Source organism: Aquicella lusitana (genome assembly GCF_902459475.1).
In the GTDB taxonomy this organism is placed as follows: Bacteria; Pseudomonadota; Gammaproteobacteria; order DSM-16500; family DSM-16500; genus Aquicella; species Aquicella lusitana.
In genome coordinates, this window is sequence record NZ_LR699114.1 from 1900971 (window position 1) to 1958641 (window position 57671).

The 57671-nt window shown below is 45.2% G+C and carries 49 protein-coding genes (1 of these 49 only partly in view); 33 read left to right on the plus strand and 16 right to left on the minus strand.

What is annotated here, in order from left to right; translation table 11 throughout:
• Positions 1 to 131 precede the first annotated feature (131 nt).
• Entirely contained in the window at positions 132 to 803 is a 672-nt protein-coding gene (locus AQUSIP_RS08850) for an endonuclease III domain-containing protein (RefSeq protein WP_114833401.1), read from the plus strand.
• Here the strand turns inward: AQUSIP_RS08850 and thyA are convergent.
• The 4 genes from thyA to rppH all read right to left on the minus strand — a co-directional run bounded on the left by thyA (position 800) and on the right by rppH (position 5332).
• The gene (gene thyA, locus AQUSIP_RS08855) at positions 800 to 1594 is read right to left on the minus strand and encodes a thymidylate synthase (protein ID WP_114833400.1); all 795 of its coding nucleotides are present in this window, start codon (positions 1592 to 1594) and stop codon (positions 800 to 802) included. The two genes, AQUSIP_RS08850 and thyA, sit on opposite strands and share 4 nt — an antisense overlap.
• Positions 1578 to 2378, minus strand: a complete 801-nt coding sequence (gene lgt, locus AQUSIP_RS08860; protein ID WP_114833399.1) for a prolipoprotein diacylglyceryl transferase — start codon at positions 2376 to 2378, stop codon at positions 1578 to 1580. Before lgt ends, thyA begins: the two co-directional genes overlap by 17 nt.
• A gap of 82 nt (positions 2379 to 2460) precedes the next feature.
• A complete protein-coding gene (ptsP, locus tag AQUSIP_RS08865; protein ID WP_114833398.1) occupies positions 2461 to 4731 on the minus strand; it encodes a phosphoenolpyruvate--protein phosphotransferase in 2271 nt (756 codons plus the stop codon).
• A 76-nt stretch (positions 4732 to 4807) separates the two neighbouring features.
• Complete coding sequence (rppH, locus tag AQUSIP_RS08870) at positions 4808 to 5332, minus strand: RNA pyrophosphohydrolase (RefSeq protein WP_114833397.1); 525 nt, start codon at positions 5330 to 5332, stop codon at positions 4808 to 4810.
• Positions 5333 to 5424: 92 nt separating this feature from the next.
• Between rppH and AQUSIP_RS08875 the strand changes: the two genes are divergently transcribed.
• The 8 genes from AQUSIP_RS08875 (at position 5425) to AQUSIP_RS08910 (ending at position 12186) form a co-directional block, all read left to right on the plus strand.
• Positions 5425 to 6372, plus strand: coding sequence for a FecCD family ABC transporter permease (locus tag AQUSIP_RS08875; RefSeq protein ID WP_114833396.1), 948 nt, complete (start codon positions 5425 to 5427; stop codon positions 6370 to 6372).
• Positions 6369 to 7136: an ABC transporter ATP-binding protein gene (locus AQUSIP_RS08880; protein ID WP_114833395.1), complete on the plus strand. Its 768-nt coding sequence runs from the start codon at positions 6369 to 6371 to the stop codon at positions 7134 to 7136. The genes AQUSIP_RS08875 and AQUSIP_RS08880 overlap by 4 nt, the downstream gene beginning before the upstream one ends.
• Positions 7137 to 7259: 123 nt before the next feature.
• A complete protein-coding gene (locus AQUSIP_RS08885; protein ID WP_114833394.1) occupies positions 7260 to 8510 on the plus strand; it encodes a hypothetical protein in 1251 nt (416 codons plus the stop codon).
• Between the two features lie 49 nt (positions 8511 to 8559).
• Positions 8560 to 9294 carry a 4-hydroxy-tetrahydrodipicolinate reductase gene (gene dapB, locus AQUSIP_RS08890; RefSeq protein ID WP_114833393.1) on the plus strand — a complete coding sequence of 245 codons (735 nt, stop codon included), beginning with the start codon at positions 8560 to 8562 and terminating at the stop codon, positions 9292 to 9294.
• A gap of 482 nt (positions 9295 to 9776) precedes the next feature.
• Positions 9777 to 10604, plus strand: coding sequence for a glutamate racemase (murI, locus tag AQUSIP_RS08895; protein ID WP_114833392.1), 828 nt, complete (start codon positions 9777 to 9779; stop codon positions 10602 to 10604).
• Between the two features lie 34 nt (positions 10605 to 10638).
• Positions 10639 to 11487, plus strand: a complete 849-nt coding sequence (locus tag AQUSIP_RS08900; protein WP_114833391.1) for a 23S rRNA (adenine(2030)-N(6))-methyltransferase RlmJ — start codon at positions 10639 to 10641, stop codon at positions 11485 to 11487.
• Positions 11488 to 11530: 43 nt separating this feature from the next.
• Positions 11531 to 11734: a glycine zipper 2TM domain-containing protein gene (locus tag AQUSIP_RS08905; RefSeq protein WP_114833390.1), complete on the plus strand. Its 204-nt coding sequence runs from the start codon at positions 11531 to 11533 to the stop codon at positions 11732 to 11734.
• A 248-nt stretch (positions 11735 to 11982) separates the two neighbouring features.
• Entirely contained in the window at positions 11983 to 12186 is a 204-nt protein-coding gene (locus tag AQUSIP_RS08910) for a glycine zipper 2TM domain-containing protein (RefSeq protein WP_114833389.1), read from the plus strand.
• Positions 12187 to 12256: 70 nt separating this feature from the next.
• Here the strand turns inward: AQUSIP_RS08910 and AQUSIP_RS08915 are convergent, their stop codons facing one another.
• A complete protein-coding gene (locus tag AQUSIP_RS08915) occupies positions 12257 to 12808 on the minus strand; it encodes a hypothetical protein (protein ID WP_147277451.1) in 552 nt (183 codons plus the stop codon).
• A 122-nt stretch (positions 12809 to 12930) separates the two neighbouring features.
• On the opposite strand from AQUSIP_RS08915, the gene bcp reads away from it, so the two are divergent.
• Complete coding sequence (bcp, locus tag AQUSIP_RS08920; RefSeq protein WP_114833387.1) at positions 12931 to 13389, plus strand: thioredoxin-dependent thiol peroxidase; 459 nt, start codon at positions 12931 to 12933, stop codon at positions 13387 to 13389.
• On the plus strand, positions 13376 to 14881 hold the full coding sequence (gene proS / locus AQUSIP_RS08925; protein WP_114833386.1) for a proline--tRNA ligase: 1506 nt from the start codon (positions 13376 to 13378) through the stop codon (positions 14879 to 14881). The genes bcp and proS overlap by 14 nt, the downstream gene beginning before the upstream one ends.
• Before the next feature lie 68 nt (positions 14882 to 14949).
• Here proS and AQUSIP_RS08930 read toward each other — a convergent pair whose 3' ends face one another.
• Positions 14950 to 16140, minus strand: coding sequence for a M28 family peptidase (locus AQUSIP_RS08930; RefSeq protein WP_170131726.1), 1191 nt, complete (start codon positions 16138 to 16140; stop codon positions 14950 to 14952).
• Between the two features lie 232 nt (positions 16141 to 16372).
• On the opposite strand from AQUSIP_RS08930, the gene AQUSIP_RS08935 reads away from it, so the two are divergent.
• From AQUSIP_RS08935 to AQUSIP_RS08955, 5 genes are all read left to right on the plus strand, one after another.
• Positions 16373 to 17410, plus strand: a complete 1038-nt coding sequence (locus AQUSIP_RS08935) for a class I fructose-bisphosphate aldolase (protein WP_114833384.1) — start codon at positions 16373 to 16375, stop codon at positions 17408 to 17410.
• Positions 17411 to 17570: 160 nt separating this feature from the next.
• Positions 17571 to 17828 (plus strand): type II toxin-antitoxin system Phd/YefM family antitoxin, encoded by a 258-nt coding sequence (locus AQUSIP_RS08940; protein ID WP_114835510.1) that lies wholly within the window; start codon positions 17571 to 17573, stop codon positions 17826 to 17828.
• Positions 17829 to 17832: 4 nt separating this feature from the next.
• Complete coding sequence (locus AQUSIP_RS08945; RefSeq protein ID WP_114835511.1) at positions 17833 to 18069, plus strand: type II toxin-antitoxin system RelE family toxin; 237 nt, start codon at positions 17833 to 17835, stop codon at positions 18067 to 18069.
• An 11-nt stretch (positions 18070 to 18080) separates the two neighbouring features.
• Positions 18081 to 18677 carry a Maf family protein gene (locus AQUSIP_RS08950; protein WP_114835512.1) on the plus strand — a complete coding sequence of 199 codons (597 nt, stop codon included), beginning with the start codon at positions 18081 to 18083 and terminating at the stop codon, positions 18675 to 18677.
• A 325-nt stretch (positions 18678 to 19002) separates the two neighbouring features.
• Positions 19003 to 21684: a bifunctional acetate--CoA ligase family protein/GNAT family N-acetyltransferase gene (locus AQUSIP_RS08955; RefSeq protein WP_114835513.1), complete on the plus strand. Its 2682-nt coding sequence runs from the start codon at positions 19003 to 19005 to the stop codon at positions 21682 to 21684.
• A 133-nt stretch (positions 21685 to 21817) separates the two neighbouring features.
• Here AQUSIP_RS08955 and AQUSIP_RS08960 read toward each other — a convergent pair whose 3' ends face one another.
• Positions 21818 to 22945 (minus strand): IS4 family transposase, encoded by a 1128-nt coding sequence (locus AQUSIP_RS08960; RefSeq protein WP_232058605.1) that lies wholly within the window; start codon positions 22943 to 22945, stop codon positions 21818 to 21820.
• Positions 22946 to 23110: 165 nt separating this feature from the next.
• Entirely contained in the window at positions 23111 to 24913 is a 1803-nt protein-coding gene (locus AQUSIP_RS08965; protein ID WP_114835215.1) for an adenosylcobalamin-dependent ribonucleoside-diphosphate reductase, read from the minus strand.
• Positions 24914 to 25263: 350 nt separating this feature from the next.
• On the opposite strand from AQUSIP_RS08965, the gene AQUSIP_RS08970 reads away from it, so the two are divergent.
• The 4 genes from AQUSIP_RS08970 to AQUSIP_RS08985 all read left to right on the plus strand — a co-directional run bounded on the left by AQUSIP_RS08970 (position 25264) and on the right by AQUSIP_RS08985 (position 35732).
• Complete coding sequence (locus tag AQUSIP_RS08970; RefSeq protein WP_114835216.1) at positions 25264 to 25563, plus strand: co-chaperone GroES; 300 nt, start codon at positions 25264 to 25266, stop codon at positions 25561 to 25563.
• A 43-nt stretch (positions 25564 to 25606) separates the two neighbouring features.
• Positions 25607 to 27250, plus strand: coding sequence for a chaperonin GroEL (gene groL, locus AQUSIP_RS08975; RefSeq protein WP_114835217.1), 1644 nt, complete (start codon positions 25607 to 25609; stop codon positions 27248 to 27250).
• A 332-nt stretch (positions 27251 to 27582) separates the two neighbouring features.
• Positions 27583 to 28071 carry a hypothetical protein gene (locus AQUSIP_RS08980; RefSeq protein ID WP_114835218.1) on the plus strand — a complete coding sequence of 163 codons (489 nt, stop codon included), beginning with the start codon at positions 27583 to 27585 and terminating at the stop codon, positions 28069 to 28071.
• Positions 28072 to 28127: 56 nt separating this feature from the next.
• Positions 28128 to 35732 (plus strand): protein kinase, encoded by a 7605-nt coding sequence (locus tag AQUSIP_RS08985; protein WP_114835219.1) that lies wholly within the window; start codon positions 28128 to 28130, stop codon positions 35730 to 35732.
• Positions 35733 to 35737: 5 nt separating this feature from the next.
• On the opposite strand, the gene AQUSIP_RS08990 is transcribed toward AQUSIP_RS08985, so the two are convergent.
• Positions 35738 to 36448 carry a site-2 protease family protein gene (locus AQUSIP_RS08990; RefSeq protein ID WP_232058660.1) on the minus strand — a complete coding sequence of 237 codons (711 nt, stop codon included), beginning with the start codon at positions 36446 to 36448 and terminating at the stop codon, positions 35738 to 35740.
• Positions 36449 to 36553: 105 nt separating this feature from the next.
• Here AQUSIP_RS08990 and AQUSIP_RS08995 point away from each other — a divergent pair, with 105 nt between their 5' ends.
• Complete coding sequence (locus tag AQUSIP_RS08995; RefSeq protein WP_114835221.1) at positions 36554 to 37312, plus strand: ZIP family metal transporter; 759 nt, start codon at positions 36554 to 36556, stop codon at positions 37310 to 37312.
• 40 nt (positions 37313 to 37352) lie between these two features.
• Here AQUSIP_RS08995 and AQUSIP_RS09000 read toward each other — a convergent pair whose 3' ends face one another.
• Positions 37353 to 38339 (minus strand): malate dehydrogenase, encoded by a 987-nt coding sequence (locus AQUSIP_RS09000; RefSeq protein ID WP_170131872.1) that lies wholly within the window; start codon positions 38337 to 38339, stop codon positions 37353 to 37355.
• A 176-nt stretch (positions 38340 to 38515) separates the two neighbouring features.
• Between AQUSIP_RS09000 and hemW the strand changes: the two genes are divergently transcribed.
• Positions 38516 to 39679 (plus strand): radical SAM family heme chaperone HemW, encoded by a 1164-nt coding sequence (gene hemW, locus AQUSIP_RS09005; protein WP_114835223.1) that lies wholly within the window; start codon positions 38516 to 38518, stop codon positions 39677 to 39679.
• Positions 39680 to 39723: 44 nt separating this feature from the next.
• On the opposite strand, the gene AQUSIP_RS09010 is transcribed toward hemW, so the two are convergent.
• The 3 genes from AQUSIP_RS09010 to rsgA all read right to left on the minus strand — a co-directional run bounded on the left by AQUSIP_RS09010 (position 39724) and on the right by rsgA (position 42121).
• Entirely contained in the window at positions 39724 to 40377 is a 654-nt protein-coding gene (locus tag AQUSIP_RS09010) for an outer membrane beta-barrel protein (protein WP_114835224.1), read from the minus strand.
• Between the two features lie 116 nt (positions 40378 to 40493).
• The gene (gene trmB, locus AQUSIP_RS09015) at positions 40494 to 41186 is read right to left on the minus strand and encodes a tRNA (guanosine(46)-N7)-methyltransferase TrmB (RefSeq protein ID WP_197737847.1); all 693 of its coding nucleotides are present in this window, start codon (positions 41184 to 41186) and stop codon (positions 40494 to 40496) included.
• A gap of 11 nt (positions 41187 to 41197) precedes the next feature.
• Positions 41198 to 42121, minus strand: a complete 924-nt coding sequence (gene rsgA, locus AQUSIP_RS09020) for a small ribosomal subunit biogenesis GTPase RsgA (RefSeq protein ID WP_114835226.1) — start codon at positions 42119 to 42121, stop codon at positions 41198 to 41200.
• A gap of 39 nt (positions 42122 to 42160) precedes the next feature.
• On the opposite strand from rsgA, the gene AQUSIP_RS09025 reads away from it, so the two are divergent.
• From AQUSIP_RS09025 to AQUSIP_RS09070, 11 genes are all read left to right on the plus strand, one after another.
• Positions 42161 to 43393, plus strand: coding sequence for a multifunctional CCA addition/repair protein (locus AQUSIP_RS09025; protein WP_114835233.1), 1233 nt, complete (start codon positions 42161 to 42163; stop codon positions 43391 to 43393).
• A gap of 76 nt (positions 43394 to 43469) precedes the next feature.
• A complete protein-coding gene (locus tag AQUSIP_RS09030) occupies positions 43470 to 44288 on the plus strand; it encodes a DsbA family protein (protein ID WP_114835227.1) in 819 nt (272 codons plus the stop codon).
• Positions 44289 to 44474: 186 nt separating this feature from the next.
• A complete protein-coding gene (locus AQUSIP_RS09035) occupies positions 44475 to 45086 on the plus strand; it encodes a DsbA family protein (RefSeq protein ID WP_114835228.1) in 612 nt (203 codons plus the stop codon).
• A 388-nt stretch (positions 45087 to 45474) separates the two neighbouring features.
• Entirely contained in the window at positions 45475 to 46719 is a 1245-nt protein-coding gene (locus AQUSIP_RS09040; protein ID WP_114835229.1) for a M20/M25/M40 family metallo-hydrolase, read from the plus strand.
• A gap of 160 nt (positions 46720 to 46879) precedes the next feature.
• Complete coding sequence (locus AQUSIP_RS09045; protein ID WP_114835230.1) at positions 46880 to 48106, plus strand: M20/M25/M40 family metallo-hydrolase; 1227 nt, start codon at positions 46880 to 46882, stop codon at positions 48104 to 48106.
• 26 nt (positions 48107 to 48132) lie between these two features.
• On the plus strand, positions 48133 to 48279 hold the full coding sequence (locus tag AQUSIP_RS12375; protein WP_170131873.1) for a hypothetical protein: 147 nt from the start codon (positions 48133 to 48135) through the stop codon (positions 48277 to 48279).
• A 31-nt stretch (positions 48280 to 48310) separates the two neighbouring features.
• A complete protein-coding gene (locus AQUSIP_RS09050; protein WP_114835231.1) occupies positions 48311 to 49186 on the plus strand; it encodes a Kdo hydroxylase family protein in 876 nt (291 codons plus the stop codon).
• Positions 49187 to 49460: 274 nt separating this feature from the next.
• Entirely contained in the window at positions 49461 to 51413 is a 1953-nt protein-coding gene (locus AQUSIP_RS09055; protein ID WP_114835232.1) for a hypothetical protein, read from the plus strand.
• Positions 51414 to 51615: 202 nt separating this feature from the next.
• Complete coding sequence (istA, locus tag AQUSIP_RS09060) at positions 51616 to 53133, plus strand: IS21 family transposase (protein ID WP_170131899.1); 1518 nt, start codon at positions 51616 to 51618, stop codon at positions 53131 to 53133.
• A 16-nt stretch (positions 53134 to 53149) separates the two neighbouring features.
• A complete protein-coding gene (istB, locus tag AQUSIP_RS09065; protein WP_114835531.1) occupies positions 53150 to 53896 on the plus strand; it encodes an IS21-like element helper ATPase IstB in 747 nt (248 codons plus the stop codon).
• A 227-nt stretch (positions 53897 to 54123) separates the two neighbouring features.
• Positions 54124 to 55596, plus strand: a complete 1473-nt coding sequence (locus AQUSIP_RS09070) for a hypothetical protein (RefSeq protein WP_114834726.1) — start codon at positions 54124 to 54126, stop codon at positions 55594 to 55596.
• 42 nt (positions 55597 to 55638) lie between these two features.
• Here the strand turns inward: AQUSIP_RS09070 and truB are convergent, their stop codons facing one another.
• The 3 genes in view from truB to infB are tightly spaced (at most 50 nt apart) and all read right to left on the minus strand, a layout consistent with a single transcriptional unit that may run on beyond the window.
• Positions 55639 to 56565: a tRNA pseudouridine(55) synthase TruB gene (gene truB / locus AQUSIP_RS09075; protein WP_114834725.1), complete on the minus strand. Its 927-nt coding sequence runs from the start codon at positions 56563 to 56565 to the stop codon at positions 55639 to 55641.
• Positions 56566 to 56615: 50 nt separating this feature from the next.
• The gene (gene rbfA, locus AQUSIP_RS09080) at positions 56616 to 56987 is read right to left on the minus strand and encodes a 30S ribosome-binding factor RbfA (RefSeq protein ID WP_114834724.1); all 372 of its coding nucleotides are present in this window, start codon (positions 56985 to 56987) and stop codon (positions 56616 to 56618) included.
• Between the two features lie 4 nt (positions 56988 to 56991).
• Positions 56992 to 57671, minus strand: partial view of a translation initiation factor IF-2 gene (gene infB / locus AQUSIP_RS09085; protein WP_114834723.1) — the 3' portion only. The gene runs 1888 nt beyond the window's last position; 680 of the gene's 2568 nt are visible here — the last part of the coding sequence; its start codon lies beyond the right edge, outside the window; it ends in the stop codon at positions 56992 to 56994.

Consider the following 57671-nt stretch of genomic DNA (forward strand, 5'->3'; position numbering starts at 1 on the left):
TGCAACGAGCTAAATAGCCGGATTATCTTCAGCGGGAGCACCAGTGATACGCGGCGAGCTGATATCCAGATGGCAGAAGAGCCCCTAACCCAACGCACTTACGACAAACACTGTCTTCAGTAATCACCCATATGAGTCCCTTTTTACATCGAAAACTTAACACGCTTTATAAACAGCTGCGTGAAACCTACGGGCCGCAAAGCTGGTGGCCGGCGGAAAACCGGTTTGAAATCATGGTCGGCGCTATCCTCACCCAAAATACCAACTGGACCAATGTGGAGAAAGCCATTCACCAGCTCAAGCAGAATAATTGCCTTTCACCAGAAGCCATTCATGCACTGCCGGAAGCGCGCCTTGCGGGCTATATAAAATCTTCCGGCTATTACAACCAAAAGGCCCGGCGGCTTAAACTGTTTTGCCAGTGGTACTTGGAGCAAGGTGGCTATAAAAAACTAAAGCGACACGCTACCCCCGCTTTACGTCAAATGCTGCTCGACCTGCATGGCATCGGTAACGAGACTGCGGACGATATTCTATTATATGCATTTGACAGGCCTGTGTTTGTCATTGATGCTTACACGCACCGCCTGCTACAACGCACCGGTCTCACAGGCAAACTAAACTATGAAGAGGCGCAGATACACTTTCATCAGGCGCTGCCGCCCGATGAAAAACTCTTTAGTGAATATCACGCGCTGATTGTCCAACATGCAAAACACGCCTGCCGCAAAGTACCGCTCTGCGGTCAATGCTCGCTCAAGCGAACCTGCGCGCATTATCGGGAAAATGCAGCAAGCCGCTAAACCGCCACCGCGCCCTTGATATGCGGATGCGCCTCATAATTGAGAATTTCAATATCGTCATACGTATAGTCAAACAATGAGGGCGGCCGGCGCTTGAAATGCAGTGTAGGTAAAGGAAGCGGTGTACGGGTTAATTGCAGCTTCACCTGTTCTAAGTGATTAAGGTAAATATGGCAGTCACCCCCTGTCCAGACGAAATCGCCCGGTGCCAGATCACATTGTTGTGCCAGCATATGCGTCAATAAGGAATAAGAAGCAATATTAAATGGCACACCCAGAAAAGAATCACAAGACCGCTGATAAAGTTGGCAAGATAATTTCTTGTTCGCCACGTAAAACTGCATCAGCAAATGACACGGGGGCAGCGCCATTTTGTCAAGCTCTCCCACATTCCAGGCACTGACGATCAAGCGTCGCGAATCCGGATTGGTTTTGATCTGCTCAACCAGTGCGCGCATCTGATCAATCACGCGCCCGTCCGCTGTCTGCCAGGCGCGCCATTGTTTGCCGTATACCGGCCCTAAATCACCGTTTTTGTCTGCCCATTCATCCCATATGCTTACACCGTTTTCCTTGAGATACGCTATGTTCGTATCACCCTGCAAAAACCAGAGCAATTCATGAAAAATACTGCGAGTATGCAGCTTTTTAGTGGTAAGCAATGGAAACCCTTGACTCAAATTAAACCGCATCTGGTAGCCAAATACGCTCAATGTGCCTACGCCCGTCCGATCTGTCTTGCGCTCACCATAGGTTAAAATATGCTGAAGATAGTCAAGATATTGTTTCATGTGACGCTCTCTCTTTTTTATAGGCCCAGATTAACAGGATGATACCGAGAAGAATCAGAGGCAGCGATAACAACTGGCCTTCTGTTATCCAGCCAAACCAATAACCGATTTGCACATCCGGCTCGCGGAAAAATTCCGCGGTGCACCGGAATATACCATACCCTAATGCGAAGAGGCCTGAAACGGCACCCAGTGGCCGGGGCTTGCGAGAATAAATCCATAAAACAAGAAAAAGCACGACACCTTCCAGTAAAAATTCGTACAGCTGTGACGGATGACGCGGATAAGGACCGCCGTTAGGAAAAACCATTCCCCAGGGTAAGGTGGTAACACGGCCCCATAATTCGCCATTAATAAAGTTGCCAATGCGTCCTGCGCCGAGGCCAATCGGCACTACCGGTGCAATGAGATCCGTTAGCGCCACCACGGATTTCTTCATGCGTTTCGCGCAAATCAGCATGGCAATAATCACGCCCAAAAAGCCGCCATGAAACGACATGCCGCCTTTCCATGTCTGAAAAATCAGCAGCGGATCGGAAAAGAGGACACGCCAGTCATAAAACAACATATAGCCCAGTCGGCCACCGATGATAGCGCCAAGCGCTGCGTAAAAAACAATGTCGGATAACTGGTCCTGGGTAAAACCGCGCGGGGAAAAGCGCAAGCGAAGAGACAACAGCCCCCACCCGCCCAGAAAGCCGATGAGATACATTAACCCATACCAGTAGACAGGCCAGGAACCAATCGAAAATGCGACTGGATCGATGTTTGGATAGGTAAGCATAGCGAATTCAATACTCCTGAATTGGAGAACATTTTACTTAATCAGATATCCTGTGCCAACGAGGACTGGCATGGCGACCCTATTAACGCCCTGCACGAATCAGATTGCCGAGGCCTGCGCGTTCCAGCGCCAGCTCCATGTGGCAACGTATCATGACTGCGTTTTCCATGCCCAGGACTTCGTGCAATAATTTCGCCGCTTTTTTATGCGTGAAATGGCGAATGACCCATTTCACGCGCCCGATGGAAGACGCATTCATACTTAATGAGTCAAACCCCATCGCAAGCAGCAAGAGGACAGCCACTGGATCGCCCGCCACTTCACCGCAAATACTGACATGCTTTCCTTCCTGGTGTCCGTTTTCCACAACCTGGATTAGCGCCCGTAAAACAGCAGGATGCAAGGCATCATACAGATTGGCTACGCGAGGATTATTGCGGTCAACAGCAAGAATGTATTGGGTCAGATCGTTGCTGCCTACGGAGAGAAAATCCACCCGTTTGGCAAGCACGCGCGCCTGATAGACTGCAGAGGGCACCTCAATCATAACGCCAATCTGGGGCATTTCAACGTCATATCCTTCATCCCGCACCTCTGTATAGGCTTTTCTAAGCAGACGCAATGCCTCGTCCACTTCAGTCGCATCCGTAATCATGGGCAGCATAATGCGCATATTATTTAACCCCTCGCTCGCCCGCATCATGGCGCGCACCTGGGACAGAAAAATTTCCGGATGATCCAGCGTGATACGAATGCCGCGCCAACCCAGAAAGGGATTATCTTCCTTGATGGGAAAATACGGCAAAGGTTTATCACCGCCCACGTCCAGCGTACGAATAATCACCGGCCGCGGCGCAAACGACGCCAGCAACTGGCGATAAATGATGCGCTGTTCTTCACCCGATGGAAATCGGTCCCGCATCAAAAAAGGGATCTCAGTACGATAAAGACCCACTCCTTCTGCTCCCGCTGCAAGCGAGATACTGATATCCGCGCCTAATCCTGTGTTAACGAGCAAACCAATGCGCTGGCCATCCTTAGTGACAGCGGGCAAATCGCGAATTTCTTCTAACGCTGCATCCAGTTTTTTTTCTTCCTGAATCAGCCGCTCAAACTCAGTGCGCAAATTGGGACTGGGAGAAACATAAATCTGGCCATAATAGCCATCGACAATAATTTCCTTATCCTGCAGTTCATAAATAGGCGTATCACCTACTCCCATTACAGTGGGTACGCGCATAGCGCGCGCCAGAATGGCTACATGTGAATTTCCTGACCCTTTAGCGGAAATGACGCCTGCGAGATAGCCTTCCGGGACTTCAGCCAGGTCAGTGGGCGTGATGGATTCGCCAATCAGGATTGTCTTCTCTGCATACTGCGGCGTCGTACGATCATTTTTTTGCAGATAGGTTAATACACGCTGGCCGAGGTCTTTAATGTCTTCGGCACGCTCACGCATGTATTCATTATCGAGGCTTTCCAATCGTCTTACATGCGCCTGAATCACCTCTCGTAAAGCGCCGGGCGCCCAGTTCCCAGCGCGAATGGCATCAGCTACTTCCTTACCCATGTCTGCGCTATCCAAAATGCGCTGATACACATCAAACAACGCACGTTCTTCCGGCGGCAATGCAGGATACAAACGCTCGCTTAAAAGGCGCAAATCTTCACGCACAGCAGAAAAAGCCGCCTCCAGTAACTGGATTTCCGCTTCAACACTATCAGGCTCGCGATCGGGTATGGTGTCCAGGTCATAAGGCGCATACACCACCACGCCTACCCCCATACCAATGCCCGGCGCGCCGGGCACACCGGAATAAATCAGTTCATGGCGCTTTTCTTTAGAACTTTGCAGAAGTTCAGCGAGCGCACCCGTTGCTTCCGCATGCGCAATAATAGCTGCAAGCTGTGTCGCCAGGGTAACGAGAAAGGCTTCTTCCGATTCATCGTAACGCCGCGGGTCCTCCTGCTGCACAATCAGCACACCGAGCACTTGGCGATGATAAATCACTGGCGTACCCAGAAAGGCACGATAAGCTTCTTCTTTGATTTCGGGAACGCGATAGAAACGCGGATGTTTGGTGGCGTCATCGATATTGAGCGGCTCTTCACGCTCGCCTACCAGACCAATTAATCCCTTATTAATAGGCACGCGCACCTTACCTACCGCCTGGGGATTTAAACCTTGCGTTGCAACCAGCACGTATTCGCCATGGTGCCGATCGAGTAAAAAGATAGAGCAGGCCTGAGTAGCCAATGCGTTGGCAATGCGCTTAACCATAATGTCCAGCGCTTCCCTAAAATCTTGGGCACTTGTCACCTCTTGGATGATATGTCGCAAGATTGTTAGCATTGCCTCTCCTCAAAATCAGAAGATAAATGACACGAGACAGAGGCGTTAATAAATTTCCGCCATGCGCATTTATCTGCTACCCATTACTTTCCAGCTGCCGATTTCCTTCCATGGGTTCCCAAAACCGCTTTGACAACACAATCTTGGCAAATTCCTTGAGCGCCATCACATAGACGCGCCGCTTGAAGGTGACCACCTGACGCAGCGGATACCAGTAGGATACCCAAGCCCAGGAATCAAATTCCGGATCGCCATTTGCCTGCAGATCTATCTTGGCCTCCTGATTGACCAAACGCAGCAGAAACCATTTCTGTTTTTGGCCTATGCACAATGGTTTGGCATAATGCCGCACCAAACGACTCGGCAATCGATAGCGCAGCCAGCGTTTGGTGCTGGAAAGTATTTCCACATCTTCAGGTTCCAACCCAATTTCTTCTTTCAATTCACGGAACATTGATTGCTCGGGCGTTTCATTTTCTTTCATACCGCCTTGAGGAAACTGCCAGGCAAGCATTCCAACACGCTTAGCAAAAAACAGCTGCCGGTTGTTATTCACCAGTATAATACCTACACCGTATCTGTATCCTGCTTTATCAATCACTTCTTATCACCTATAATCGCCGCCAACATGGTTAAAGCATTGTTCCAAATTATCAGGTCCTTATCAAACATTTATAGCGCGAGTGCACGCACATGACATCCCGGTTTCGTCTCGCTTTTCTAGTGTTTTGCCTGATCTTTTTCAGTTTTTTCCTCTCCTTATCTAAAGGTAGTACTTCTATTTCGCTCTATCAACTTCTGTTCGATAGCCGCGGCGATTTTAATACCATTTTGTGGAAGTTACGTTTGCCGCGCACGTTAACGGCTTTCGTCAGCGGCGGGCTGCTCGCGCTTGCGGGCGCGCTCATGCAGTTGCTGCTGCAAAATCCGCTAGCGGATCCGTATGTGTTAGGTATTTCAGGCGGAGCGGCCTTATTCACCCTGCTGATGATGTTATTTGGCTTCAGTGAATATGGCTTGATGGGTGGCGCATGGGCAGGCAGCCTGCTCACTATCGTGATTATTCTACTGCTTGCACGCAAGCATCGCTGGCAGACACATACACTGCTCCTCTCGGGCATTGCCATGGCATGCGGTTTTTCAGCTTGTATCAGCTTTATTCTGCTCATGAGCCCCAATGCCAGCCTGCACAGCATGTTGTTCTGGCTGTCAGGCGACTTGAATGATGCGCGTTTTCCCTGGTTTTCTCTGATTATCCTGATCATTGGCTTTGTTATTTGCCTCATGCTGGCGCCCGGATTAAACATCCTTGGGCGTGGTGAGAAAGAAGCGCAGGCACTCGGCCTTGCCACACGCAAATACCGTATCACGCTTTACCTGCTGAGCTCCTTGTTCACAGCGCAAGCCGTGATGCTAGCGGGCTGCATTGGCTTTGTAGGGCTCATTATTCCTCATCTAACACGTCTGCTTGTCGGGTATGACCATCGGATCATGCTACCCGTTTCACTTTTTCTGGGCGGCAGCATATTAACTATCGCGGATACCTTCGCCCGCTCCCTGTTCGCCCCCCAGCAACTTCCTGTCGGCATGATGATGGCTATCATCGGGGTTCCGATATTTATTTGGTTGCTCCAAAAATGAAACTGAAGGCTAGCGCACTCACGATCACCCTTGGCGGGAAAATGCTTTGCCGTCATTTGGATATTGAGATACAGACAGGCGAAATCTGGGGAATATTAGGCCCAAATGGCAGCGGCAAAACCACTTTGCTGCATACCCTCGCCGGTCTAAATCGAAGCAAAATCGATCATATCTGGCTAAACGGCAACAATCTACGCAATCTGCCGCCCAGAGTACTGGCCCAACATATCGCTATCTTGTTTCAGGATACCCACGTTTTCTTTCCCCAGACGGTTTGGGAATATTGCCTCACAGCCCGTTTTCCCCACCTGCCCTATTTTAAAAAAGAAAGCAAAGAAGACAGTGAAATTGTAAAGCACGCGCTTGAAAAAATGGATTTACTCTCCCATCGGGACATGCTTTTAAACCGCCTTTCTGGCGGAGAAAAACGCCGGCTTGCGATTGCCGCCGTGCTGGCACAAACCCCTTTCATTTATATACTTGATGAGCCAACCAACCATCTGGACATACGTCACCAACTAAATGTGCTTCGCCATTTCCGCTCCCTAGTAGAAACCCAGCCAACTGCTGTCATCATGTCACTGCATGACCTGAATCTGGCCCAGCAATTTTGCAATCGCCTCTTACTGCTGTTCGAAAACGGCGACACGCTGCAGGGATCGCCAGAAGACATCATGACAACAGCCAACTTGACGCGCCTCTATCAGACACCAATAAGAAATATTGCGCACAGCGATAAAAGATCATGGTGGATTGTTGATTAATTTGACACCTTATCCATTAAAATTGACAAGGCCGCCTCTCATTACACATAATCCCGGTCATTCGTAAAGCTTAATTTTCAGAATAAATAAGCTCCATATAAATAAAAAACAGAGGGTGGCACCATGGCATTTCTTCGCGTTTACGGCATTACATTATCTTCAAAAAACAACACATCAGAAACCGAATCTACGCTTTGGGCGATTACCTCATCCACTATTAACCGAGAAGGCAAAGAACAGCCTTTATGTGTGCTTGAATGTAGCTCCGAAACAGAAGCATTTGAAACTTTCAGTAATATCGATAATGCCATGGATCCCATGTTAGACGAATCGGAAGAAATATTTAATGAAAACGAAACATCCCTAGGCCTTCATCCTGCTTACTACCTGACCACATCGGGCCGGCATGTGATCGCTTCCCAAAATCTTCTGGAAGAGTTATTTGATGCGAAGCCGGTCGAAAAACTGGCCTCCACTTCTGACGTTTTTTATCATCTCTCCCAACATTCTGACCGTATTATCAAATATCAATTATTGACCTCTTTAAAGCAGCAGGACACCCCTGCAGAGGAAACGGTTGAAGATTATCTGGATGACTTTTTAGGCGCAAAAAAATGGCACCGCGGTGCAAAATCAGCCGCTATTACGGAAGGATATTACTATGACGCGCTTATTTATCCTGATACAAACTTCTTTCATATCCTCTGGCTCCCGGCTGCGCCCTACAATGGCAAAAAGATGCTCAGCGCTTATGGCTGTAATCCAGCCAGTGCAAAAAGGTTGGAACAATTTATTAAATACGAAGCTTCATCAAAAAGGCTTGATATCCCGCCTTTTTCATTGGCCCGTCACAATGACATTGTGGTCGCTTCAGAAGCGTTTTTGACAACACTCTTTGGTGAAAGGCCCGCCGTAATCAAATTCTCAACCCAAAAAGGGTTTCTCGATGCCGCCGCAGACCATAGGGCGGATTCCATTAGTGCAATCTATTCTGCATGGAATAATAAAAAGGCAAAGAGGGAAATGGCCCGCCTGCTTACACAACGAGACGCTCCCTTGCCACCGCCTTCCGCTATCCAAATGTGCTTGTTCAAATCCTACAATCTGACCACGCCCTTGCCTTCGAAAAGTGATTTGCCTACGCCTACCAACGTGCAGCTCGCTGTTCCTGCCCAAAATAGCTTCTTGAATGCACCACCTATAAATAATACTCAACCCTCTTTTCTCGTCCAAAATGCTTCGCTTTTCGGGACAGCGGTACAACCTAGACAGCTGCCCGGCTTTTCTTTAGCGCCCTATATATCCACACCGAATATGACTGATGAAGAATGGGTAGATAGTGTTATCATAAGCGATAGTCAAAATAGACTATAATCAAACGCCGGATTTTGGGAAATTATATTCTGTTAATAAGGAATAAGGCATGTCTATCAATGTACTGGTCAATGGTGCATTTGGCCGCATGGGCCAAATAACAGTCAAAGCCATTGAGGAGCATCCTGCATTGACGCTCGTAGGACAAACCGGACGGGAGTACGATTTAAAAAAATCGATCATTGACAGTCACGCGGAAGTTGTAATTGATTTCACGCGTCCTGAATGTGTGTTTGAAAATGCCTCTATTATCATCGAAACAGGCGCACATCCGGTAATTGGCACCAGCGGCCTCACTTCCGAGCAGATCAGCCTGTTAAGCGCGCAATGTGAAAAACAGCGGCTGGGCGGCATTATCGCGCCAAACTTTTCGCTGGGCGCGGTTCTGATGATGAAGTATGCAAAAGAAATTGCAAAATATATGCCCCATGTTGAAATCATCGAAATGCATCACGCCAACAAGGCGGACAGCCCCTCCGGCACAGCCATCCGTTCGGCTGAAATGCTAGCTGAAGCCGCGGAACAACTGAACCAGCCTGTAAAACCCACGCATGAAACCGTCCCGGGGGCGCGCGGTGCCAATTACCGCGGCGTTCCCATTCACGCTGTCCGCCTGCCCGGATTCCTGGCACATCAGCAAATTATTTTTGGCAATGTTGGCGAGACGCTCACCCTTCGACATGACAGCATCGACCGGCAAGCCTTTATGCCCGGCGTCTGCTTTGCGTGTGAAAAAGTTGTTCAACTGAATGAGCTGGTTTACGGATTGGAGAAAATCTTATAACCGTAACGGTTAGTTCAATAGCACCACCTAAGGAAAAGGGCACGGAAGTACGCGCCCTTTTGTTGTTGCGCCAATAAATGATTAGCCTTCCCCTTTCATTGACATCGGCTGCTGCGGCTGATCGCACGATTTGGAATAACAGCCGCCTAACAAAACACTGGCCATGATAACTGCAAGAATAATTCCTGTTACCTTTCTCATCGCTAAGCTCCTTTTATTAGGTAAAAAATGCCAATTACATTCCTATTATACAGATTCTGTTTTATCCTGACATGCCCCGGCACTTTCCATGGGACGGTTGTGATTTGATTAAAGTGTTTTGCCCCACTGTTGTGTAATCAAAAAACAAGCCGCCCCAGGGAAAAGGCCAGGAAAGAAGGTCATAAACAGGGATTGATGGGTTAGCAGGGAAAAGAATAAGATAATATCGCATCATAGCGAATTTTCATTGAATATCAATAGGCATTCAGTATGATAAGCCCATGAAAACAAAGCACACCTCCTCACAACCCATCGGTATTTTCGATAGCGGCATTGGCGGCCTGACTGTCGCTCATGCACTGGTGACTCATTTGCCCAAAGAAAATATCATTTATTTTGGCGATACAGCTCATCTTCCCTATGGCGACAAATCGACTGCTGCAATCCAGGCTTATGCCATTAAAATCGTAAACATGCTGCTCCAGCAGGAATGCAAACTGATTCTCATTGCCTGCCACTCAGCTTCTGCGGCAGCTTACGAACTCGTAAAGGAATATATTGGCAGCAAAGCCCTGGTGATGAACGTGATTGATCCTGTTATTCACCTGCTTAAAGAAAAGTATATTACCAAGCATGTAGGCCTTATTGGCACGCGGCAAACCGTCAACTCGCATATTTATAAAAAGAAGATTGACGATTTAAACCTGGGCATCCGTCTATCCTCTTCTGCCACCAATCTGCTGGCTTCTGCCATCGAGGAATTTGGCAATCACCGCGTTATCGATGTCTTGCTGGAAACGTATCTGGCCCAACCGAATTTACAAAATATTGATGCCCTGCTGCTTGCCTGTACCCATTATCCCATCATCAAAGAACGTATTTCTCAGCATTATCAAAAACAAAACGATGGTCATATTGAACTGATTGATTCCTCAGACATTGTCGCTCAGGCTGTTAAAAAACAACTACACAAAAATAATTTACTTAATGAAAACGGCACAAGCGCCAAGCATTTTTATGTTTCGGATTACACAGAGTCCTTTGCAAATAATGCCAAACTATTCTTCGGCGAAGATATCAAGCTGGAACATTATCCTCTGTGGGATTAAGAGAAGTGTTAGCGCTAAGTAAGAGATATCCAATATGAACTATCGTCATTTGTTTCATGCCGGTAATTTTGCTGACGTGGTCAAACACGTTACGCTTGTTGCGCTGCTTGCTTCATTAGCGCGCAAAGAAACCCCCTTCTGTTACATCGACACACACGCGGGTACGGGTTTTTACGATTTATCTTCTGAGTTTGCTGCAAAGAATAAAGAATATGAAGGTGGCATTGAAAAAGTTATTCAACAAGATAATCCGCCTGATTTGATCAGACGGTATCTGTACTGCGTGCATCAAATCAATAATAAATTAACTTCGTCAACATTCGCTTCTTTACGTTACTATCCGGGTTCGCCCATGATTGCGCGCTGCCTTGCACGCCCTCATGACCGCATTATCGCTTGCGAATTACAACCGGCAGAATACCAGGCACTTCGGACGGCTTTTGCTGGTGACAAGCAGGTTGCAATTCATCACATGGATGGCTTTCTTGGCCTGAAAGCATTTTTACCGCCTCATGAGCGCCGTGGATTAGTACTGATTGATCCTCCTTACGAAAATCCGGACGAATTCACCCGCATTGCGCACGCCTTGCCAACTGCATTAAAGCGCTGGGAAACGGGTATCTATGCCATCTGGTATCCCATCAAAGAAAAGAGCCAGGTTGAGCGTTTTTACCGCGCCATTAAAAAAGACCTGGTTTTGCCTGTACTAGCCATTGAATTTACTATCTTTCCTGATCTGCCTAACCATTTAAATGGCTGCGGGATGGTGGTTATTAACCCACCCTGGCAGTTTGATACAGTCATCGCGGAAACGCTCCCCTGGCTGTGGAAAGCGTTAACTATCAATGACCAAGGCGCTTATCGCACTTATCCGCTGAAATAATTGCTAAAATAGTAAAGATAATGGATAGACGAGGGAGAATGTCATGAAGCAGCTTCTCACAATCGTTGCAACTATCGTATGTGTTATTGGTTTAACCGGCGCCTCCTGCTCAAGACAGGACATGGGTATGGTAGGTGGCGGTGTCGTAGGCGGTGCGGCTGGCCATGCGCTCACAGGCGGCAGTGCAGTGGGTACCGTAGCAGGCGCAGTCGGTGGTGCCTATGTTGGCAGGGAATTAGCTCGGTAAGCGTGATCCTGCCTCTGCATCCCGCATCTTATACATAAGATAAGATGCGGGATAGGCGTTTTTTAATGAATGTCCAATTGAAAAAATTAAGAAATTTTTGTTCTCTCTTCGCACCAAGCAACGCCCTGCTCTCTTTTGGAAAAGCTGAAGAATCAATGAGTAAGATCAAAATCCCCCTTCTTAACCCCGAATAGTTGTAAAATAGAGTGGAAGAAACGCTGGAAGAATAAAAGAAGGAGTAGGCAATCATGAACAAGATCTTGATAACACTTGGCACGCTAGTTCTTGCAGCCAGTCTGGCTGGCGCTGCCTGCCAGCGACAGGATGTAGGTATGGTCGCAGGCGGTGTAGTTGGTGGTGCCGCCGGTCATGAACTCACTGGTGGCAGTGCATTAGGCACCGTAGCAGGGGCAGTCGGTGGTGCCTATGTTGGCAGAGAATTAGCACGATAAAAAAGAAAATGAAGCGCTTGCTAAAAGGACCCGCCTTCTATGGTTGAAGGCGGGCAAGTAAGCATTTTAATTAATTGGGAGACTTAAAAATACAGGAAATACTTTGTGTATTTTCCATTTTTTTATCTTCAGATTTATTTACCCCTTCCTCTTTTTTCGCCGAATTCCACAAGGTAAATCCTGAATCAGCTCCCCGAATAACTGGAAAAGTTCGAGGAATAGAAGTGGTATTAAAACCTGCATAACTAAAAATAGAGTCGCTATAGGGAAAATGTTCAAACCTGGGAGTTTTGCTTTTGCTTGAGCTAAAAGTCTTTTTTTTAGCTGCTACTTCAGCTTTGACTTCTGTCACTTCTTCAATTACCGGATCAGGTTGTATCACAGTTTTCCCCTGATTATCGGCTTTCTTTATTGCTGGTGTGTCTGATTGACCTCGTGCTGCCTCGATTGAACTCTTCTCTGAGTCTGCTTTCTTTTGCAGCCGGTTTTCCAGCTCATCGTCACTCAGCAAGGGCTGTTGCTCGTTACTCTCTTTTTTTTCAAGCAGCTGTTTTATTCTTAGCATCATTTTTTCTCCTCGTTCAGGTCTAATTCTTAAAATAATCTTAAGAGAGCTTAGCATTTATCATAGCCGTGTCAATGCCCTGTTCAAATATGAACCGCCTCGCCCATCCAACATCCCTAACTTCTCGAACCTTCTCAATAGTGATATTCTTCAACGGATTAACTGGGAGGAGTACCGATATGACGCTTAAAATTGGTGATATGGCACCGGATTTCACGCTGTCTGATGACAGAGAAAAAAACATTACCCTCAGCCACTTGCGTGGCAAAAAAGTGGTGCTCTTCTTTTATCCCAAAGACAATACACCGGGCTGCACACGTGAAGCCTGCGATTTTCGCGACCAGTTTGCCGCGTTCACAAAACAAGGTGTAGAAGTGTTCGGCATTTCCAAAGACAGCGCTAAAGCGCATACCAAATTCAAGGAAAAATACGGCCTGCCCTTCCCGCTTTTGGTCGATGCCAATGCCGACGTGTGCGAGGCTTACGGTGTTATTAATAAAAAAAGTATGTTCGGTAAAACCTTTTTAGGCATTCAACGTTCAACATTTCTGATCGATGAACAGGGTGCCATTCGCGGGATTTGGCGCAAAGTCAAAGTTCCTGGCCATGTGGAGCAGGTATTAAATGAAATCCAATAAAACGCTTAAAACAGCCATCACCCCCACGCGCGAAGAAAACTATCCCGAATGGTATCAGCAAGTCATTAAGGCAGCGGATCTTGCTGAAGTTTCGCCAGTGCGCGGCTGCATGATTATCAAGCCCTGGGGTTTTGCCATCTGGGAAAATATACAGTCCATTTTAAATGAGCAGTTTAAAGCAACAGGACACAAAAACCTTTATTTTCCACTTTTGATTCCCATGAGCTTCATGCAAAAAGAAGCGGAACACATAGAAGGTTTTGCAAAAGAATGTGCGGTTGTGACACATCACCGGCTCGCTACCAATGAAGAAGGCAAACTCGTGCCAAGCGGTGAACTGGAAGAGCCCTACATTATTCGCCCGACTTCCGAAACAATCATCGGCGATGCTTTCGCGCGCTGGATTCAATCTTATCGGGATCTGCCGCTGCTGATTAATCAATGGGCCAATGTCATGCGATGGGAAATGCGCACACGCATGTTTTTGCGCACGACAGAATTTCTGTGGCAGGAAGGCCATACTGCCCACGCCACGGCGGAAGAAGCCATGGAAGAATCACGTGCCATGCTCGACCTTTATGCCGACTTTGCTGAAAATTACATGGCCATGCCTGTCATTAAAGGCGAAAAAACCGCAAGCGAACGCTTTCCGGGCGCTGTCAATACGTATTGCATTGAATCCATGATGCAGGATAAAAAAGCGCTGCAAGCTGGAACGTCTCACTTCCTCGGCCAGCATTTTTCACGCGGATTCAATATCAAATACCTGAGCGCCGAAGGCAGAGAAGAATTTGTCTGGACGACTTCGTGGGGTGTCTCGACCCGATTGATCGGCGGCCTCATCATGACGCACAGCGATGATAACGGCCTCGTTTTACCGCCGCGACTTGCTCCATCGCATGTTGTTATTTTGCCTGTCATTCATAAGGAAGAAGATCGCGCCAATATTCTCACTTACTGCGATCAGTTGGCTGATGAGCTACGCCACATAACGTATTATGGCCGCCGGCTTGGCGTTGAAGTGGATAAACGTGATTTACCCGGCGGAGAAAAAGCCTGGGGCTGGGTCAAGAAAGGCATCCCTTTGCGGCTTGAAATCGGCAACAAAGAATATTCCGCCAATACGGTATTCATGGGCCGACGCGACAAGGAATATAAAGACCGCAAATCGCTTCCGCGCGAAGTTTTTCTTTCCAGTGTCACCACGGAACTCGAAGAACTGCAGACAAACTTGCTGCAACGTGCGCATGCGTTTCAAAAGCAGAATACGCAAACCATCACAGACCGAAACGCATTTTATGAATTTTTCAACGGCGATGGCGGCTTTGCACTAGCACATTGGAATGGTGATCCTGTCATTGAAGAAAAAATAAAACAGGAACTCAGCGTGACCATTCGCTGCATTCCTTTTAGCAATGAATCGCGAACAGGCAAATGCATCTTTACCGGCGAAGCAAGCTCTCAGCAGGCGCTGTTTGCGAAAGCTTATTGATTTATTTGCCGCAGCGATATCATTCCTCAACAGCCAAGCGCCTTATTGCGGCGCTTGGCATAAGCCTTTTAGCGCTTCAAAGAAGAAGTTGAAAGAAGCGGAGTAATAATCGGCTCGGCAAGCTCTACTGCAAAAGCCGTACTCAATTTTACAAAATCGCGAACGTGTGTCAGTGATAACTTATCCATTGTATCGCGGCGCTTGTGCACATAAGGGTTACTCGTTTCATCCATGGTTTCCAGCGGATAAGCAACGCGATTACCGTTTTGATACCAGATAACATGATCGCTGCATGCATAACCGCAGCGCCGGACACCCACGGGAAGCTTCACATAGGCCGTTACCAAATCGGCCACAAAGGTGGTCAATCCAGCATCGGTTGAATCATCCGCGAGACCAATTTGGGGCTCACCATCAGCACCCACATAACCTGTCATATCCAGTTGCAACACTGAATCAACCGGAAGATGGTGGCGTTTGAAATACTGAACCACACTTTGTGAGCCCAGCTTGCCTGCTTCACTACCTGCATACCACACAAGATAAATAGGCTTGTTAAATTGCAAATGGCTGTTCAACAACAGCCGCGCCGTTTCAAGCACGGTCGCAACGCCAGAAGCACCATCATCCGCCCCTGGCTGCGATTCATCAACACTGTCAATCGTATCCAAATGCGCCCCGATCACAATGCCGGGCTCGCTCAACGCCTTGCCGATTTTCATCATCACAGAAGGCTGTTTGCTATGACCCTCCGTAGGTATCAGCAAAAGCTCAGTATCCTTTCTTTCGGAAGACGCTATCAATGTTTTGGCCTGCTGTCTGATCCACTGCGCTGCCCGCGCACCATCCTCAGAATGCAGATGACGATCTGGAAAATGCGTCAGCTTGCTGAGTTCCCGCCTGATTTGCGCGGTATCAATTTCTCTCACCAGGCTGTTGACCTCGTTTTGGTATTGAATTTTATAATGGCGGGTCAAATCCCCCCGACGAGAAGCAGGCGCATAGTGCGAGAGAAAGGCAGCGGCATCAAGCTGTTTGCGCTTGGAATAATCCCGCCAGGCCCGTGTCACATTAATAAAACCTCTGCAGCGTGCTTCCTTTTTTACTACCGCTGCTTGCAACGGATGCAAGTCAGTTATTTTGATTAAGCGCAGCCATTTTAAGCTGGCCAGCTCTTCGTACCGAAATGAATTTCCTGAAAGCAAACAACGCGGCACGACTAGAAATTGTTCGCTCGTCCCCGCGTAACTGTTTAGCATGCATAACAACAATCCTGCAAAAGCGAGATAGCGCACCACTATCCTCATCCCTTCCTTAAAAATAAGCTGGCACTTTACAAGATCACTCTGGCAACATCAATGTTGCGAGCAGAGATTCCGCCCCGTGAGCGAGTAAGCCGTCTGCCCTCGATTCCCCTCCAAATTTATGCTATCTTTTGCGCAATCATTTAGATGACGTATCTCTTTCTTAACAGTTGAAAAGGATGAAAAGATGACGAATATCAAAGAGTTAGAATCAACCATCAGCAAGCTCACTGTCGCTGGCAAAGGGATTTTGGCCGCAGACGAAAGCACAGGAACAATTACCAAACGTTTTCAGGCCGTCGGCATCGAGTCCACTGAAGACAACCGCCGTGCCTATCGTGAAATGTTAATTACTTCACCCGAATTTAATCGGTACATCGCTGGCGTGATTCTGTTTGAAGAAACCCTGAATCAAAACACCAGCCAGGGCATTTCCTTTCCGGAAGCGCTCAAAAACATGGGCGTGTTACCTGGTATCAAAGTCGACAAAGGCCTGGTTCATCTTGCAAATAGCCTTGATGAAAACATTACTCAGGGGTTGGATGGCCTGCCAGAAAGACTCGCAGAGTACAAATCCAAAGGCGCCTGCTTTGCTAAATGGCGTTCGGTTTATACTATTTCGGATAAAACCCCAACCTCAATCGCGATTGAAACCAATGCAGAAGTGTTGGCCCGCTATGCTGCCATTTGCCAGGAACAGGGAATTGTTCCTATTGTTGAACCCGAAGTATTGATTGATGGCGACCATACACTCGCACGCTGCGAAGAAGTGACAGAACCCGTGCTACAGGCGGTGTTTAATGCGTTATATCGTCACCATGTTAAACTGGAATTCATTGTGTTGAAACCCAGCATGGTGATCAGCGGCAAAGCCTGTCCGCAAAAAGCCAGCGTAAATGAAGTTGCCGAAGCTACCGTACGTATCCTGCGTCGCACGGTACCCGGCGCTGTCCCCACGATTAATTTCCTATCGGGCGGCCAAACCTCCGAACAGGCAACGGCGCATTTAAACGCCATGAACCAGCTTGCGAAACTTCCCTGGAATCTCAGCTTTTCTTATGCCCGCGCCTTGCAAGACTACTGCATGAAAACTTGGCAGGGTCAAAGCAAAAATATCGCTACGGCACAAAAAGCATTCAGCAAGCGCGCCATGCTAAACAGCCTCGCCGCTCAAGGCAAATACCAGGAATCCATGGAGAAAGAAGAAATCTCTCTTGCTTCCTGATTAAGCCAATCCCTGTTTGATGAGAAACCCTAAAGCCATCCACTGTCATCCTGCGAAAAACCGGGATGACGGTGGATCTCATGAATGCCAAATTTCACGCACGGCGGCAATCGCATGATAAGGGTTTTCTTTTTCTTTTTTAAGAAAAGGAATAGATCGCATGACAACCACCTCCATTAACACGGTCGATGCCAAGGAAGAATTCTCGGAATTGATTAACCGCGTTTCGCATAATAAAGAACGCATCATCCTGACGCGACGCGGCAAAGAAATCGCCGCCATCATCCCCGTTGAAGATTTATTATTATTGCAGGCATCGCAGGACAAAAGCGATTTGCATGATGCTGTTGAGGCATTAAAAGAAGCCAGAACAGTAGGAACCATTACACTGGAAAAGTTAAAAGAAGAAATAGGGTAACACCGTGACCACACCTTACCATATCAAGATCTCCCCAGCGGCACAAAGACAAATCCAGGCGCTAACATCCAAGCATCAAAAGACTGTGATCAAAATTATTGAAGCCCTGGCTATCAACCCTCGTCCGCCGGGCACAAAAAAGCTTGAAGGAATGACTGGGTTATACAGTGAAGATGTGTTGCACCTGCGTCTCATTTATAAAGTAGAAGAACAGGAAGTTTTGGTTCTGTTAATTAAATAAGCTGGATCACCATGCAGAACAAATCCTCCTCGCCACTGCTTGTATTAAGCTCTTCCTCCCCCGCCCGTCACGCGCTGCTTGCTCGTTTGCAAATCCCTTTTTCAATTGCCTCACCTGATGTGGATGAAACGCCACTCCCTGGTGAACCTGTCATTGCAATGGTAGAACGGCTTGCCGAAGCGAAGGCAAAAAAATCAGCGCAACAGTTTCCGGATGCACTAATTATTGGTTGCGATCAGGTCGGCACTTTGGATGATCATGTGCTGACTAAACCCCTGAGCTATGAAAATGCGGTGAGGCAGCTTTCCCTGATCAGCGGCCGACGCGTGCGATTTTTTACAGGCATCTGCCTCTTCAATGCAAAAACGCTGCAATTGCAACGGTCTGTCGAACATTACGATGTATTTTTTCGCCGTCTATCAGAAGGCATGATTGAAAATTATCTTCAAAAAGAAAAACCGCTCCACTGTGCTGGCAGCTTTCAAATTGAAGGCCTGGGCATCAGCTTAATCAGCCGCCTGCAGGGCGATGACTATACGACACTGATCGGGCTGCCCTTGATCCGTCTGACTGACATGTTAAACAAAGCAGGATGGCCTGTTCCCTAATCATCACCGCCATCAAAAAAAGTATCCTGTCACAACGCTTCTTTTTGCACAAAGATCGCCATACTCATTTCACATGTTACAATAGCTGGACGTTGGCTATTTTTGACAGGTGTTCACGAATTTTTCACCCTGAGCGCAGTTTTGTCATCCTGAGCGCAGCGAAGGATCTCCTATTGTACATGTGGGGATCCTTCGAGCAAAAAACGCTCTCAGGATGACAGCCACTGTAAAAATCTCAGGATGACAGCCATTCTGTAAAATCAGCATCATTTGTCAAAAATGGCTAAGGTCCAGAATAGGTCAAATCACTTAAGGCAGCCCTTTTATGGATTCGCATTATCTCAACCATTTCTTTAATCCCCGTTCAATTGCGGTTGTGGGTGCCAGCAACCGCGATAACTCGGTAGGCATGAAAGTTTTCAGCAATTTGTTACAGGGCGGCTTTTCTGGCCAATTATATGCGGTGAATCCAAATCATACCTCCATCCTCGATGAGCCCTGCTTTCCCTCCGTCACAGCTATCAAAAAACCGGTTGAACTCGCCGTGATTGTTACACCGGCGCAAGCAGTACCTGATGTTATTTCGGAGTGTGGCGAACAAAATATACATGCTGCGATTATTTTATCAGCCGGTTTCAGCGAGACAGGCAAAGAAGGAAAATCCTTAGAAGAAAAAATAATTGAAGCGGGCGCAAGACACCATGTACGCATGATAGGACCGAATTGCCTGGGAATGATGTTGCCTCATCTCGGATTGAATGCAACATTTAATAATATTAACGCATTGGCAGGCAATCTTGCCCTCGTTTCACAATCCGGCGCCATCTGTGCTGCCATTCTGGATTGGGCAAAGGAAAGACACGTTGGATTTTCCGCGGTAATTTCACTGGGAAATGCCGCTGATATTGATTTTAGTGATGCGCTTGATTACCTTGCACTGGATCCTAAAACAGAGAGTATTTTGTTATACGTTGAAGGCATACGTCATGCCCGGCACTTTCTGAGCAGTCTGCGTGTCGCAGCACGAATGAAACCAGTGGTCGTTATCAAGGGAGGCCGCTTTCAACAAGGCTCACGCGCCGCACTCTCTCATACAGGCGCCATTGTAGGCAGAGATGATGTCTTTGATGCAGCAATAAAAAGAGCAGGCGCCGTACGAGTCATGTCAATCGAGCAGCTTTTCTCTGCCGCTCAAACGCTTGCAAGTAAATATCGCGCTAAAGGCGACCGTTTGGCAATTGTCACCAATGGCGGCGGTGCTGGGGTCATGGCGGCTGATCGAGCAGCCGAACTAAACATCCCGCTCCCTGAACCGGATAAAGCGACTTTTGACTATCTCAATCAGATTTTACCCGGCCACTGGTCTCATCATAATCCCATTGACATCCTGGGTGATGCCACACCTGAACGTTATCGTAAAGCCGTTGCTGCTTGTCTCAGCGATCCGCATATAGATGGCGTCGTCACCATCCTTGTCCCTGTCGTCATGTCGCAACCAGACAAAGTTGCGGAAGAAGTGATTACAGCCTCCAGTAAAAACGATAAACCGATCATTGCCTGCTGGATGGGTGAACATCAGGTAAAATCGGCGAGAAAATTATTTGCCAAGCATCAGTTACCTTGCTTTAGCACGCCTGAATCCGCTATTGAAGCTTTTTCTTACCTTGCGAATTATTACATTAATCAACAATTATTATTACAAGTCCCCGAACCGCTCGCTTATCAAAGTAAACCGGACATCACCGGAGCACGTTTAATTATTGATTCTGCTCTGGCGGAAAAACGCAAGATATTAACCCTGACTGAATCAAAAGCGATTCTTAACGCCTTCGGCATCCCAGTCACACAAACTATTGAAGCGCACACTGCCAATGAAGCCTTGGTGGTAGCAGAATCATTAGGCTTTCCCCTTGCAATGAAAATTTATTCGCCTGATATCACACATAAACAAGATGTAGGTGGAGTACGCTTAAATGTCCCGAATGCAGAAGCCGTGCGTGAAACATTTAGTGATATGATTGCACAGGCAAAACAAAAATGCCCTGACGCTGATATCGTAGGCGTCACGCTTGAACGAATGTACAAAAATCCTAACGACCGTGAACTGATGATCGGTGTACTGCGCGACCCTGTGTTTGGTCCTGTTATTAGCTTCGGCGCTGGCGGTTCTTTTGTCGAAGTCATTCAGGACGCCGCCATCACGCTGCCGCCCCTTAATCAGTTCCTTGCGAAAAAATTGATTGCACAAACTCGTATGGCAAAATTGCTAGGTAAATTTCGCAATATGCCGGCCGTTAATTTAACCGCCATTGAAAATATATTGCTGCGCGTCTCGGAAATGGTATGTGAGTTACCGCAGATTCAGGAGATGGACATTAATCCGATTATCATCAACGAAAATGAGGCCATTGCGATTGATGCCCGTATCCTGGTAGACATCCATGTACCAATGCTTGTTCCTTACAGCCACATGGCCATTCATCCTTATCCTCATCATTTGATTTCGCGTTGGCAATTAGCCGATGGCACTAATATAACAATTCGCCCTATCCGTCCAGAAGATGCTGAAATTGAACAAGCCTTTGTGCGCAGCCTTTCTCCGCAATCAAAATATTTTCGCTTTATGGAACATTTACAGGAATTAACGCAAACCATGTTAGTGCGGTTTACTCAAATTGATTATGACCGCGAAATGGCGTTGATTGCCGCCATCCATCAGGATAACAAAGAAAAAAATATTGGTGTTGCGCGATACATTATTAATCCCGACCAGGAATCTTGCGAATTTGCCCTAGTGGTGGCGGATGCCTGGCAAGGAAAAGGGATTGGGTCGCATTTAATGACAAACCTGATAGAAGAAGCAAAAATGAAGGGATTAAAAACAATGAAAGGCGAGATCCTTGCAAACAATCATAACATGCTGCAACTCGCTGAATCACTTGGGTTTACCATCCAGACACGCAGGGATGATACTTCCATTAAAATTGCGATTAAAACCCTCGATTAATGATTGGACTTTGGTCATTTTTACAAAATACTCGATAATGCTGTCATCCTGAGAGCGTTTTTTGCTTGAAGGATCTGCCAATATGCAAAAGGAGATCCTTCGCTTCGCTCCACTACTGTCCGGTGAACCTGTATCATAAATAAACAGGTCTCCTTGAAATTAAATAAATAGGAGGCTTGTATTGTCTATTGCGATATTCTGCAACATGCAAATTATGTCTGATCCAGACTAAAACGAGATGTAATGAACGTTTCTCATTTGAAACATTTTTAAATATCTGTATCAATATAAAAGCAATCAAGGCTGTTGCTATTTGAATTTTAACCGCATTAGAAGATCGGCCCAGAAATTTTTTAAGTCGAAGATTTTGCTTGATCCATTTAAAAAATAGCTCTATTTCCCATCGGGCTTTATAAAGCTTAGCAATATTTTCTGCTGGTAAATCTTTCAAGTTAGTTACCAAAATAAGAGGAGTTTTTCCTTCTCTTTTTACACTTATATATCTCAGCGTCTCGCTATATTCCATGCGTTTTCCACCACGTGGAACTTTATTTGAAATTCTAAAAAGACAATCTTGTAAGATGGGTTCGCGAGTATTTTTTTGCCGGCTTTCTATAACAATGGCCGCATTCTTCTTTAATCGAGTCACAAAATAAGCCTGCCTTTTGTTGATGCTCCACCACCAATTGTAATCGTAGTAACCTTTATCAAACACATAAAGGGTGTTTTTAAGGATTGGCCATTTTTGTCCCATCGTCGCATCATTACAATTTGGATGACTCAACTTCATCCTTAAGGGCAAATCTAATCCTAAATCATATTCAACATGTAGTTTTAATCCTTGTATATGCCGAGTCGCATATTGCTTTGACCACTCATCGTACCCTTGGCCTCTTAGCTGTATCGGGCTACTATCTAATATCCTGATTACTTTTTTTATTTCTTTATGTTTTTTCCTGGGTAACAAAGACATAAGCTGTTCTAATATCCAAAAGAAACTTTCGGCTGGTCGTTTTCGATTGGCATCACTTAAGGTCGAGCGTTTTACTTGCGTTTTTATACCAATTTTTTGACTGTTTATCGCAACCTCTAACGTGCGTAAGCTTTTAATTTCATTAATATGTGCATAAATCATCGTTTTTAAATGTTCAAATGTATTAAATGATTCATAACGATGATCAGATCGAAAGCGTTCTATACATTCCTTCATTAATTTTTTTGTAACGGGTTTTAATAATCGTTGAAAAACGGTATCTTTCATCAGTTCGTCCTTGGTGCTAAATGTGGTGTTTAGCGCGCTATCATAGCGCTTTACCAAGGACGATCAATTTTTAATCTGGTTCACCGGACAGTAGTGCGCTTCGCTCAGGATGACAGTTTGTGAACGCTTTTCATGGCCAAAGTTCAATAATGAGTGAAGTGTTTTTTATTCGAACGGACAACAGTGATCCACGGAGTCTGATTTACTTGCCTCCAGCACACTGCCTGTCACCGGATTGGGCCTGAACACCGTACACCCCTTGAGTCCCAACGCATAAGCCTTGCTGTACACATCCACCATTTTTTCAAAAGGAAAATCGCGAGGAATATTAATTGTTTTTGAAATCGCGTTATCAATGAAAGGTTGCATGGCACCCTGTATTTGCAAATGCGCTTCCGGCGTCAGTGAATCCGTATCCACCCATTCCGGCGGCAAACCGTTTTTATTTTTTTGCTGCCATAATTGAAACGCATAATCTTTTACATGAAAAACAATTGTTTTTTCATCCTGCACTCGAACATGACGATCATAATCCGCTTTGAAAACGGGTTCGATGCCATTGGAAACATTATTGGCAAGCAGGCTGATCGTGCCCGTTGGTGCGATGGTATTATGATGACTATTGCGTATCCCGTGCTGCGCTAGGCTTCGCCGAATCTGTTCATCCAGTCCCAACACAAAATTTCCGCGCAAATAATCTTCCTGAAAAAAAGGAAACGTGCCTTTCTCGCTCGCTAATTCAATGGAAGCCTGCCAAGTGGCTTCTGCAACTTTTTTCATGATCTTTGCTGCAAGTTCAATCGATGCAGGGCTGCCATAGCGAACACCTAGCATGACAAACGCATCCGCAAGCCCTGTTACGCCTATGCCAATGCGGCGTGTCCCCGTTGCCTGCTCACGTTGCACCGGCAGCGGGTAATGCGATATGTCAATGACATTATCCTGAAAACGCGTTGCCACCCGAATAGTTTCTTCGATAGCGATCCAGTTGAGTTTTGCGCTTGGGGAAAAAGGGGCTTCCACAAATTGGGTCAAGTTGATAGACCCCAGATTGCATGCCCCATAAGGCGGCAAAGGAATCTCGCCACAAGGATTGGTCGCGTTAATACGTTCACGGTACCACAGGGTGTTCATGCGGTTTATCGTGTCGCCGAACAGAACGCCTGGCTCTGCATATTGATAAGCTGAGCGGATGATCTTGTGCCAGAGTTCGCGTGCTTTGACATGACGGTAAATACGGCAAGGCACAGGTTTAAAGGCACTACCCCATTGGCGGTAAACAATGTCCTGCGGATTCTTACTGCTCTCTTTCGTGGGGAAAACCAGCGGCCAGTCGGCGTCATCGCGCACGGCTTCCATGAAGGCATCTGTCACCATCACCGACACATTAAAATGACGCAGCTCCAGCGGATCTTCCTTGGCGCTGATAAATTCCTCAATATCAGGATGATCGCAGCGCAATACAGCCATCATCGCACCACGGCGAGCGCCCGTTGCCAGCAAAATCTTGCAAGTCGTATCCCAGATACGCATAAATGAAACGGGCCCAGACGAGGTCGTTCCCGTTTTTTTCACAAGCGCACCTTTCGGGCGCAGCACTGAAAAATCGTAGCCCACGCCGCCGCCCTGCTGCAGTGTCAGTGCCCCTTCACGCAGCGCATCAAAGATGCCCTTGAGCGAATCCTCAGCAATATCCATGACAAAACAGTTAAACAGCGTCACCGCATGTTCCGTTCCCGCTCCAGCCAGGATGCGCCCTCCCGGCAAAAATTGAAAATCCTCCAGCAAACGATAAAAAGCCTTCTGCCAGTAAGCCTGCTCGTCCTGGGTTTTCTCTGCACCCGCCACCGCCACTGCCACACGCCGCCAGGTGTCTTCAATCGTTTGGTCTATAATATGCCCCTGGAACCGGTACCGATATTTGAGGTCCCAGACATTATTTGAGATAGGTTCTTTGAAGGTATTCATATGGCCATCCTGATCTTGGCTCTCCTTTTATATTAGCATGCCAGGCCTACCCCTCCTCTCCAGGGTATTGACCTGACAGTGCCAGGGTGAGAGGATCACCCCCTTATGCAGGATTATATGGAAATTTTTAGACGACACCCCTTGAAGCCAGGCTGATTGTCCCTATATATAGACTGAGCTTGGCTTCAAGCCACAGCCAGGACTTCTCTCCCAATGGAAAGGGTAAGGGTGAGGGTGTGCCGTATCAATCATACTCTCAAACTCTTACGCCTTTTCTGCGTTATGCTGCGGGAAGGGATCCACTGATAAAGTTTATTACTTAATTATTAAACAGAAAGGAGACAAAACCTATGGCAATTACTCCGAAAATCCGTCCTTTATCCGATCGGATTGTTGTTGAGCCTAAAGAAAATGAGTCTAAAACGGCTGGCGGGATCGTCATTCCGGATACGGCTGACAAAGATAAGCCCATGCAGGGCACCGTTATTGCTATCGGTAACGGCAAATATGTCGATGGCAAAATGCAGCCCTTGCAAGTTAAAGTGGGTGACAAAATCCTGTTCGGCAAATACGCAGGCACCAACTTTAAATTCAACGAAAAAGAATTCCTTGTCATGCGTGAAGAAGACGTTATGGGCGTTCTTGAATAACAACCCTTGTATCATCAACCAGTTAATATAAGAGGAAAAAATCATGGCTGCTAAAGAACTACAATTTAGCGAAAAAGCGCGCCAGGCAATGCTTGCCGGCGTAAACGATCTGGCAAACGCAGTTCAAATCACCATGGGCCCACGCGGCCGTAACGTGGTCATCGACAAAGCCTTCGGTGCACCGCTCGTGACCAAAGACGGCGTCACCGTTGCCAAGGAAATCGAATTCAAAGACAAATTCAAAAACATGGGTGCGCAAATGCTCAAGGAAGTGGCTTCCCATACTTCCGACGAAGCAGGCGATGGCACCACGACAGCAACCGTATTGGGACGTCAGATTTTTTCTGAAGGCCTCAAACTGGTGGTGGCAGGCTTTGACCCAATGGACCTAAAACGCGGCATTGATAAAGCAGTGGTTCATGCCGTTGAGCAGCTGAAAAAACTTTCCGTGCCTTGCAAAGACGACAAAGCTATTGCGCAAGTCGGCACCATTTCCGCCAACTCTGACGAAGCAATCGGCCGCATCATTGCCGATGCCATGGCAAAAGTGGGCAAAGAAGGCGTCATCACGGTTGAAGAAGGCTCAGGCCTTGAAAATGAACTAGATGTGGTAGAAGGTATGCAGTTCGATCGCGGCTATCTGTCACCTTACTTCATTACCAACCAACAAAACATGTCTGTTGAACTGGATAATCCCTACATCCTGATCACTGACAAGAAGATTTCTTCCATCCGTGACTTAATCCCCACCCTGGAAGCAGTAGCAAAATCCGGCCGGGCATTAGTAATCATTGCAGAAGACGTAGAAGGCGAAGCCTTGGCAACCCTCGTTGTCAACCATATGCGTGGCGTTGTGCGCGTTTGCGCAGTAAAAGCACCGGGCTTTGGCGATCGACGCAAAGAAATGCTGCAGGATATCGCTGTGCTTACCAAAGGTCAGGTCATTGCTGAAGAAATTGGCTTGAAACTGGAATCTACCACCTTGCAAGATCTCGGTTCTGCAAAACGTATTCACATCACCAAGGACAATACCACCATCATTGATGGCGCTGGTGAAAAGAAAGACATTCAGGATCGCATCCAGCAAATCAAGGCACGTATTGAAGAAACCACCTCTGACTACGATCGTGAAAAGCTGCAGGAACGCATGGCTAAACTGTCAGGCGGCGTTGCTGTGATCAAAGTCGGCGCGGCTTCTGAAATTGAAATGAAAGAAAAGAAAGCACGCGTTGAAGACGCACTGCACGCTACCCGCGCAGCTGTCGAAGAAGGCGTGGTTCCTGGTGGCGGCGTTGCACTCATTCGTGTCATGCAGTCGCTCAAGAACATCAAAGGTGACAACGAAGCGCAAAGCGTAGGCGTACAGCTCATTTGCCGCGCGCTGGAAGCACCGATTCGCCAGATCGTTGGTAATGCTGGTTACGAAGCATCCGTGGTGTTAAACAAAGTGGTTGAAGGCAAAGGCAACTTTGGTTTCAACGCAGCAACAGGCGAGTATGGTGACATGCTGGAAATGGGTATTCTGGACCCCACCAAAGTAACCCGCACCGCATTGCAGCAAGCAGCTTCCGTTGCCGGCATGATGATCACTACCGAGTGCATGATCACCGAACTGCCAAAAGAAGAAGCCCCAATGGGCGGACACGGCGGAATGGGTGGCATGGGCGGCATGGAAGGCATGATGTAACCTGCCTTTCTTGTGGCAACACTTGTTGCGCAAAACAAAAACCCCGCTCCGGCGGGGTTTTTTATGTTTAATCAGTAAATTAACCGCTTATAACCTTCTTACTTCCTATTCTTCGCCTCTTTCCTCCAGACTGAAAATAATGCAAGCTATATAGATATAAATGGATAAAAAATGATCTTATTTTCACGCCCGGTCTGTAAAGAAATTCAAAAAAGAGAAAAATAATTCATATTTTCAAATAAGTACGAAGTTAAGGCTGTTTTAATGTAAGATTTTATTTCTATTCTATACTGATTATAACGATAGATTTTTTAATAGGTTAAGGTGATCTTATGCAATGGTGGAAAAAACCTGATTTCGATCCCTACTTCTTCGATCCTGAGAAAAGTACCCGAACGTATGGGTTCATTTATAATAGCATCGAAATGCGGGATATTATTATTGATTATCTGGACTGGTTGAGATCTGACTATCCCGTTTGCAAGCAGGCGATTGATCTTTTGCGTGCCACCATCCAATTCAGAGCTGAAACTTCGCCCGAAAGCTATTTCGCCGAGCAGCGCAAGAGCGCGCAGGCAACACCTGAAGATTTTAAGGCTCCTCTGGAGAAAATGGCGAGCGTTATTCAAGCAGCGCAGCAGCAGTTATCTCTGCTGGATCGTCAGTCAAATGATTATCAATTCCTGTCTTCGGCCATCCGCTACTGCTTAACCAGTGTTAATGAGCGGATGAATAAATTAAAAATGAATGAAGATGCCATTTATCAAAAATATTTCCCAGGCTCCAAGCTGCAAAAGATGCTGGAAGAACAGGATATTTAAAAAGATAAACGTCAGCCAGAATTTATAAACGGTGGATTGAACGAGAGGCCTAAGGCATGTTGCATAATGATGTTACTGACATAGTAACGGATGAGGAGTTAGTAAAAGGATTACAAATAGAAAGAGAATTGAAACGTGGTGCTTTTGGCATAGTTTATAAATGTCAAATTACTACTCCTGAATTGCATCGAAAATTGGTCAAAATGGGTATTTGCGACGAGAAGAGTTTTGATCTTGTCATGAAAATGACTCAAAGTGGCGCTAACATCGAAGATTTTAAAAAAGAAGGCTTGATAGCTGATAAATTAAGAAAAATCGCCCTTGCCCGCAACGAAAAACAGCATTGTTATAATCTAGCAACACCCGCCATGTTAAATGGAAACCCAGTCATTCTTTCTCGTTTTGCTAACGGCGGCGATATACATAACTACTGTGGGAAAAAACAGGTTACAAATATTGAAGCTGCAACGTATTTTGTTTCTCTAATGAAGGCGCTCAAAATACTCAGTGACAATAATATATTGCATCATGATATAGCGGGGAGAAACCTTTTAATTGAAAACGGCCAACTTGTTATAACGGATTACGGTCTCAGTGAGGAAATGGTAAACGGTCAATTTGTCACCACTTCCGATGTCGGCCCAATCAGATGGATGGATAAAGGGCGATTGCTTTACAGGACAAGCACCCCTGCTTCCGATATTTATTCCGCAAAGGTCGCCATGATAGAAATCCTCGCCAATATGTGCGGAATAATGGGGACATCTATACTGGACGGTCTGGGTAGTATCTCAGAAGTTGCAGCCGCGATGGCTAAAGAAGGAGAAGATGCAGTTCTAGGAAAAATTTCGGCAAAACTTCCTCAGGGGAATGAATTATATCAAGCTTTCAAACCGTTTCTTACTCCGTCCACACATACGGGCACTACCGCTGCCATGGTATCAATTGATCCTGCCAAACAAAGAGAAGCTGATTACGAGGTTTTTCTGAAATGTTGCCAGGTCTATGCAGCAAAAAATGAGGCATTTAAAGCTGTATTAGAAAATAGCAATATTCATTCAGTATTAACCACTTCGCAAAAAATAGAAAATCCGGACGTGGTTATCAAGAACATGAAACCAGCCTCACCCAAACCAGGCGGACCTTATGCGACTCCGATATTCATGGGCCAAAATGAGCCCGAACGCATGGAAAATATTACTCCCGCTGCTTCCACCAGCGGGCTTAATCAGCTTAAAGATTACCTGAAGAATCATGATGAAAAAGAAAAGCCAGCCATCCTTGGTAAGCAGTTTATTACGTTAATACAGACGATAGAAAACATGCATAAAGGCGGCGATTTAAATCTTGATATATTGGGCGATAATATAAGAATTGATCACGAAGGAAATATATCCCTTAAACCTTCCCAATTCAAAACACCCATCGCAAAAGCAGCTGAGGCAAATGGTGCGCCAGATCAAGGACCCATTAGATATTTAGACAGAATTCGCATCACACAAAGAAGAGCAACCACTGCATCTGATTTTTATGCACTCAAAATCACTATGCTAGAGATGATCGCGGCTGCCTGCGGGATGCCAAACCTAAGCGTCTTACAGTACATTGATAGTAAATATGATCCGAAACTAGATGTAAAATTCCACGTTTACTATGGTGTGGAAGAAAAAGGTGAACGGTTCATCTTTAATCAGTTCAAACAAAATCTGGAAGCTTATCTTGATGCGCACCCCCATCCGGAACTGAGGCAATTTTACGAAGACTTTAAAGTTTTTCTTGATACAAATGACGATGTTAGTGCAAATCCTGATTTACAAACCAAACAAGACCTTGAAAATTTCAGGGTAGCTTGTCAGCGCTTTGCCCTACATAATCAATCTTTTGATAGCGTGGTGAAAAGCGTATTTAAACCAGATGCAGAAACAAAACCAACGATGCCACAAACAGACCGTATCATTTCTTCACCGCTTAATCATGACACGATTCCGGAAAGGCAGACGGAAACGACCGCTACTCCTAAACAGGGCGTTCCTGTTACGCCAGAACCCGTTACGCCTCCATCCGCGCAATCTGCATTTCAGGATTTATTCGATAAAGCCCGTACCGGCGCGCTCGAAACTAAACCCGATAAATTACCGGATTTCAACTTTAATAAATCGTCCATTCAAACCGATCTGGCCGCCGCGCACAATTACATCAAGGCGCTTCAGAAAGACGGGTTTTATGTCTATCAGGACAAAGGCAATGAACAATTAGTAAAATACAATCCTGATGCGCCCCTGGATCCTCTTAATCCTATCCATCCACATGAAGCAGAAATCCAGGCCATGCGTTTTTTGCGCGGGATGCTAATTATTGCAGAAAACAGTCATGACAAAGACAGAGAAAAACTGCTTCATGAGATTAAGCTAGCTTATAACGTTTATCTTTATCGCCTAGAAAAAAATCCAGCAGAGGTTGCCGACCATACACATCAGCTTGCGGAAGCATTTGCCAGTATTTTGTTGGCAAATCAAGGCCTGAGTGACATCAAAAAAGCACGCAAACAGGTGTTCATGGCACATGATATTGCCATTCTGGTAGAAAATCATCCGCCTGTTATCACCGTGTCACAATCTGACAAGAAGGTCACCATCGAAAAAGCCTCGCACCTCCCGATCAGCCCTGCATATTATGACAAACATTTTTCACAAGTTAGGAAGCAACCCTGGTTTAAAGACGCTTGCGGATATGGCGGAATTGATTCGTCCAAAGATAATTGGTTATCTCAATTCTTTTCAAAAAACCTGGATGAATTAAAAAAGCGCGGCCTGCCTGCACCGAGTTCCGCACGCTGGCTACCTTTACCGGGAAATTCCCAATTAATTGAAACCCACGTTGCCAATATTGATGCCAATGACCATCTTGCTACAGGCTTGACGACAAGTTTCGTCCGCATGGGCACCGTTACACCACTTCTTATTAAAGATAAAAAAACTCGCAAGGCGCTCGCCACTGAGCAATTAAAAGAAATTATAAAAGCTGAAATCGATGCACGTATAAAGGCGTTCAAGGAAATTTATGGCGCCTATGGCGAAAAAGATTTTTATATCAATTATCAGTCATTACTCTCGCCATGGAAATTAGAAGAATACGGTCCGCACAAGGACAACAACGCCAAATTTGTGCAAATGGGCAAAGAAGCCATGGAGGCTATTTCTAAGGAGATGAAACAGGTTGATGGCATTAACCTACATTTTTATCAGACAAATGCAGCGATCAATAAACGAACCGTCATCGGCGAAAATGAAATTGAAAACCCGCTGATACAATCAGATAAAAAGGATATGGTTATCCGCCGTAAAAAACTGGTCGCGGCTCAAAAAACCTTGAAGAACCTTTTGGTTTTAAGGGATGAACTTGATTTATTTAGAGAAGATAGCCTAATAAAAAATAGACTTCTGCCGGATTTAAATAAAGGTAAATTTTCACGAATAAAGAATCCGTTGAGTGCAGAACTGCAGCTTGAAGTCGCAATCCGCCTGCAAGCCGGCTTGTACTTAACCAAACTGCTTGACGGTGAGGAACCCTACAAAAGTCTCCCACCATATAAACGCAACCTGATGATGACTACACTGGAAACCCTGTTGATGGGAAGTCAGTCATTGACACTTGCAGGCTGCAAAAGCGCGAGAGACCGAACTGCCATTTATGCCGCTGCATTAAAAACCATGCAGGAAAACCCGAAGGCCATGTATGACTGGGAAACACTCAATGAAGGCATCATCAAATCATTGATACAAGGACACCACTTCCGCGCTGCACTCTGGCATGCTGCTACTGCCAAAGTAAGCGCTGTCAGTAACTACTACATGGAACAATTACCGGATGCGACACAAGAAGCGATTGAAAACTACAAACGGTTCACCAAATCCCTGGGCAGCCCGGAGGAATACGCAGCCAAGTTAGAAAAGAAACTATTAAAGAAAGCTAAAGCTGAAAAACCCGACGTAGTTGACCTATCCGACATAATGGTTTCCGGCGAACTGGAACGGGAAAGCACGCTCACTGAGGAACAGGATTCTCAAAAAAAGAGCCCCTATGACCCAATACCTCAACCGCAGGATGTTATCAGACCCACGCCAAATGAGTCGGATTCAGTAGTATTCAACCCCATGCCTCATCAGGATACTGTCGCAACATCCGAACATAGGCACGAAGAAGTTGTGACAGAACATGAACAGCCAGCGACATCAAACCATTATGAAAAACTTCCTGATGTCGAAAAGCCAAAAGAAGTTGATCTTAAACAACAAAGCGCCGTCCTGACAGAGTTTTATGCTTCTGAAAAAAAATTCCGGAACGACATGGAAACTTTTGTTAACTTCTTTGGCGATCTGAATAATCCGGAAAATCATCAGTACCTAAATAGGGGCGAATTACCCGAAAACGAGCTTGCCTTCCTCAAAACCTTTTTGATTCCGTATCAATTGGCGGCAACAAACCCTTATGGGGAGAGACCTCAGGATAATAATGAGGCTATACAAACTATCGTTGCGGTTATTTTCAAAGACCTCGACATCTTATTCAAAAGCGTTATAAGCAATCCGATTGAATACAAAAAATTTGTTGCTCTTGTGGATTACGTTGATACGCAAGGCGGATTCAAGGAAATTCAGCATTTGGGCATTAGTTCTTTTGCTATCAAATTGCAACAGCGCATCATGAAATATCCTTTATTATTAAAAGAAATTACTGATACCGTGCCGGAAAGCCATCCCTTTTATGCGCTTCTTGTCGACGCACGTGATAAAGTTATACAAGCAGTTAAATACATCAATGAGCATGAAAGAAATAATGCTGAAAAGGATATCATTGTCAATACAACTTATTTAAACGATTTAACTACTGCAATAAAAAAACAGATAAACAACATCAGTGATTATGGAAAGAAAAATTCCAACCCGCAGCGTAAGCAAATCGTTCAAAAAATACTTTCATCTCTGGAGGTAAAACCTACTTTGGCAGATAAGTTAACTTATCTGCATACCATTTTAGATCCTCGCTCCCCTGAGGCTAAAATTATTGACCATCACTTAAATGTTAAAAATTATTTCCGCAAAACCTCATTACGAATAAAGTTGGAAAATTTAGCTGAGTTACTTTCGGAAGCTAATCGTCAGGCCAAAACTTACGAAGAGCTCACCACCGCCCAGGCTCCTCATTTTGATCACGAGCCTTCTAATGCTGAAGTGCGGGATAGTTTAAGCAAAATGCATGACAACATGAGCCCTGAATTTAAGGTCGGGCAAAAAAAAGCGGCCAAAGATCCATCCAGCGGCGTTTATGAATTTCCTTATAGCTATGAAGACAAGGATAAGCAGCATTACAAAATTCAACCGGTAACATACCAGCCGGCAAAAACAGATCCTCAAAAAAATATTGCCGCCGTTATCACCAGCAACATCATGAATGCGCTGATCAATATCAAAAACAGTAGCGCATCGGCCTTTTTTGCGGTTCCCACAGCAAGCACGGGAGAAGAAGCAACACCTACTGGCGATAATCTCTATGTAGGCACAGTAGCCATCGATAATGCCACTGATTTGTTTCGCGTATTAAACCATCCAGCAAGAAGCGAGCTGACAGAAGCTTTCTGCAAAACCGACATTAACGGCAAGGTCACCTACGATGCCAACCATCGAAAAGAACCCGTCTTCGCCAATTTTGCGCCCATTGCTGTCGCATCACTTTTGACGGGCAGCTTCAATGTTTCGCCCGGTAATTTCAGCATAGCAACAGCTGAAACCACTCAAAAAAGCGACATCGAGAAAAGATTAAGCGAGCTGAATAATGTTCCGGCTGTTGATGGCGAAGTGTTACGTCTCTTTCTGAAAGGCACTGATTTGCCACAAATTATTACGGATATCGCCAATAATGAGCTAGGCAAGATGAGTCTAGCGGCACTGGAAGGCCTCGCTGCTTTCCTTAAAATCAAGCTCGATTACACAGCCGTTGTTGCAAAAGCCACCGAAGAAGGCCTAAGCAATATAGAAATTGAAAAAGCCAAGAAAAAGGAAGCCGCCGAGCAAATCAAATATTATTTCATTCGCAAAGGCATCATTGAAGGCAAGCTTGTTAAAAATTCACATACTGATGCGCTAAGAGATCTAGGCACCGAATTACACCTGCATGCCGTTGCTAAACATCCTTTAGCCGCAAGCCCAACTGATCATCTTCGTCAATTCCCACGTGACTTCAAGATCAATCCGGCATTCGCAAAAGAACTGGAAAGGCAAGCAAACGTCGACGAAGAGTTGACAGCCGCTATTATCAAATCCATGGCGGAACTAGAACATTTTTGCACGGCTGAATTTATTATGGATTTTGCCAGAGAACTGAGCCCCGACTTTAAAATCGATCAGCTTTTATCCGATTCACTTAAGGAAATAGGGCTGCCAGTCCATTCTTCTCATGGAAAAATCAATTTCGAACGTTATAACGAGAAAGATAGTGTCATTGTAAAAGCAGCACTGGTAGAGCTAACACAGAACTTCCTCCTTGCCAGAATGAAAGTCCGACAGGAAGAGGCGAAAAGGCTTGCCATGGAAATCAAATTGAGCCTTTGCCTTCAAAAACAACCCGATGGAGATTTCAAACCCGTTACTATCACGCATGAGGGAGAGAGTTACGATATCGCGTCATTAATTGAGCAGGATCCTGTTTATTTCCTGAAAGGCGATTTTCACTTCCGCGGCAGCGATCAACGCACGGTCATTTTTGGCCCGATCAATACAAAATTTCTCTTGGAAGAAAAACTCACGAATATCGTCAATCAGGAGCTAGTCAAACCAGAACATCTCGGTGCCATTAGCAAAGCAGCTGTAAATAAATTGTCTGCGCCAGCCGACATGAGCGTACTCAATCTGGTTTTTGACAATGCGGTGCTGATGCAAAACCGCGACCAAGTCATGAATGCGCTTGCCGCCCAGATTCAAAATAGCGACACCGCTTCCGTACTCGAAGATGCCATCTTTAGCGATGACAAGCAGTTTGACAAATACCGCAATGACTATATGGAACTGTGGCTGCGTTCAACACCGAAAACATCGCTCGTTGCCATTGATCGAATCCTGAATGACAGAACGTTTATAAAAAACCAAAAGGAAGCTTTAAATACGATCTCGAAATGCCTCGCCGAAAACAAAGATTTGCTTGATAACTTTGCCAATAGGGCCAGAATGGCATTAGAAACGGGCGAAAATTCAGTTCAGCATGCTGAACTCGTAGAGCTTTGGGTCAAGTCCACGCTTGCCATGGCTAAAAACAAACCCGACATAGTTGCCATCAGAAAACTGCTTCTATTTTTTACTGCCAAAGAAATGCAGCCTTATACAGCGCAATATTCAAAAGAAATCAGCATGCTCAACAATTATCTACGCCAGGAAAACACCAGCAGCATGCTCGTCAATCTAATTGATCAACTTATTGACCTGCTTAATATATTACTCCACATCCAACAGCAACAGGACAATGAAGTCAAATCGAAACCATCTATTGAAGCGCTGGAAGTACGACCGAAACATAGCCCAACTCTATTTGGCCAGCCAAAACCTGTTGCAAGGGATGAAGAAGCGTCAAATAGAAAAGTGCTTACCCCAACTCAAAAAAATAACGAATGATTTGGTTAATACAACCCATACAAATTGTTAATCAGATTCACCAGTAGATAAACAAAAGGTGAAATGACGCTGGAAAGGATGCCAGTGACCAGGAGCAAAATGAGAATCAGGAAACCGTAAGGCTCTATTACCAAACTCAGCCTAAAAGCCACATGGGGCGGCACCAGGCTCATCATGATTTTGCCTCCATCGAGCGGCGGCAGCGGTACTAAATTTAAAACGCCCAGCACAATGTTGATCATAACACCCGCATTACCCATGTACATAAGCGGCACCCCCAGCCAAAAATTCCCGCCATCGTAACTTAGCATACCCACTTTCATCATGGCGCCCCAAAACAGGGCCATCAACACATTCGCCATCGGGCCTGCCAGCGCAACCAGCGCCATATCACGGCGGGGATGGTTGAGATTGCGCATGTCGACCGGCACTGGTTTCGCCCACCCAAAGGCAAATTGAAACTGTGTCAAAAGGAGCAGCATCAGCGGCATGATGACCGTGCCAAACGGATCGATATGCTTGATCGGATTTAAGCTCAACCGGCCGGATAAACGCGCAGTCTGGTCACCAAAATAGGAAGCGACCCAGCCGTGCGCTACTTCATGCAAAGTGATCGCAAAGAGAAGAGGGAGGATCCATATGGCAATTTTTTGGATAACGGATAATTCCATGGCAACACAATCTCTACTATCTAATTCAGGCCACAAGGTTAACATGACATGCGCTCAAAATGCCAACCGATCGCAAGAAAGGCCTAGATTAACCTCGGCTTTCCGATTAGGATTATAAGAAGATGACGCCAAAAAAATGAGGTTAGCCGCGTGACACTAATCATCTTCAAAACCATTGCAGCAGTGATTATTTTCTTGATCAGCGTCGCCGCTGTCATTTACCCGCTTAAAACCAAACAGGAAATCGCGCCCGCCAAATTGCTTGAGCTGGGTGAAGCATTGGCGAGCGGCATCTTTTTAGGAGTGGCCTTCTTTCACCTGCTTCCCATCTCGATCAGCGTTTTTCACGAGTTCTTCGACACTGTAGAATATCCTGTGCCTGAAGCGATTTGCATGGGTGGATTTTTGCTACTGCTTTTTCTGGAGCGGCTTTCGCTCGCGCGATCCTTTCTCCAACCTACCCATTCCATCCCTGTTCTGCTGGCGATCGTGCTAGTCATTCATGCGCTCACCGAAGGCGCAGCATTAGGTATTGGTGAAAATATCAGCGACAGCCTGGCGATACTTATCGCAATCATCGCGCACAAAGGAGCCGCCAGCATTGCTCTGTGCATGGTCCTGATGCGCTACAATCAAGCTTATTCCCGCACGCTTTTAATCGTCATCCTGTTTGCTCTTATGACACCCATCGGCATCGCGGCCGGTACCGCCGTCGAAGTTAACACGCATGGCCGGGAATTCTGGATTGCTGCCTTCAATGCCTTCGCAGCCGGCACTTTTATTTACATGTCCACTATCCATCAAGCCCAATTTCATCAGCGCACAGAAGAAGAAGCTTATTCCATGAAAGAATTTGTGTTGTTCGCACTAGGCTTAATTGGAATGGGGGTACTGGCTTTGTGGACGTAAAAGAAAGGCACGTTCCTGTATGTAAACGTGCCTTATTGCTTTAGATCAACCCTAATTCCTTCACTGTATCACGCTCTTTACGGAGCTCATCAAGCGTAATCTGTATTTTTTGCTGCCCAAACTCATTATGCGTCAATCCGGTAATCACCTTGAGCTTGCCGCCTTCTGTACGGCAGGGGAAGGAGAAAATCAACCCTTCGTCTATGCCATATTCTCCCTGCGAACAGCGCGCCACCGAGAAGGCTTCGCCTTGCACGGTATCATGTGTAAGGTGATAAACCGACATGAGTGCCGCATTGGCAGCCGAAGCAGCAGAGGACGCACCGCGTGCCTTGATCACTTCTGCGCCACGGTTTTGCACGATAGGAATAAATTCGTTTTGCAGCCAGTTGATATCGGTAATGACTTCCGTCGTCGGCTGGCCATTAATTCTAGCATTATAAAAATCCGGATATTGGGTAGTAGAATGATTGCCCCAAATCACCATCTGTGTCACCGCTGTCACATCGACACCCGCCTTGATAGCCAGCTGGCTGCGCGCGCGTAATTCATCCAGCATGGTCATCGCATAAAAGCGGTCGCGCGGCACATCCGGTGCGCTATGCATGGCAATCAGACAGTTCGTATTGCAAGGATTACCCACAACAAACACACGCACATCTGAAGCGGCATAATCGTTAATCGCTTTGCCCTGCGCGGTAAAAATCTTACCGTTAATGCCAAGCAGATCGGCACGCTCCATCCCCTGCTTTCTTGGCACTGACCCAACCAGCACGGCCCAGTTTACATCGGTCATGGCTTCCTTGAGGTCTGAAGTAACCGTCACTTTCTTCAAAAGCGGGAACGCACAATCATTCAGCTCCATCGCCACGCCTTTTAAGGAAGGCAGTGCCTGCTCAAGTTCAAGCAGCCTTAATTCCACTTCCGTATCCGGACCAAACATTTGCCCCGAAGCAACACGAAAAACCAGTGCATACCCTATTTGTCCAGCCGCGCCAGTAATGGCAACTCTTATACGCTTATTCATGATGGGCTCCTTATCCTTTACAATTTGCTGTGCAAAAAAGTGCCTGTTAAGCCTTGGAGCGAGCCTGGCATGATGCCTGGTGCTCGATCCACCCGCTGGTTTTGTATGAAAACAAACCCCAAGACAGCTTTTCTGCTGTATAATTTGCCGGCTATTCTACTCGTTGAAGTTTACAGATGCCAATTTTTACTGAAAATTTACCGCTCAGCCTCTACATTCACATCCCCTGGTGCGTCCGAAAATGCCCCTATTGTGATTTCAACTCACATGAAGCGAGATCTTCCCTGCCAGAAGCAGACTATGTAAATGCCCTGCTGCAGGAATTGGATGCCCATTTACCACTGGTGCACGGCCGCCCGCTCACCAGTATTTTCTTTGGCGGAGGCACCCCCAGTCTCTTGTCCGGCAATGCTATTGAGCAGATCCTGGAAGGCATATCGAAGCGGATGGCGTTAAACCCGCAGATTGAAATTACCCTCGAAGCAAATCCAGGCACCATTGATCAGGCCCGCTTCAATGATTTTCACCGGGCTGGTATTAACCGCCTGTCACTGGGCATTCAAAGCCTGCAAAATGATAAATTGAAAAAACTGGGCCGCATTCACGACCGTGACCATGCGCTGCGCGCCATTAGCTGCGCTTTATCAGCGGGCTTCACCAATTTTAACCTTGATCTGATGTATGGGTTACCCGATCAGACCATCGAGGATGCGCTGCAGGATATTGATACTGCGCTTGCTTTTCATCCGCCTCATTTCTCCTGGTATCAGCTGACGATTGAACCCAATACGCTCTTTTATCATCAACCCCCTGTCCTGCCGCACGATGATATGCTTTGGGAAATGCAACTGGCTGGACAGCAGCGTATTGCCGCATCGGGGCTGCAACAATATGAAGTCTCCGCTTATGCACAACCGCAAAAAGCATGTGCTCATAATCTCAATTACTGGACATTCGGCGATTACCTGGGGATCGGCGCGGGCAGTCATAGCAAAATAACTGACCCGGAAACAGGCAAGGTAGTGCGGTTTTCGCAAGTCAGGCATCCCAAGGATTATCTTAATCCAGCCAAACGCCTTGCGCCCTTTAAAACTGTCTCAATGGAAGATCTGATCTTCGAGTTCATGCTCAATGTACTGCGCCTGACACACGGCATTCCTGCTTCCTTGTTTACGCTGCGGACTGGCTTGCCCTTATCCGTGATCGAACCGCTGCTTGCACAGGCCAAAGAGAAAGGACTCTTGCTTGATGATTCGGAAAATATAGTTGCCTCGACACTGGGAAAGCAGTTTTTGAATGATCTGATAACACTCTTTTTGCCCAAAACCCAAGCGAAGTAATCATGCATCTGCTGTCATTCCCGCGAAAGCGCACTATAGCTCAACTAGTCACACAAGAATTGACCACAATAAATATCAACAAAATGATAAGAAATACCCAGCGCATAAAAATCAATGCTGCTTATCGCACCGCCTACCATGACCCGGTTCCATGAAATATCCGCTACCCAATTCTGACTCAGATCATAACTGGCACCGGCGCTCACGGTAGGACGAAATTTCACTTCATTGGTGCTCAAGCCGCATTCCCGCGTCAAATCCGGATTGAGCGCACCTGATGTTCTTTCGTAAACAACAGCAGCGCCCGCCTTTCCAAAAATTTCAAAAGAACCGAGGCCAAACGATCCCTTGCCTACAATATCGAAATCACGCACACCCACTTTCGGTGTATTACATGTATCCACATCTTTAGTATCGTATTTAATATCTGAAAAATAGGTGAGCCCGCCTTCAACACCTGCATACTGATTGATTTTATAGCCGATAAATATGCGCCCGCCGAATTGTGTCGATTTGGGGGTAGCCGGAGTTGTCGTTGGAGGAGTAGTATCAGTCTGGGCTTGCTGCGTTCCGCCATTTGCGCTCGCTGAGCCTAACATTAATCCGGTATAGAAACCAGGCGCCACAGCATAAGCCTGGAGTGCAAAGGTACAAGTGAAAACAGTAGTTGCGGCGTATTTCGCTATTCCTTTTCGCATTCTTTCTTCCTCAAGATCATTAACGACCACACTTAGCAGTCATTCTGAATATTACACTGAGCCGAGACAAAAAAATTACTGCATCAGCTTAAGTGAGCAGGTGCTTCTTGTCCAGCCTATCGTTTTGCAAAATGCAGTTCGCGTACATGACGGCCTTCGCGCAGCGCACGGCGTTCAAATTTGGTAACAAGAGGACGATAAGGCGATCGCGGCGCAAATTGGTGCATTCCTGCAAGATTAAACAATGCTTCTTCCTCAGAAAGCACTTGCATCATTTGTATCGCATAATCTTCCCAATCCGTTGCCAGATGTAATGTGCCGGCTGGTTTTAATTTTGCAGCCAGCTTCTTGACCAGTTCAGGCTGGATCAGGCGGCGCGGATGATGCCGACGTTTTTGCCAAGGATCGGGAAAAAAAATCTGAATGCCTTCAAGGCTTGCGTCCGGAATACACTGGTCGAGCACGTCTACTGCATCCGCATGATACACACGAAGATTAGTCAGCGCATGCTGCCTGATTCCCTGAAATAATGCACCCACACCCGGTTTATGCGTTTCAATGCCAATAAAATCCTGCTCGGGACAGGACTTGGCAAGTGCCAAAAGTGAGTGACCGGAACCAAACCCAATCTCTAAAAAACGCGGCGCTTCGCGGCCAAATACAGCGTCATAGTCTAGCAGCCCGGATTCGGTCGAAAGGCCATAAAGCGGCAAACATTCGTAAAAGGCCTGTTCTTGGGCGGCCGTAATACGGCTGTTACGACCGACAAAGCTGCGTACGCGAAAGTGTTTGGGTGGAGTAGATATCATTGTGTGTGCCATTAATAATTCTTATAAGATGCTGCTTCTTTCATTAACGCCTGATAACTGGCAAAACGCTGGGGACTGATTTTACCACTGGCAACCGCAGCTTGCACAGCGCAGCCGGGCTCAACCAGGTGCTGGCAGTCACGAAACTTGCAGCCGCCCAGAAAAGACTGAAATTCCTTAAAGCTGCTTAAAACTTCCTGCCGGCTCACCGGCCATAAATTAAATTCGCGCACGCCCGGCGAATCAATCAGACTGCCGCCTTGCGGCAAATGATAGAGCCGCGTCGCCGTGGTAGTATGCTTGCCAGCACCTTTAGACGAAACTTCACCAATACGAATGGCTTCGCCATTGCCCAGAGCTGCAATAATGGAAGACTTCCCTACACCCGACGGGCCGACCAGCACGGCTGTCTTTTCTTTTAGCTGCCGGCTGAGATCCACCAAGCCCTCTTTTATGTAAATACTTGATAAAACAATAGGATAAGAAATATCCTGATAAGCCATAAGGCGCGCAAAAGCAGCTGGTTTCGCTGCCTCATCCAGCAAATCCACTTTGTTTAATACTAAAATCGGCTGGATTTTTAAAAGTTCGGCAGCAACCAGGTAGCGATCGATTAAGTATTCAGAAAAGATCGGCGGCGGCGCCATCACGATTACTATCGCGTCTATGTTCGCAGCAATCGGTTTCATTTTTCCCCTGTTATCGCCGCGGGCAAGCAGCGAACGGCGCGGCGTGATACCGGTCACAATACCCGTCGTGTCACCTTCCTTTTCCCAATGGACATAATCACCCACCACCGGTAATTCCTGATTGCGGCGTAAATGACATTGAAAAACTTGCCCATCCTCCGCCTCAACTGCCACACTATTTCCGAAATAGGAAATAACAAGGCCGCGCTCTGAAGTGGCCGGGTTATGATTGCTCTGTTTTTGCATGCTGTTTATTTTACCATTTTGCAAGAGGCTCTATATTACATGAAAATTTATCTGGTCGGAGGGGCGGTACGCGATAAATTACTTGGTTTGCCAGTCAAGGAACGAGACTGGGTCGTGGTCGGCGCTACTGTCAAGGACATGCTCGATCGGGGTTACCGCCAGGTAGGCAAGGAATTTCCTGTCTTTCTGCATCCAAAAACCGGCGAAGAATATGCTCTCGCCCGCATGGAACGTAAGGTCCGGCCAGGCTATCAGGGTTTTAACTTTGACACGTCACCCCACGTGACGCTGGAGGATGATTTAATACGACGAGACCTCACAATCAATGCCATGGCCGAGACCGCTCAAGGTGAACTTATCGATCCTTATCATGGCAAAGCAGATCTCGAAAAAAAGATCCTGCGCCATGTCTCACCGGCTTTTGCGGAAGACCCCGTCCGCATCTTGCGGGTAGGACGATTACTTGCACGCTATGCACACCTTGGCTTTCATGTGGCCGCCGAAACCATGGAACTCATGCGCAACATGGTTGCTTCGGGCGAAGTCAATGCACTGGTAGCAGAACGCGTGTGGAAAGAACTGGAGCGTGCGCTGGGCGAAAAAAATCCTGAAAAATTTTTTGATGTGCTCGCCGAATGCGGTGCCTTGCCTGTCTTGTTTCCACATTTACTAAAGGAGGGCGCCGGCATGAAAGGATTGGCAATGACGCATTCCATTGACATCCATCTGGATTCGATGATGATGCCTGTCGCGAAACCTGAAGAAAATATTGATGAGAAAGTTCAAACGAATACACTGTTAAGAACAGCAATCGCAGAAATACGTTTTGCGATACTGCTACATGCGTTACCCGAAGATGGCAATGAAAAATTGGAAACCAAAAAAATTATTTCTCACCTTTGCAACCGCTACCGCGTTCCCAACAGTTTTCGTGAATTGGCACTATTAACGGCTCAACATCATGAAAAAGCACTTCACGCTCAAACATTATCAGCCGATGAACTGTTACAGTTACTGAGCTCACTGGATATTTTTCGCCGGGAAGACCGTTTTAAAAAATTCTTATTCGCCTGTTTTTATATTGCCAAGGCACGCGGTGAGACTTTTGATCCCATGTGGTTGTTAGCCTGCGCACAAATTGCAAAAAGCATAGATGTGCAAGCTTTAATCGCCCAGGGATTTGAAGGAAATACCTTGGCACTTGAACTCAAAAGAAAGCGAAGCGAAAAGATTGAACAATGGTTAAAAACACATCAACAACTGTCCTCATAACTGTCTTTATCAACGAACAGCGGTTTGCTATCATTCCATGACCAGTTTTGCATCCCATCATAATAAGGAGAGCTCCATGAAACGCTTTGCCAAAAGTACCCTTACTGCCGCCTTGTTTGCGCTTGCCGCGCAATCCTATGCGGCCACTGCAGCAACGAATAATGCAACAGCAGCGCCAAGCAATGCTGCTGCCAATGTCAGTCCGGCAGAAAGAGCTAAAATTGAAGAAGTTGTGCATCAATATTTGATACGCAAACCTGAAGTCGTCGTCGAAGCATTACAAACCTTGCAGCGTAAACAGTTTGAAGAGGCTGAACAAACCGTCAAAAAGACGCAAGCTGACGCCACCCAATATGCGAATGCCTTATTCCACCAAGCCAATGATCCGGTTGCCGGCAACCCGAATGGCAAAGTGACGGTCGTTGAATTTTTTGATTACCAATGTCCGCATTGTGTAGATATGGCGCCTGCAATCGAAGGCATCATCAAAGCTAACAAAGATGTGCGCATCGTATTCAAGGAATTCCCTATTCGCGGCCCCATGTCTGAATTTGCCGCTCGTGCTGCGCTCGCTGCTAACAAACAGGGCAAATACTATCCATTCAGTCACGCTCTCCTTTCCGCCAAGCAGCCTTTGACCGAAGAAAGCGTATTAAAAATTGCGGCAGATAATGGCCTTGATGTGGAAAAACTGAAAAAAGACATGAACGACAGCAGTGTCGAAGCCCAGCTCAAGGCTAATTTCAAACTGGCCCAGGACCTGAAATTGTTCGGTACACCTGCATTCTTTATTGCAAAATCAGATGTCAGTGATAATAAAGGCAATGTTACCTACATACCGGGCCGCATGACCCAGGCTCAATTGCAAACTGAAATTGATAAAGCCGCTAAGTAAATAAAAAACACCCGGTTGCCTAGCAGCCGGGTGTTTTTCCATCTTTCGTTCTGCATCCAAGACATAACAAATCAAAAGTTGTTTTTCCTGCGCTTCCCGCCCAATCGCCCTACTCAGGCCGGTAGAAAACAAATAACAGGAATGTTATAAATTTAAATTGACCTCACTCTTTTATAAGGAAAACACATGCTAAGAAAAAATATACTTGCCTTTCTGCCGTTCCTGCTTTTCTGGCTTTCATGGAGTGCGCACGCCCAATCCATTAATAACCTCTTTCATCAGCCAGGCGATCCAGTAGCCGGCAATCCTCGAGGCAATGTCACTGTTGTTGAATTTTTTGATTACCAATGCTCGCACTGTATTACCATGGCTCCCGTCATGGCCGCCATCATTAAAGCCAATCCCAACGTGCGTGTGGTCTTCAAAGACTTCCCCATCCGCGGACCCGTGTCTGAATTTGCCGCTCGCGCTGCGCTTGCTGCTAACAAGCAGGGAAAATATTATTCATTCAGTCATGCGCTACTCACAGCCAACCAACCCCTGACGCAAGAATCCGTTCTAGATATGGCAAAAGCGGAAGGTTTAAATGTCAGCAAATTGAAAAAGGACATGAATAGCAGCAGCGTCAAAAATCAGCTCAAAGCCAATTACAACCTGGCGCTTGCCTTGAAATTATCCGGCACACCTGCCTTCTTCATTGGTAAAACCAATGCCAGCGGAAACAGTGATATTCGCTTCGTACTCGGTGCGATGAGCCAGAGTGAACTGCAGGATGCAATTGATAACGCCAGCAAATAAAGCAAATCACCCCGGCTTTAAGCAAAGCCGGGGTACACTTGATTGATTTCCCATCGTCTCGCTTCGCTTTACTTCCTTTCTTTTTATTTACCACTCGGAACACTGGCAAGCGGATTAAAACGGTGTTATAACTTTTTAATTCTATCCATAACTGGAGTTTGGCCATTTTTACAAAATGCTCAATAATGCCGTCATCCTGAGAGCGTTTTTTTGCTCGAAGGATCTCCCGATGCACAAAAGGAGATCCTTCGCTTCGCTCAGGATGACAGCTTTGTGAGCACCTTTCAAAAATGGTCAAAGTCCAATATAAATAGAGCGTGTTTACTTACCCATCCCGTCTGCAGGATGACGCGGTCAATAAACACCTTTCAGAAAATAGGAGACACGGATGTCACGGACAGGAAAAATATTTTTTTTATCTTCAGTTGCTATTGCTATCACTGCTATCTTTCCTTTTACTGTTAAAGCACAGCCAACGGAGTCAAAACACGTTATTGTTGCGCCGCCCTGTCTAATAAAAAATATTAACACGGATTATAAAATTTTATCCTCCACCAAACAGCTTGTGTTAATCGAAACAGATGCTGCTGGTGTGCAGCAGCTAATGGCAACAAAACATCAGCATAAAAGCCTGTGTGGCGGATTCATGGATGTAACTCAAGATTGGCACATGTCCAATACCAAAATACGATCTTCTGGAAAAGAGGCAAAATCATTTTTGCTGAATTACGAAACACCTCACGCTTCGATTGCGCAAAATCAAAAAGCGTATAGCATTCAATATTCGCAGCAAGTCAATCAGTTGCTGACTCAAATCAATCCGCAAAACATGTGGAACAACCTGACACAATTAACTAACACTTTCCAAAATAGAAATGCAAATACCGATTACGGATTGCAAGCAGCAAACTGGATTAAAGCCCAGGTTGAAACCATGGCAAGCGAAACAGGTCATGATGACGTCACTATTTATACTGTAGCAACAGGCAAATATAAGCAGCCTTCTGTGGTTGCCAAAGTGGGTAATGGAACAGGCCCCGGCATTGTGATTGGAGGGCACATGGACACTATTGTTTTTGGTTCCAATACACAGCCAGGCGCAGATGATGATGGCAGCGGCACGGTCACTGTGCTTGAAACTGCTAGAACCGTGCTGTTTAGCGGCCTGCACTTCAAAAAACCCATTTACTTCATCTGGTATGCAGCTGAAGAGCAAGGAATGATCGGATCTTATAATGTAGTAGCTGATTTCAAAAGCAAAAATATTCCCGTAGAAGCCGTCATTCAATTTGATTTGACTGGTTTCGCTTATCAAAATGAGCCCACAATGTGGTTAATGGATGATTATGTGAATGCCAATTTGACTAGCTTCCTTGAACAGTTAATAACCACCTATGTGAAACAACCTGTCAAACATTCACGCTGTGGTTATGCCTGCAGTGATCATGCAAGGTGGTATAACAAGGGTTATGCAACCGCATTACCAGCAGAAGCAGCTTACGAGAATTCTAATCCTTCCATTCATTCAACATCAGACACCATGGAAAAGTTATCGCTAAACCATATGACAGATTATGCCAAACTGGCCGTTGCCTTCGCAGTAGAGATGGCAGAGCCAGTGGAAAAGAAGTAGGGTAAAAGCTATTTATTCTAAACAACTGTCATTCCCGCGTATAAATGTAAAACCGCGCGGGGATGGAGCTACTAGAAATTTAGCAAATAATTGTATTTGTCTTCCGCATGAATGAATTACCAACAATCCGTTTTCATTTAAAAATCTCAAGGAGAGAATTATGTTAAAAAAACACAACAAATTGATTTCATTTTCACTGAGTTTATTAGCTGCTGCTTCATTTGCCACTCACGCACAGCCGCCAACGCATCAGCGCATTGTCGTCGCACCGCAATGTTTAATCAAAAATTTCAGCGCAGATTATAAGTTGTTAGCCTCCACCACCCATCTGGTTTTAATTGAAACAGGCGAAGCAGGCATCAATCAATTAATAGCAGAAAAACATCAACAAAAAACAGCTTGCGGTGGCTTTATGGATGTTACCCAAGATTGGATGACAACACGTGCCAAAGCACGACTAGATGACAATGGAGCAAAATCCTTTTTAGAAGGTTATGAAATGCCGGCTCAAACTTCGCTAGCAAAAAAACATAGTGCCTATGCCATTCAATACAAAGACCAGGTGAACCAATTGCTCAAGGGATTAAATCCGGAATCGATGTGGTCGCAACTCACGACACTGACGACTTTTCCGAACCGGATGGCAACATCAGATAATGGAAAAAATGCGTCAGACTGGATTAAAAACCAGGTTGAAAGCATGGCAAGAGAAACAGGCCATGATGATGTGACGGTTTATACGGTGAGCACGGGCAACTATAAACAGCCTTCTGTGGTTGCCAAGCTGGGCAATTCAAACATACCGGGTATTGTGATCGGTGGCCATATGGATACACTTTCATTCAGCTCCAATCGACAACCCGGTGCAGATGATGATGGTAGTGGCACCGTAACAGTATTGGAAACAGCGAGAATCTTGTTATCCAGTGGAATGCACTTCAAAAAACCCATCTATCTCATCTGGTACGCAGCAGAAGAGCAGGGCTTAATTGGGTCACAGTATGTCGTAGCGGATTTCAAAAAGAAAAATATCCCTGTTGAAGCTGTCATGCAAGTAGACATGACGGGATATTCAAAAGATAAGACAATGTGGCTCATTAATGATTATGTTAATCAAGACCTGACCGCTTATCTTGAAACGCTAATCAAAACGTATGTTAATCAACCCGTTCAATATACGCGCTGTGGTTATGCTTGCAGTGATCATGCTACCTGGCACAAGAATGGCTTCGCGGCTTCTATGCCATTTGAATCTTCCTTCGGCGATGACAACCCCGATGTACACAGCTCAAAAGACACCATGGACAAACTGTCGCTTCAGCACATGACAGATTATGCCAAACTGGCCGTGGCATTTGCGGTGGAGCTGGCAGAGCCAATCGCGTAAAAGCTTAATAAATCAGGCATGGCAGCGTGCAACGAAACAATGCAAGCTGTCATGCTTTCACTATCAAACGCATGCCTGCCACAGGTGGGAATCCAATGCTCGCGATAGTTCAATATATGGACAAAATTAACCCGATACCTGTTGTTATTCTGCTCCAAGGCGCTGTAAAATAGTCATCCTCGATAGAACGCACTGAGCCAAATTATGTTGCAAACTTTCTCAACCATGGCATGGAACGAGCCTTTTTCTGATACTGATAAGAGGCAAGCTATTGAAAATCTGGAAAATGGCAGGATACTTTTTTTTCCCCAATTAGCTTTTTCCCTTTCGACTGATGAACAAGTTTTTCTGTCACCACATTACGCTGATCCCCATGCGAAAAACATCAGTTATCATCCCCAGCACCATAAATTATGGGGAATGCGGCATTTAACCGATCAGCAGCATATTCAGTTAAAAACCATGCTGGATCGCTATTCCCGGTATGCTTATCAGTTGGTGCAAAATCTGTTGCCCCATTATGCACCGCAATTAACAGTCGCTCGCACCAGTTTCAGGCCTGTACAAATCACCGGCCGCAAAACATCCTATCGCAAGGATGACAAACGGTTACATGTGGATGCTTTTCCGTCCGCCCCCAACCAAGGCAAGCGCATTTTGCGCGTATTTTACAACGTAAATCCTCACGGTGAAGACCGCGTATGGCGGGTAGGCGAGCCGTTTGAAAAAGTCGCTCATACCTTTCTGCCTCGAATAAACAAACCCATTCCAGGGACGGCCGCACTTTTGCGGTTATTAAAAATCACCAAGAGTTACCGCACTCGCTATGATCATTACATGCTGCAAATACATGATCACATGAAAGCAGATGAACGATATCAGCAGCAGGCCGACCAGCAGGAGATACGCTTTCCTGCGGGCAGCGCATGGATCGTGCAGACAGATGATGTTTCACATGCCGCCATGCAGGGACAATATTTACTTGAGCAAACTTTTTATCTGCCCGTGCATGCCATGCAGGATGAAACACGTTCCCCACTGCGTATTCTTGAAAAAATCACGGGGCAATGTTTGGTATAATAATCGGTGATGAATTCATTTATAAACCCGAAACCGGAGTGATGTTTTGCAATAAGCAGAGCTCCATGAATCTTCAATAATTTTTCTAGCTCATTCATAAAACCAGACACTTCAATTTTTAAATTTAATGAAGCATGCCATACAAATTGCCTAAAGCCTCTAACCTCTTGTTTATTCTAATTAATTCGTTTAAACCAAGTTCCTATTGATCGTCTATAATTAAGTGCATAAATGACATTTTTCTATTCGTACAGAGTAATTATGGGGGTGAAAAATGTTTTCTGATAATCCAATAATAAGAGAGCTTAGGGACGCCCTTAAAAATAAAGATGAACAGAAAATTCTTAGCTCCCTTTCACTACCCATGTCGCCCGAGCTTTTGAATGATTGTTATTCTGAAATTCTTCAGTATATCCCCGCCCATTTTTTAACTGAATCTAGTCAACAAAGTGATTACACGAGTGCAATAAGTATTTTATTGGGAATGAATCCTAAGCTCCTGATTACCAATCACCTAACACAACGAAATAATTTGATTGATAGGCTATTAAAAAAATTAAACCCAGAATCATTTGCGACGAATCCCGGTCAACTGAAGGCATGGATAAAATTTACTGAACCCACCGATCAAGATGATGATTATGATTTAAAATTAAAAATTCGAGATGAGATTTTCAAAAAATGTGAGAAATTATATAGCAAAATAAATTCAAATAAAAAACCGCTAAATTTGAAATCAAGCGATATTCAAAATTTATTTGATGCGTATTCTGCACTAGATTCTACTTCGCTTGCAAGTGGCAAGTCAGCCAAAGATGAATTATTTAAAGTACTCTTAAGACATTTCGTGGAACAAAATAAGCTTTATTTGGATAATTTTAATGTTAATGAATTCTATAGCATCATTAATAACCCAAAAAACAAACTTAATGACTTGATAAATAAATTATTTGAGATGTCAAACCATAATAACAGGTTCAATTCAAATTTAATTTCCTTTTTGGATAAACTTAATTTTCAAAATGTAAAAGTCAGTCATGATGCATCTAAAAAAACATCTATGTGGATGAGCAAACGAGATACTGATGAGCTATTTAGCACATGGAAAACTATTTTTGACCATAATATTTTATGGGAAAAAATAATTCCCAAATCAAAAATACCATCTATGTTTTCTGGAGACAATCAAAAAAAATTATTGGCCGTGAGAGCTTTAATACAACAATCCAAATCTATTCAGCAGCTTTATGATGCGATTATTGAATTGGAAAAAATCAATCAAAACAAGGATGTTTCTGACTACATCAATGGTGCAAAAATTAACATCTTAAATCTATCACTTCCAGATGAAATCAGGAATAATTTACCTATTGATCATGCGCCCAGTGCGCCGCCCAATAATGAAACCATTATCGATCGTTCTATCAATAATATTTCAACAGCTATTAAAAACAGAAATTGGGATGAAGTTATTTCTATTTTAGAAGAATTGGAATCAATGCCCGATAATGATGAATGGATGTCGCCTGTTTACTCTCACATATTAACCGCGATTCCACACTGCTTGTCGGATAAGCGGATCGCAGCTAAGGATAACATCGACATTATAGAAATATTGCTTAAATTGGATCCTCGTTTTGCCACCCCTGATCAGCAGTCGGATGGGATGCAATTAATTTGGGAAGCATATACTAAAATTAGCAAAATTGATTTAATAATGCATTTTGAAGATTTGCTTTATTTAACACAATCAGCTAAAAATGATCCTGATTTCCTTGTTAAATCGCAGATTCGTGAAAAAATACTCGCAGATTGCTCGACTTTTTGTGAAAATTTTTCTTCAAATTTTGAAACTCTCTCAGATTTATCTCGATTAAGATATAATCGCTATTCAGATAATATAGAAAACTCTCCTAGTAATATTGCCAATACTTTTTTTGCGATTTATTTCCAGTTGAGCAAAATACCACTTGCTAGTGCGCGCAAACTTGAAGATGAAATATTTAAATTAACCTTAAAAGTTAATATTAGGAGACATCTTGAAGATCAAGAGCATCCAAAACGGAGAAATGAGATTAATTGGGTCAGTGAATCAATCCTCATTGCGCTGATGAGCATGTGCAACAACCCAGAAACTACACAAAGAGATCTGCTCGTATTTATGAATAATCATGTCAGGAATGATCACAGACCGAGCGGAATAGATTGTGTATTCCGACCTTATTAGACCACCTATTCCGGTAACATTGGGCCATCCATTCTGATTTTTCTGGGCCACTGGTTCTGGCCGTATTGGATCATCTGTTACGGGACATTGGGCCAGTGATTACGGCGTCATTGGGCTACTTACCAGCTCACGATAGTTTATTTTTTATACAATATCCTCTTGTTTTCAAAGCGAGGGGGTAGTAATCGTGAGATATATAAGTATGCGTAAAATCAGTGAAGTTTTAAGGCAATACCATGAGTTAAAATGCAGCCATCGAGTTATTGCAAGAAGTTTAAATATTGGAAAGACAACCGTTACAAGATACTTAGAACGGGCGAAAGCAGCAGGAATTAATTGGCCTTTGCCGCAATCGATGACAGAAGAAGATTTATACAATCGTCTTTTTCCATCTGCTGTAAAGGTCTCAAGACAGAAGGCATTTCCTGATTGGGAACGGGTCTATAAAGAGCTACGCAAAAAGGGCGTGACCTTACAACTACTCTGGCGAGAATATCGCGATGTTCAGCCGGAGGGCCTGGGTTATTCCCAATTTTGTACCCACTATCGAGCTTATCTCAAGGCGACATCACCCATCATGCGGCAAGTACACAAAGGTGGTGAAAAAACATTTGTAGACTATGCGGGCATGACAGTACCTTGGATTGATCCAGGGACAGGCGAAATTCATGAAGCACAAATTTTTGTAGGCTGTTTAGGCGCATCACAATTTACTTTTGCTGAAGCAACTGCCACGCAGCAAATACCTGATTGGATTCAATCACACGTCAGAATGTGGGAATATTTTGGCGGGGTCAGTGAAATCGTTGTACCAGACAATTTAAAAGCGGGTGTAAAAAAATCTCACCGCTATGATCCCGACATCAATGCAAACTATCAGCATGTGGGCGAGCATTATGGTTTTGCCATTGTTCCTGCGCGTGTTTATGAAGCAAAAGACAAAGCAAAAGTTGAAAATGCGGTTGGTATAGTTGAAAGACAAATTCTTGCGCCAATGCGGCATATCACTTTTACGAGTATTGCTGAAATTAACGCAGCCATCAAACCTCGTCTTGCTGTCCTTAACAATCAATCCTTTCAAAAAATGAAAACATCAAGACGGGCATTATTTGAAGAAATAGATAAATCAGCGCTAAAGCCACTGCCACCCGAAAAATACCAATACGCCGAATGGCAACACGCAAAAGTTCATATCGATTATCATTTTGTATTTGACGATCATTATTACAGCGTGCCGTATAAATATATTCATCATGAAGTTGAGATCCGTGCTACAGCTAACACGGTGGAGTGTTTTTATGAGAGAAAACGTATTGCTTCACATCCACGCAGTTATCATCGGTATAAACACAGCACCATCAAGGAACACATGCCGCCTGCACATCGTGCACATGCGGAATGGTCGCCAGACCGCATGAAGCGATGGGCAAATAAAATTGGCCCGCATACGATGAAGTTTATTGATCGCTTAATCGCCTCGCGCGCGTTTCCAGAACAAGCTTATCGCGCTTGCCTTGGTGTGCTTCGCCTAGGCTCAAGATATGGCGAAAACCGTCTTGAAAAAGCCTGCGCTATCGCCAATGAATCTGGTGCAACACGTTACAGCCAAGTCGAAGCAATATTAAAAAACAAACTTGATACTGTTCCCAATTCTCATTCGACGAATACGCCTGTTATTTCGTCGCATGGAAATATCCGTGGTTCTGACTATTACAAATAAAACTGGAGATAAAAAGATGTTAACTCAACCAACGTTAGAAAAACTAAGAGCGCTAAAATTATCTGGAATGGCAGAAGCTTTTTGTGAACAATTACAAAAACCCATGCCTGATCTGGATTTTGAAGCTCGCTTAGGGTTGTTGATCGATCGTGAATGGTATTTGAGAGAAAACCGCCGCTTAAACAGACGGCTTGCACAAGCAAAACTTAAAGCTCAGGCTTGCATCGAGGACATTGATTTTAAACATACCCGCAATTTAAACAAAACTGTCGTACAAGAACTTGCCCGAGGGCAATGGATTCAACAACACTTGAACTTACTGATTACTGGGCCAACGGGTTGCGGCAAAACTTATATTGCCTGCGCGCTTGCACATAAGACTTGCTTGATTGGCATGTCTGCGCGTTATTATCGACTCCCACGTCTTTGGCATGAATTAAAAATCGCAAAAGCAAATGGTAGCTATGCTAATTGGCTCGCACAACTAGCAAAAATTGATGTTCTTATCTTAGATGATTGGGGATTAGCAACTCCTGACGATGACCAACGCCGCGATCTGTTAGAAATACTTGATGATCGCTACCAACGAAAATCAACTATCATCACCAGTCAGTTACCAATCACACATTGGCATGAACATTTGAATGATGCCACTCTTGCAGACGCTATCCTTGATAGATTAATTCACAACTCAATCAGATTGGAATTAGATGGCGATTCACTTAGAAAAAAACAAAAATCTTTACAGACCGATGAAGTTTAACAGATAATGCCGTCGTGACTGGTAAAGTTGTCCCAATAAACCGGAATCATTGTCCCCTTACGGACTGGAATTAATGGTCCTTTCGATCGGAATACACAATAGATTTTGGCTGTCGCGATTTTTTTTCTAAAATACGACAAAAGTTTGGCTTCCATTTTTATGAAATTAATTCTAAAAAATCCGGAAAAAATTGGGAATTGCTCACAGATAATCAGGCAAGTATGATCATGGTGAGGTGGAAAAATATTTTTAGTAATGATATTTTTTGGACGAATATTTCTTCTAACTTACCCCCCTCCCGCTTGCCCGCAATTCGCCGATCTATTTTGGCTGCTAGAAATTTTCAAGAGCTATATGATGCAGTAGGAAAATTGGCATCGCTTGTTAAAAAGGAATCTTCTCTCATTAATAAGATAATGACTGATATTTTTAATATGAGCCCGCCTGAATATGCACATGATACCCCGCAGCAACCCAATGCACCGATGATCGATGAGGAAACATATGCCTCACTCCACTCACAAGTTGCTTTACAGCAGCTGCCAAGCGCTCCACCTTTGGACGAAGAAACACGCAATTTGCTTTTTGAAGAAAATAAACAAAAAGAACGTGCTTTGATCGAAAAGGGACAGGTTGACATTTGGAAGTCGTTGCTTTTAAGAGATGAATTGTTTAGTCATGCTGAAAAGCTACAAAAAGGCTCTATTTTCTCCACAGCTGCTCAAGTTATTAAGAAAAATCCAATTTATACTTTAAGTTTTACTGACATCAAGAAATTAATAGCAAATGCAAGCACCTTCAATCATCTTTACTATGCAGTTGATGAATTAAAACGGTCTAATAAAAACAAATCTCTCAGCGAACTTATCGGTGACATACGAAAATGTATCGCAGACAAAAAACCACCAAGCGAAGAGATCCAAAATGATTTTTGCAATAAGCTTGGTATAAATCTGTATCCTACCGATGAAATGCCTGCATCTCAATTAGAACCCCTACAAATGGAAGTGCAAGTAAGTCAACCTCAAATGGATAATCATGAAATAAGCGGCGAATATAATGATTTTTTAAAATTTAACCCGAAACAAATCCAATCACCCGATTTTCGAGAGCAGAGCATCAGCGGCCAATATAGCGAATATTTAAAACCTCATGCTCTGGCATCCTCTGAAACCAGCCAGCCTCCTCATGATGCAAAATCGGTTAATCCATTAAGTGAGGGATCTGGTGAAACCCAACAAGTTGAAAATGAGGGTGAATTGCAGAAAGCAATTAAAAAAGAACAGGAAAATATACCTGAACAACCAGGGAAGGATAAAATACTAGAAAAATTATTAGATATGGCTCGCTTATTGTTAATTGAATCAGAACAATTGAAAGAAAAATCGCACTTATTGCCTTTTGAAAAAAGCAGAACGGATTTATCACAATTTGCCAAATACCTTGATAGCCTTCTTCAAAATACAGAAAAAGTACAACTCGACCTTGAAGAAGTGAAAAAAAATATCAGAAATTGCAGATATGCTTTTGATCTTTTCAGGAAAGTAATAGAAAAAAAAGATAAAACAATTCATACGAAAATGTTTTCATCAACTGCGGATTTGAAAGAATTAGAAGGCATATGCGTACCAGATGAAAAGATAACAACAGAGCAAGAAGTGGTCATTAAGAAAACGAAAAAAGGACTGGAAAAAGGTTAATGAGCGGCTATCCATTCCGGTTAAATCTAAAAGTTCCCCTCCTCAACTCGCTATCGCAGTAGCGCTATTGGGCGATGAAAGCAGACGATGCGGTTTAACACGGCCGTCAGACATGACTTCACCCACACCCAGAAATCGTGCATCTTCAGTAAGCAGACGCACTAGGGGCGTATCCAGTGTAAAAGGCGCCCGCACAGGTTGCCCCATGCGTAAATAAAACGCCGCTGAGGTCGACAATTTCACTGCTGGATAAACCTGCACCGCTGTTTCAACTGGTAAAAGACAAGCGGCCAATCCTTCATAGCCGGTGGTTTCCGCAATCGCTTCCAATGTCGACAAGGTATACATCTGCGCATTGCCATAAGGCATTACAGTCAGTCGCCGTAATGCAATTACGTGACCACCACAACCCAATGCGCGGCCAATATCTTCTGCCAGTGTTCGTATGTAGGTTCCCTTGCTGCAATGCACAGAGAAGGTGCATTCATCCTGTTTAAGTTGTTCCAGCTTGATAGAAAATATTCTGATCCGTCGCGGCTCACGCGCAACCTCGATGCCACGCCGCGCGAGCTCGTATAATGGTTTACCCTGATGCTTGATGGCGGAGTACATAGGCGGAACTTGCTCAATCTCGCCAAGAAAAGTCTTCATGACCTGCTCTATGCGATCAGTCGTCACATCGACAACAGGAGCGGTTGCAACCACTTCACCTTCCGCATCACCTGTGGTGGTTTGCACGCCCAGCTTAACAACAACATGATAGGTTTTGTCGGATTCCAGCAGAAACTGTGAAAATTTGGTTGCCTCGCCAAAACAGAGCGGCAGCATACCTGTCGCTAGCGGATCCAGGCTTCCTGTATGACCTGCTTTTTTAGCACTAAACAGGCGCTTTACCTTTTGCAAGGCCGCGTTAGAAGTGATATCGATGGGCTTGTCCAGTAAAAGAATACCGTGAACTTGGCGTCGCATGGTTACGTTTAAATCCTGTTTTGTGATTTTTTAAGTCAACCGCCCGAGATCTATTCTTTCGTTTTTTTTTCCGATTTTTTCACCGCATTATCAATCAGCGATGATATCTTAAATCCGCGCGCAGTGGATTCATCATAGACAAACTTGAGTTCGGGAACGACACGCAAGTCAACCTCATGGGCAAGATTATATCGTAATGATTTGGCAGTGTTATTCAATGCTTCCACGATTTGCTTGATTTTGTCTTCCTCATCCGCGAGAACACTGACATAGACTTTGGCATACGAAAGATCGCGTGACACGGTGACACTGGTAATCGTCACAAAGCGAAATCGTTCATCCATCTCGGTTAGCAGCATATGCGCTAGCGTTTTCTGAATGAGATCCGCCACGCGCTGAGTTCGATCAAAGCGCCGTTTCATCTAGTTAGACCTCTCGCTTCACTTCGATCTTTTCGAACACTTCAATCTGGTCGCCAGCCCTGACATCGTTGTAGTTCTTCACCGCGATGCCACATTCCATGCCTGCGCGCACTTCAGAAACGTCCTCCTTGAAACGACGCAATGACTCAAGTGAACCTTCAAATATCACCACATTGTCGCGCAGCACGCGGATGGGAAAATTACGTTTAACAAAGCCTTCTAACACCATGCAACCGGCAATAGTGCCCGTCTTGGAAGAACGAAACACTTCGCGCACTTCCGCAAGACCCACAATACGTTCATGGATCTCCGGTGCGAGCACACCGCTCATGGCTTTCTTCACCTGGTTAATCACATCGTAAATGATGTTATGGTAGTGCACATCCACACCGTTGGTTTCCATCAGTTTGCGGGCTTCTGCATTGGCGCGAACGTTAAACGCAATGATGATGGCTTTGGATGCGATGGCAAGATTGACATCACTTTCATTAATACCGCCAATGCCGCTCGAAATAACGTTGGCCTTTACCTCAGAGGTAGACAATTCGGTCAATGCCTGCTTCAGCGCTTCAACGGAACCGAGTACATCGGCTTTCAAAATAATATTTAAAGTGGTCGCCGTCTTTTCCTCTTCTATACGCTGCAATAAATCTTCCAGTTTCGGGGCTTGCCTTGCCAATTTTA

What these genes read in the sequence shown, in the direction of transcription:
- AQUSIP_RS08875 (WP_114833396.1), top strand. Translation starts at nt 5,425, where the DNA reads ATGACATCCCGGTTTCGTCTCGCTTTTCTAGTGTTTTGCCTGATCTTT.
- AQUSIP_RS08880 (WP_114833395.1), top strand. Translation starts at nt 6,369, where the DNA reads ATGAAACTGAAGGCTAGCGCACTCACGATCACCCTTGGCGGGAAAATG.
- AQUSIP_RS08960 (WP_232058605.1), bottom strand. Translation starts at nt 22,945, where the DNA reads ATGAAAGATACCGTTTTTCAACGATTATTAAAACCCGTTACAAAAAAA.
- AQUSIP_RS08990 (WP_232058660.1), bottom strand. Translation starts at nt 36,448, where the DNA reads ATGTTAACCTTGTGGCCTGAATTAGATAGTAGAGATTGTGTTGCCATG.
- AQUSIP_RS08930 (WP_170131726.1), bottom strand. Translation starts at nt 16,140, where the DNA reads ATGCTAAACAGTTACGCGGGGACGAGCGAACAATTTCTAGTCGTGCCG.
- trmB (WP_197737847.1), bottom strand. Translation starts at nt 41,186, where the DNA reads ATGATATCTACTCCACCCAAACACTTTCGCGTACGCAGCTTTGTCGGT.
- AQUSIP_RS08915 (WP_147277451.1), bottom strand. Translation starts at nt 12,808, where the DNA reads ATGCTAAGCTCTCTTAAGATTATTTTAAGAATTAGACCTGAACGAGGA.
- AQUSIP_RS08900 (WP_114833391.1), top strand. Translation starts at nt 10,639, where the DNA reads ATGAACTATCGTCATTTGTTTCATGCCGGTAATTTTGCTGACGTGGTC.
- AQUSIP_RS08950 (WP_114835512.1), top strand. Translation starts at nt 18,081, where the DNA reads ATGCAGAACAAATCCTCCTCGCCACTGCTTGTATTAAGCTCTTCCTCC.
- AQUSIP_RS09045 (WP_114835230.1), top strand. Translation starts at nt 46,880, where the DNA reads ATGTTAAAAAAACACAACAAATTGATTTCATTTTCACTGAGTTTATTA.
- groL (WP_114835217.1), top strand. Translation starts at nt 25,607, where the DNA reads ATGGCTGCTAAAGAACTACAATTTAGCGAAAAAGCGCGCCAGGCAATG.
- dapB (WP_114833393.1), top strand. Translation starts at nt 8,560, where the DNA reads ATGTCTATCAATGTACTGGTCAATGGTGCATTTGGCCGCATGGGCCAA.
- AQUSIP_RS09040 (WP_114835229.1), top strand. Translation starts at nt 45,475, where the DNA reads ATGTCACGGACAGGAAAAATATTTTTTTTATCTTCAGTTGCTATTGCT.
- AQUSIP_RS08965 (WP_114835215.1), bottom strand. Translation starts at nt 24,913, where the DNA reads ATGAATACCTTCAAAGAACCTATCTCAAATAATGTCTGGGACCTCAAA.
- AQUSIP_RS08910 (WP_114833389.1), top strand. Translation starts at nt 11,983, where the DNA reads ATGAACAAGATCTTGATAACACTTGGCACGCTAGTTCTTGCAGCCAGT.
- rbfA (WP_114834724.1), bottom strand. Translation starts at nt 56,987, where the DNA reads ATGAAACGGCGCTTTGATCGAACTCAGCGCGTGGCGGATCTCATTCAG.
- hemW (WP_114835223.1), top strand. Translation starts at nt 38,516, where the DNA reads ATGCCAATTTTTACTGAAAATTTACCGCTCAGCCTCTACATTCACATC.
- truB (WP_114834725.1), bottom strand. Translation starts at nt 56,565, where the DNA reads ATGCGACGCCAAGTTCACGGTATTCTTTTACTGGACAAGCCCATCGAT.
- AQUSIP_RS08955 (WP_114835513.1), top strand. Translation starts at nt 19,003, where the DNA reads ATGGATTCGCATTATCTCAACCATTTCTTTAATCCCCGTTCAATTGCG.
- AQUSIP_RS09050 (WP_114835231.1), top strand. Translation starts at nt 48,311, where the DNA reads ATGTTGCAAACTTTCTCAACCATGGCATGGAACGAGCCTTTTTCTGAT.
- lgt (WP_114833399.1), bottom strand. Translation starts at nt 2,378, where the DNA reads ATGCTTACCTATCCAAACATCGATCCAGTCGCATTTTCGATTGGTTCC.
- AQUSIP_RS08905 (WP_114833390.1), top strand. Translation starts at nt 11,531, where the DNA reads ATGAAGCAGCTTCTCACAATCGTTGCAACTATCGTATGTGTTATTGGT.
- AQUSIP_RS09025 (WP_114835233.1), top strand. Translation starts at nt 42,161, where the DNA reads ATGAAAATTTATCTGGTCGGAGGGGCGGTACGCGATAAATTACTTGGT.
- rsgA (WP_114835226.1), bottom strand. Translation starts at nt 42,121, where the DNA reads ATGCAAAAACAGAGCAATCATAACCCGGCCACTTCAGAGCGCGGCCTT.
- murI (WP_114833392.1), top strand. Translation starts at nt 9,777, where the DNA reads ATGAAAACAAAGCACACCTCCTCACAACCCATCGGTATTTTCGATAGC.
- AQUSIP_RS09070 (WP_114834726.1), top strand. Translation starts at nt 54,124, where the DNA reads ATGGTGAGGTGGAAAAATATTTTTAGTAATGATATTTTTTGGACGAAT.
- AQUSIP_RS08935 (WP_114833384.1), top strand. Translation starts at nt 16,373, where the DNA reads ATGACGAATATCAAAGAGTTAGAATCAACCATCAGCAAGCTCACTGTC.
- thyA (WP_114833400.1), bottom strand. Translation starts at nt 1,594, where the DNA reads ATGAAACAATATCTTGACTATCTTCAGCATATTTTAACCTATGGTGAG.
- AQUSIP_RS08970 (WP_114835216.1), top strand. Translation starts at nt 25,264, where the DNA reads ATGGCAATTACTCCGAAAATCCGTCCTTTATCCGATCGGATTGTTGTT.
- istA (WP_170131899.1), top strand. Translation starts at nt 51,616, where the DNA reads ATGCGTAAAATCAGTGAAGTTTTAAGGCAATACCATGAGTTAAAATGC.
- ptsP (WP_114833398.1), bottom strand. Translation starts at nt 4,731, where the DNA reads ATGCTAACAATCTTGCGACATATCATCCAAGAGGTGACAAGTGCCCAA.
- AQUSIP_RS08940 (WP_114835510.1), top strand. Translation starts at nt 17,571, where the DNA reads ATGACAACCACCTCCATTAACACGGTCGATGCCAAGGAAGAATTCTCG.
- bcp (WP_114833387.1), top strand. Translation starts at nt 12,931, where the DNA reads ATGACGCTTAAAATTGGTGATATGGCACCGGATTTCACGCTGTCTGAT.
- istB (WP_114835531.1), top strand. Translation starts at nt 53,150, where the DNA reads ATGTTAACTCAACCAACGTTAGAAAAACTAAGAGCGCTAAAATTATCT.
- AQUSIP_RS09030 (WP_114835227.1), top strand. Translation starts at nt 43,470, where the DNA reads ATGAAACGCTTTGCCAAAAGTACCCTTACTGCCGCCTTGTTTGCGCTT.
- AQUSIP_RS09000 (WP_170131872.1), bottom strand. Translation starts at nt 38,339, where the DNA reads ATGAATAAGCGTATAAGAGTTGCCATTACTGGCGCGGCTGGACAAATA.
- AQUSIP_RS09010 (WP_114835224.1), bottom strand. Translation starts at nt 40,377, where the DNA reads ATGCGAAAAGGAATAGCGAAATACGCCGCAACTACTGTTTTCACTTGT.
- AQUSIP_RS08885 (WP_114833394.1), top strand. Translation starts at nt 7,260, where the DNA reads ATGGCATTTCTTCGCGTTTACGGCATTACATTATCTTCAAAAAACAAC.
- AQUSIP_RS08980 (WP_114835218.1), top strand. Translation starts at nt 27,583, where the DNA reads ATGCAATGGTGGAAAAAACCTGATTTCGATCCCTACTTCTTCGATCCT.
- proS (WP_114833386.1), top strand. Translation starts at nt 13,376, where the DNA reads ATGAAATCCAATAAAACGCTTAAAACAGCCATCACCCCCACGCGCGAA.
- AQUSIP_RS09055 (WP_114835232.1), top strand. Translation starts at nt 49,461, where the DNA reads ATGTTTTCTGATAATCCAATAATAAGAGAGCTTAGGGACGCCCTTAAA.
- AQUSIP_RS08985 (WP_114835219.1), top strand. Translation starts at nt 28,128, where the DNA reads ATGTTGCATAATGATGTTACTGACATAGTAACGGATGAGGAGTTAGTA.
- AQUSIP_RS08850 (WP_114833401.1), top strand. Translation starts at nt 132, where the DNA reads ATGAGTCCCTTTTTACATCGAAAACTTAACACGCTTTATAAACAGCTG.
- AQUSIP_RS09035 (WP_114835228.1), top strand. Translation starts at nt 44,475, where the DNA reads ATGCTAAGAAAAAATATACTTGCCTTTCTGCCGTTCCTGCTTTTCTGG.